The sequence below is a fragment of the Streptomyces sp. NPDC053542 genome (assembly GCF_044544685.1).
Classification (GTDB): Bacteria; Actinomycetota; Actinomycetes; order Streptomycetales; family Streptomycetaceae; genus Streptomyces.
Map to the genome: position 1 here is coordinate 111,991 of NZ_JBITXL010000015.1, position 45,779 is coordinate 157,769.

Annotated in this window: 32 protein-coding genes (1 of these 32 running past the window's edge); 16 read left to right on the forward strand and 16 right to left on the reverse strand. The window is 72.3% G+C overall.

Annotated features, from left to right (window positions below; all coding sequences use genetic code 11):
- On the forward strand, positions 1-156 hold the final stretch of the coding sequence (locus tag ACIGXO_RS33060) for a CDP-glycerol glycerophosphotransferase family protein (RefSeq protein WP_399794268.1). Its footprint begins 3,483 nt before the window's first position; 156 of the gene's 3,639 nt are visible here — the last part of the coding sequence; the start codon falls outside the window, past its left edge; its stop codon occupies positions 154-156.
- A gap of 16 nt (positions 157-172) precedes the next feature.
- Here ACIGXO_RS33060 and ACIGXO_RS33065 read toward each other — a convergent pair whose 3' ends face one another.
- From ACIGXO_RS33065 to ACIGXO_RS33075, 3 genes are all read right to left on the reverse strand, one after another.
- Positions 173-1,114: a class I SAM-dependent methyltransferase gene (locus ACIGXO_RS33065; RefSeq protein ID WP_399794270.1), complete on the reverse strand. Its 942-nt coding sequence runs from the start codon at positions 1,112-1,114 to the stop codon at positions 173-175.
- A 117-nt stretch (positions 1,115-1,231) separates the two neighbouring features.
- Positions 1,232-2,809 carry a glycosyltransferase family 39 protein gene (locus ACIGXO_RS33070; RefSeq protein ID WP_399794272.1) on the reverse strand — a complete coding sequence of 526 codons (1,578 nt, stop codon included), beginning with the start codon at positions 2,807-2,809 and terminating at the stop codon, positions 1,232-1,234.
- Entirely contained in the window at positions 2,806-4,629 is a 1,824-nt protein-coding gene (locus ACIGXO_RS33075; protein WP_399794337.1) for a stealth family protein, read from the reverse strand. The genes ACIGXO_RS33070 and ACIGXO_RS33075 overlap by 4 nt, the downstream gene beginning before the upstream one ends.
- A 248-nt stretch (positions 4,630-4,877) precedes the next feature.
- Here ACIGXO_RS33075 and ACIGXO_RS33080 point away from each other — a divergent pair, with 248 nt between their 5' ends.
- From ACIGXO_RS33080 to ACIGXO_RS33095, 4 genes are all read left to right on the forward strand, one after another.
- A complete protein-coding gene (locus tag ACIGXO_RS33080) occupies positions 4,878-5,909 on the forward strand; it encodes a hypothetical protein (protein ID WP_399794274.1) in 1,032 nt (343 codons plus the stop codon).
- Positions 5,906-8,725 carry a stealth conserved region 3 domain-containing protein gene (locus ACIGXO_RS33085; RefSeq protein ID WP_399794276.1) on the forward strand — a complete coding sequence of 940 codons (2,820 nt, stop codon included), beginning with the start codon at positions 5,906-5,908 and terminating at the stop codon, positions 8,723-8,725. Before ACIGXO_RS33080 ends, ACIGXO_RS33085 begins: the two co-directional genes overlap by 4 nt.
- A gap of 26 nt (positions 8,726-8,751) precedes the next feature.
- On the forward strand, positions 8,752-9,756 hold the full coding sequence (galE, locus tag ACIGXO_RS33090; RefSeq protein WP_399794279.1) for a UDP-glucose 4-epimerase GalE: 1,005 nt from the start codon (positions 8,752-8,754) through the stop codon (positions 9,754-9,756).
- Positions 9,757-9,913: 157 nt separating this feature from the next.
- Positions 9,914-12,229, forward strand: a complete 2,316-nt coding sequence (locus ACIGXO_RS33095) for a CDP-glycerol glycerophosphotransferase family protein (protein ID WP_399794281.1) — start codon at positions 9,914-9,916, stop codon at positions 12,227-12,229.
- 75 nt (positions 12,230-12,304) lie between these two features.
- On the opposite strand, the gene ACIGXO_RS33100 is transcribed toward ACIGXO_RS33095, so the two are convergent.
- The gene (locus ACIGXO_RS33100; protein ID WP_399794283.1) at positions 12,305-12,964 is read right to left on the reverse strand and encodes a TetR/AcrR family transcriptional regulator; all 660 of its coding nucleotides are present in this window, start codon (positions 12,962-12,964) and stop codon (positions 12,305-12,307) included.
- A gap of 157 nt (positions 12,965-13,121) precedes the next feature.
- On the opposite strand from ACIGXO_RS33100, the gene ACIGXO_RS33105 reads away from it, so the two are divergent.
- Complete coding sequence (locus ACIGXO_RS33105) at positions 13,122-14,033, forward strand: ABC transporter permease (RefSeq protein ID WP_399794285.1); 912 nt, start codon at positions 13,122-13,124, stop codon at positions 14,031-14,033.
- Between the two features lie 16 nt (positions 14,034-14,049).
- Positions 14,050-14,847 (forward strand): ABC transporter ATP-binding protein, encoded by a 798-nt coding sequence (locus ACIGXO_RS33110; RefSeq protein WP_399794339.1) that lies wholly within the window; start codon positions 14,050-14,052, stop codon positions 14,845-14,847.
- 64 nt (positions 14,848-14,911) lie between these two features.
- Here ACIGXO_RS33110 and ACIGXO_RS33115 read toward each other — a convergent pair whose 3' ends face one another.
- Positions 14,912-19,876: an NAD-glutamate dehydrogenase gene (locus ACIGXO_RS33115; RefSeq protein WP_399794287.1), complete on the reverse strand. Its 4,965-nt coding sequence runs from the start codon at positions 19,874-19,876 to the stop codon at positions 14,912-14,914.
- Positions 19,877-20,380: 504 nt separating this feature from the next.
- On the opposite strand from ACIGXO_RS33115, the gene ACIGXO_RS33120 reads away from it, so the two are divergent.
- Positions 20,381-20,947, forward strand: coding sequence for a DJ-1/PfpI family protein (locus tag ACIGXO_RS33120; RefSeq protein ID WP_399794289.1), 567 nt, complete (start codon positions 20,381-20,383; stop codon positions 20,945-20,947).
- A gap of 91 nt (positions 20,948-21,038) precedes the next feature.
- On the opposite strand, the gene ACIGXO_RS33125 is transcribed toward ACIGXO_RS33120, so the two are convergent.
- From ACIGXO_RS33125 to ACIGXO_RS33135, 3 genes are all read right to left on the reverse strand, one after another.
- Positions 21,039-23,396, reverse strand: coding sequence for a LuxR C-terminal-related transcriptional regulator (locus tag ACIGXO_RS33125; protein WP_399794290.1), 2,358 nt, complete (start codon positions 23,394-23,396; stop codon positions 21,039-21,041).
- A gap of 135 nt (positions 23,397-23,531) precedes the next feature.
- Positions 23,532-24,200, reverse strand: coding sequence for an HAD family hydrolase (locus ACIGXO_RS33130; RefSeq protein ID WP_399794292.1), 669 nt, complete (start codon positions 24,198-24,200; stop codon positions 23,532-23,534).
- Between the two features lie 98 nt (positions 24,201-24,298).
- On the reverse strand, positions 24,299-24,805 hold the full coding sequence (locus ACIGXO_RS33135) for a DUF6912 family protein (RefSeq protein ID WP_399794294.1): 507 nt from the start codon (positions 24,803-24,805) through the stop codon (positions 24,299-24,301).
- Between the two features lie 307 nt (positions 24,806-25,112).
- Here ACIGXO_RS33135 and ACIGXO_RS33140 point away from each other — a divergent pair, with 307 nt between their 5' ends.
- Positions 25,113-25,643: an Rv3235 family protein gene (locus tag ACIGXO_RS33140; RefSeq protein ID WP_399794296.1), complete on the forward strand. Its 531-nt coding sequence runs from the start codon at positions 25,113-25,115 to the stop codon at positions 25,641-25,643.
- Between the two features lie 82 nt (positions 25,644-25,725).
- On the opposite strand, the gene secA is transcribed toward ACIGXO_RS33140, so the two are convergent.
- Complete coding sequence (gene secA / locus ACIGXO_RS33145) at positions 25,726-28,563, reverse strand: preprotein translocase subunit SecA (protein ID WP_399794298.1); 2,838 nt, start codon at positions 28,561-28,563, stop codon at positions 25,726-25,728.
- A 352-nt stretch (positions 28,564-28,915) separates the two neighbouring features.
- On the opposite strand from secA, the gene ACIGXO_RS33150 reads away from it, so the two are divergent.
- Entirely contained in the window at positions 28,916-29,587 is a 672-nt protein-coding gene (locus tag ACIGXO_RS33150; protein ID WP_399794300.1) for a GNAT family N-acetyltransferase, read from the forward strand.
- Between the two features lie 46 nt (positions 29,588-29,633).
- Positions 29,634-30,866 carry a winged helix-turn-helix domain-containing protein gene (locus ACIGXO_RS33155; protein WP_399794302.1) on the forward strand — a complete coding sequence of 411 codons (1,233 nt, stop codon included), beginning with the start codon at positions 29,634-29,636 and terminating at the stop codon, positions 30,864-30,866.
- A 36-nt stretch (positions 30,867-30,902) separates the two neighbouring features.
- On the opposite strand, the gene ACIGXO_RS33160 is transcribed toward ACIGXO_RS33155, so the two are convergent.
- The 7 genes from ACIGXO_RS33160 to mtnA all read right to left on the reverse strand — a co-directional run bounded on the left by ACIGXO_RS33160 (position 30,903) and on the right by mtnA (position 39,705).
- A complete protein-coding gene (locus ACIGXO_RS33160; protein ID WP_399794304.1) occupies positions 30,903-31,658 on the reverse strand; it encodes a response regulator in 756 nt (251 codons plus the stop codon).
- A gap of 230 nt (positions 31,659-31,888) precedes the next feature.
- Positions 31,889-32,584, reverse strand: coding sequence for a ribosome hibernation-promoting factor, HPF/YfiA family (gene hpf, locus ACIGXO_RS33165; protein ID WP_399794306.1), 696 nt, complete (start codon positions 32,582-32,584; stop codon positions 31,889-31,891).
- 318 nt (positions 32,585-32,902) lie between these two features.
- Positions 32,903-33,622, reverse strand: coding sequence for a ComF family protein (locus ACIGXO_RS33170; protein WP_399794308.1), 720 nt, complete (start codon positions 33,620-33,622; stop codon positions 32,903-32,905).
- A gap of 223 nt (positions 33,623-33,845) precedes the next feature.
- A complete protein-coding gene (locus ACIGXO_RS33175) occupies positions 33,846-35,711 on the reverse strand; it encodes an LpqB family beta-propeller domain-containing protein (protein ID WP_399794341.1) in 1,866 nt (621 codons plus the stop codon).
- The gene (gene mtrB / locus ACIGXO_RS33180; RefSeq protein WP_399794310.1) at positions 35,701-37,857 is read right to left on the reverse strand and encodes an MtrAB system histidine kinase MtrB; all 2,157 of its coding nucleotides are present in this window, start codon (positions 37,855-37,857) and stop codon (positions 35,701-35,703) included. Before mtrB ends, ACIGXO_RS33175 begins: the two co-directional genes overlap by 11 nt.
- Before the next feature lies 1 nt (position 37,858).
- On the reverse strand, positions 37,859-38,536 hold the full coding sequence (gene mtrA / locus ACIGXO_RS33185; RefSeq protein ID WP_030250475.1) for a two-component system response regulator MtrA: 678 nt from the start codon (positions 38,534-38,536) through the stop codon (positions 37,859-37,861).
- Positions 38,533-39,705: an S-methyl-5-thioribose-1-phosphate isomerase gene (gene mtnA / locus ACIGXO_RS33190; RefSeq protein ID WP_399794313.1), complete on the reverse strand. Its 1,173-nt coding sequence runs from the start codon at positions 39,703-39,705 to the stop codon at positions 38,533-38,535. The genes mtrA and mtnA overlap by 4 nt, the downstream gene beginning before the upstream one ends.
- Before the next feature lie 251 nt (positions 39,706-39,956).
- Here mtnA and ACIGXO_RS33195 point away from each other — a divergent pair, with 251 nt between their 5' ends.
- From ACIGXO_RS33195 to ACIGXO_RS33215, 5 genes are read left to right on the forward strand one after another with little or no spacing between them, the layout of a single operon-like run.
- The gene (locus ACIGXO_RS33195; protein ID WP_399794315.1) at positions 39,957-41,435 is read left to right on the forward strand and encodes a hypothetical protein; all 1,479 of its coding nucleotides are present in this window, start codon (positions 39,957-39,959) and stop codon (positions 41,433-41,435) included.
- Between the two features lie 4 nt (positions 41,436-41,439).
- The gene (locus ACIGXO_RS33200; protein ID WP_399794317.1) at positions 41,440-42,132 is read left to right on the forward strand and encodes a DUF4129 domain-containing protein; all 693 of its coding nucleotides are present in this window, start codon (positions 41,440-41,442) and stop codon (positions 42,130-42,132) included.
- Complete coding sequence (locus ACIGXO_RS33205; RefSeq protein WP_399794319.1) at positions 42,129-43,379, forward strand: DUF4350 domain-containing protein; 1,251 nt, start codon at positions 42,129-42,131, stop codon at positions 43,377-43,379. The genes ACIGXO_RS33200 and ACIGXO_RS33205 overlap by 4 nt, the downstream gene beginning before the upstream one ends.
- Entirely contained in the window at positions 43,360-44,325 is a 966-nt protein-coding gene (locus tag ACIGXO_RS33210; protein ID WP_399794321.1) for an AAA family ATPase, read from the forward strand. Before ACIGXO_RS33205 ends, ACIGXO_RS33210 begins: the two co-directional genes overlap by 20 nt.
- Positions 44,326-44,333: 8 nt before the next feature.
- The gene (locus tag ACIGXO_RS33215) at positions 44,334-45,644 is read left to right on the forward strand and encodes a DUF58 domain-containing protein (RefSeq protein WP_399794323.1); all 1,311 of its coding nucleotides are present in this window, start codon (positions 44,334-44,336) and stop codon (positions 45,642-45,644) included.
- Positions 45,645-45,779 lie beyond the last annotated feature (135 nt).

Genomic DNA, 45,779 nt, shown 5'->3' on the forward strand with positions numbered 1-45,779 from the left:
CCGCTGCTGCGGGACACCGGGGAGCTGGTGGACGCGCTGCGCGACCTGGACGGGGTCGCGTGGCGCAGCGGGGACGCGTACGCGCGGTTCCGTGCGGCGTACTGCGCGCGGGACGACGGGCGGGCCACGGCCCGGGCCGCGGACCTGCTGGACTGAGGCCCCCGGCCCGGGATCAGCGGCGCCGCAGGCGCCGGAGGCCCTTGGGCCGGCGCAGTGCCGCCTCGGCCTCGCTCGCGGCGGCAGCGGCGCGCGCGTCACTCTCCTCGCGGCGCCGCCGGATCTCCTCGGCCGCGCGCTCCTCGGCCCGCAGCACTTCGTAGTGCCGGGACCGCGGCGGCTCGGGCAGGGCCGGGCCGCGGTCGCCGACCAGGCGCAGCACGCGGTGCCCGGCGATGGTCTGGAGGTCGGCGTGGCAGTCGGCGCGGCCGACGATCTCCAGGATCAGCGCCTCCTGCCACGGCGCCGGGTCGCCCCAGGTGCCGTAGAACTTGCAGCGGCTCAGGCAGATGGGCCGCAGCCCCTCGGTGAACAGCGCCTCCCAGACGGCGGCCGAGACGCCCGGCGTGTGCTCGGAGCGGAAGTCGTCCAGCACGACCACTCCTTCGGGTGACAGCACGCGGCGCGCCGTCGCGATGTCGCCGCGTACGTGGTCGTACAGGTGCGAGGCGTCGACGTGCACGAAGCGGCAGCTGCCCGGGGCGACCTTGTCGGGGACGAGCGAGGTGGGGCCCTGGATGACCGTGGGCAGCTCGTCGTGGAAGGAGAGGTAATTCGCCTCGAAAGCGCGGCGGCTGAGCGTCGCGTAGGAGCGCTGCATTTCTTCGTCGTTGGCCGCGTCCCCGGCCGGGGAATCGAAGAGGTCGCAGACCGTGAATTCCTCCCGGGGGTTGAGGTAACGGCCCAGGAAAGCGGCGCTCTTTCCCAGGTACACGCCCATTTCCAGCAGGTCGCCGCGCACGCCGGAGCGGGCCTGGTGGGTCAGCAGCCAGTCGAAGAGCACCTGGTCCTGGTCGAAGAACCAGCCCTTGACGTCCGCGAGCGTGCCGGGGCGCGGCAGCCCCGTGCCCGCCGCTCCGGCGGGTGCGGCGACGGTCTCGGTGTGCAGTGGGGTCATGTCCGGCCTCTCGACGGAAATCGCGGCGGCAGACATTAGCCGCGGGACGGCCGGAATTCCGGAATGCGGCCGGTGGTCGGCGCGTAAGAGGTACTCCGGAGAAGTACTGCGCCGCGCTCAGTCCCGCCGTACGAAGAGGGCGACATTGGCACCGGGCCCGTCCAGCCAGTACCGCTGCGCGCAGCACGCGTGCAGCAGCCGCCATTTGGCCATTTCCCGGGCGTTGTGGCGAAACCACCGGGTGCGGTCCACGCCGTCGGCGGCGACCAGCCAGACCCGGCCGGTGCGGCCCAGCCGCGCGCGGATCTCCCGCGGCGGCGCCTCCCGCCCGTAGAGCGTGCCCGACTCCGCGCCCGGGACGCCGAGCGTGAGGTCCGTCAGCCCGGCGAACTGCTCCGGGTAGGCGAGGCGTACCCGGCGGGCGTAGGTGGGCACGAAGAAGACGCCGTCCCCGGGCGCGGCGCGGCGCGCGACGGCCGCCGCCACGGCCGCGAGGTCGTCCGGGCGGCCGGTCCGCAGCCGTTCGCGCTGCTGGGCGGGGAGCTGGCACAGGAACGCCGCGGCGACCGCGGCCGCGCCCGCTGCCGCCACCACGCGCGGCGGCAGCCGCCGGGACCGCCGTACGGCCACCGCGGCCACCAGCCGCTCGGCCCCGGCCGCCGCGGCCAGCGCCACGCCCGGCAGCGAGAAGAGCAGATAGCGGTCGAGGAAGACCGGGTACCACTGGGAGGCCACGAAGAGCAGGGCGGGCGGCAGCAGGGCGAGCGGCAGCGCGACGGCGGACAGGCCGAGCGGGCCGCGGCGCGGCAGCGGATACCGCGCCGCCACCGCCAGCAGCAGGCACACCGCCACGAGGACCGGCAGGGACGGCCCGGCGAACGACCGCAGCAGCAGCCAGGCGGCGCGCAGCCCCGGCGGGTACAGCCAGTTCAGCTGGTGGCTCTGGCCACGGGACAGCGCCACGAGGGGCAGCAGCGCGAGGGCCACCGCGCAGGCCGCGGCCGCCCAGCGCGACCACACCGCGCGCGGCACCCGCGAGACCAGCAGCGTCAGCGCGTGCGCGGCGAGCAGCAGCACGGCGCACTCGTGGAGCAGCGCGGTGAGCGCCGTGACCGCCGCGTAGGCCGTCCAGTCCCGCGCCCGGCCGCGCCGTACGGCGCTCGTCAGCAGCAGCGTGGCGAGCGCGGCGCCGGCCGTGACCAGCGCGTAGGAGCGGGCCTCCTGCGCGTAGTGGCTCACCGTGGGGAAGGCGGCGAAGAGCAGCCCGGCCCACAGGCCGACGCGCGGCGCGGCCAGCCGGCTGCCCGTCAGCGCCACCAGCCCGGCCGCGGCCGTCGCGCCGAGCACGGACGGCAGCCGCAGCGCGCTCTCGCCGCCGCCCAGCAGCGCGCGGACGCCGTGCATCAGGGCGTAGTACAGGCCGTGCACCGCATCGGCGGTGCCGAGCAGGTGCCACAGCTGCGGCAGCGAGCGGCCCGCGAGCTGCGCGGTGGCCGCCTCGTCCCGCCACAGCGTGCCCCGGTCCAGCCCCCACAGGCCCAGCGCGAGCATGACGGCGCACGGGACGAGGACGGCGACGAGGGTGGCGCGGCGCCGCGCGGGCGTCCCGCCGCGCACGGTCAGCGGGGCACGGCCGCCCGGCGCCGCGGACGGTGGCCGCTCCTCCTCGGGGTCGGCGACGCCCGGTCCGCTCATGGCTCCGGCAGCTCGTACGGGCTGGGCAGCGGGAAGTACGCCTCCAGGAACGGCCGGAGCAGCGCCAGCTGGTCCGCCAGGTCGGTCTCCTCCGACAGGGTGTCGTTGAGGCAGAAGACGTCCCGGTCGCGGCGGGCGAGCAGCCGGTCCAGCCGGTTGGCGGCGCTCGGCCGGGAGAGGTCGAGGTAGGAGTAGGCGATGTCGGCGGGCAGCGCGCGGCCGGTGTGGAAGGCGTAGTAGTGGTGCAGCGAGGACGGGATGGAGATGTCGTCCATGCTGCGGAAGCGGTGCGCGGCGGTCGCCCGGTGCTCAGTACCGAACTCCCGCTCGATCTCCGCCAGCACGCTGCGCCGCAGGGCGTGCGGGACGTGCTTCATCTTCTGCACCGGTGTGGTGCCGAAGCGGGCCTCGATGAGCGCACGGTTGTTCTTGCCCGCGACGGACACCGGGACGTCGTCGTCACCGGGCGGGCCGAGCGGCACCAGCGCGGGCGAGGGGAAGTACTTCGTCAGCCCGTTGGCCAGGAAGAAGTCGTGCGGCGACGCCTCCCGGCCGAGGAAGACGTCGTCGTTGAAGTAGAGGAAGTGCTCCGAGAGGCCCTCGATGTGGTGCAGCTGGCTCTCGATGGCGTGCGAGTTGAACGTCGGCAGCACGCTCGTGTCGGTGAATATCTCGCGGTGGCTGACGACCTTCACGCGCGGGTGAGCGGTGTTCAGCCAGGGCGGTACCTGGTCGTCGGTGACGAGGTAGATGTCGCGCACCCAGGGCGCGTACATGTCCAGCGAGCGCAGCGAATAGCGCAGCTCGTCGCGGTTGGCGTAGCGCGCGGCGTTGGCCGCCTCGTCGTGGTACGCCTGCCCGGTGTACTTGGCGCGGCGCTCCAGCCAGGCCGGGTCGGCGCCGTCCACCCAGGTGTAGACGACGTCGACGGGGAAGGTGATGTCGCCGGGCAGCGGGACGGTGAAGTCGCGGTAGGTGGCCACCCGCGGGGTGCGGTCGTCGCCCGACCCGTTGGGGCAGGTGAAGAGCGCGGCGGGGACGGTGGTCCGGTGCCCGTCCGCCGGTACCCACTCGGTGACGGCGTTCCGCCGCGGGGCGATCAGCCGGTCCCCCTCGCGCGGCCAGAACTCCACGTCGCAGCCGTACGCCTCGTCCAGCACGAGCGAGCGGCCGGGGTCGGTACGGAACCAGGTGACGCGGAACAGCCCGGCGCGCCCGGCCCGGTGCCAGCCGCCGGAGTCGTAACCGGGCGACGTGTGCCGGACCTCGTTGCCCGGGGCCAGCAGGGAGACGTAGCCGGGCAGCGCGCGGCAGCGGGCGGCCAGCGCGGCGAGCGCGCGCGGGCCGTCCTCCTCGGCCACCGCGACCACGCCCCGCCCGCGCTCCTTGCCGCGTACGCAGAAGTGGCCGACGCCGGCCTGCTCCAGGGTCTCGGTGACGGTGACGAGGTTGTCGCGGCGGGCCCGGGCGGGTGAGAGGTCGTGCTGCACGAGAGCGATGCGCGGGTGCCCGTCGGCCATCGCGACGGCCCGGCCGGGCCCGGCGGCGAGCGCGCGGTGGGCGAGCGCCACGCCCCGGGTGCGCAGCCCTTCGAGGTGCCGGGCCGTCGCCAGCCAGCTGACCTGCTGCTTTATGCGGCGGCGCAGCTCCGGCGTGGAGCGGGTCGCGATGGCCCGCCGCAGGTGTTCCGGCACCGCCTTGCGGTAGACCGACACCAGCGTCGACGCCTCCGGGTTGATCCGCCGCACCGTCCCCGCGGCGCGGCGGGCACCCGGATGCCGTACCGGCCGGCGGCGTGGCTCGGCGGTCCGCTGTCCCATCTGTGCACTCACTCCGGTCTCCCCCTTCGCGTCTCCCCGCGTTCCGGTCATTTACCCCTATGGGCGTTTGATGCAACTATGACGCCGTACGTCCTGGTACACATCCCCTGTACACCCGGACCTCCATGGGTGCTCACGCCCCCACGGGGGAGGCTCACTCAAGGGATGACTCGCCAGGGGACAAAAAGGATGCACTGCCACGTGCCCAACGGGCGCCCCGCGTCCCACGGAAGGGAGCACCGGCCGCCATGGATCACGCCCTGCTGTCCCGAGCGGTGCGCGCCGGCCGCCGCGCCCGCCGCGCGGCGGCCGGCGTACGCCGCCGCATCGAGCGCGTCGACACCGTCCCGGTGCTCGCCGCACGGCTGCGCCCGCGGCCCGTCCTGCGCCCCGTCCACCTCTCCGTCCTGGGCGGCCGCACCCTGAACGTGGCGGTGCGTTACCCCCGCCGCGCCCACGGGATCGGTACCGCGCTGCTCCATCTGGACCACCGCGGCCACCGCCGGACCGCCCCGCTGGCCCCCGAGCTCCAGCCCGACGGCACCCTGCTGCTCACCGCCACGGTCCCGCTCCACTTCGCCCCGCACGACGAGCCCGCCGAGTACGCCGAGCCCGGCGCCCTCGCGCTGGGCCCCGGCATCTGGCGGCTGTCCCTGGCCGTGACGGACACGGCGGGCCGGGAGATCCTGGCCGGCCTCGGCGCGGCCCTGCCCCGCACCGCCGGCGGGCCGACCCTCCCGCACTCCCCCGACCCCGGCAGCGGCGCCCTCTTCCGCCCCGTGCGCTCGCCCGACAGACATGCGCTGCTCAAGGTGACGGCCCCGGCGCCGCAGGCCGAACTGGTCGCGCTCGGCCTGCGCTGGGACCGCGTCACCGTGCAGGTACGGCTGGTCGGCCCGCTGCCGCGGCACGCCGTCTGGACGGCCGAGGCCGTCCGCCAGGGCACCGGCGGAGTGGTGCTGCCGATGCCGCTGGAGCAGCGCGGGGGCCACCTCACGGCCGATCTGCCGCTGCCCGCGATGGCCGCCGACGGACACGTCCAGCACACCTGGGAGGTGCGGCTGCGGTCCGGGCGGACCCGGCTGAAGGTCGGCCGCCGGCTGACCGACGTCCGCAGCCCGAAGCGGGTCTTCCGCACGCCCTACCGGTCCATAGCGCTCGCGGACGGCCGGCTGCTGCGGGTGCACGCCCACTTCTCCGCCGCCGGGACCCTCGCCGTCAGCTGCGCCGCGTACGCGACACCCGCCCGCGCCCACGAGATCTCGGAGGACCGGCCATGAGGATCACGTTCCTGCTCACCCTCGGCGACGAGATGGGCGGCACGGAAATGGCCGCGTACACCCAGGCGGCCCACCTCGCCGCGCGCCACGACGTCGAGGTGCTGAGCGTCTTCCGCACCCACGCCGAGCCGTTCTTCCCCGCCGCCCGGGACATCCGGCGCCGCTATCTGATCGACCGGACCGGGCCGTACGAGCGGCCGGTGCGGGCCAGCGCCCTGGACGAGGCGGCCTGCCGCACGCTGGCCGCCCTCCCCAGCGAGCTGATCAAGCCGGCCTGGGAACACACCTTCAACCAGCTCTCGGACATCGAGCTGAGCGCCGCCATCGCCGCGCTGGACACCGACGTCCTGGTCACGACGACGCCCGCGCTCATGGCGGCGGCCGCGCAGCTCGTGCAGGGCCGGGTGATCACCGTGCACCAGGAGCACCGCGCCTCCCAGCTGCGCGGGGTCAGCGGCGAGCCGCTGCTGATGTACGCACCGCGGATCGACGCGCTGGTCTCGCTGACCGAGCGCACCGAGGAGTGGTTCCGCGAGTCCCTCGGCCCGGCCGCGCCCGAGCTCGTCACCATTCCCAACGCGCTGCCCGACGGCTACCGTCCCCGCTCCGACCTCACGGGCCGCCTCGTCGTGGCCGCCGCCCGGCTGACGCCCGAGAAGCAGCTCGACCACGCCGTACGGGCCTTCGCGCTGGCCGCGGAGGACCACCCGGACTGGCGGCTGCGGATCTTCGGCGACGGCCCGCAGGCGGTGCGGCTGCGCCAGCTGATCGACGGCCTCGCCCTGCACGACCGGGTGGAACTGCTCGGCCGGACACCGGACATGGCGGCCGAGTGGGCGAAGGCGAGCCTGTGCCTGCTGCCGTCGCGCAACGAGGCGTTCGGGCTGGTGCTGGTCGAGGCGTTCGCGGCCGGGGTGCCGGCGATCGCGTACGACATCGTCACCGGCCCCGCCGAGATCATCCGGCACGGCGTGGACGGGCTGCTCGTGCCGCCCGCCGACGTCGAAGCGCTGGCCGCGGCGCTCGGCGAACTGATGGGTGATCAGGAGCGTTTGAGGGCGTACGGGAACGCCGCGCGCGCGGGCGTGTACGAGCGCTTCTCCGGCGCGCGGGTCACCGCCGAGTGGGAGCGGCTCTTCGAGAAGCTGGTGGCCCGCCGCGACGGCCCGGACCGGCTCGCCGCCCGCGCCGACCGCACCGCGCTGCGCATCGCGGCCGGCGGCGGCCGGGCGTTCAGCGTGGCGGCCCCGCACGGCGGCCCGCTCGCCGCCTCCGCCGACGCGCAGAAGGCCCGCGAAGTCCTGCTCAAGGCCCAGGACCGGACGGGCCGGCTGGTGCGGTCCGCCGGGCGCCTCGCCGAGCTGCGCGACGACCTCACCGCGCCGCAGGTCGCCGACCGCAACCTGGAGCTGGCCACCGACGCGCTCACGGCACACGGCATCGGCTACGTCCTGCTGCGCGACGACGCGCTCGCGCACCGGATCGCGGTGGCCGTGGAGGACCGGGAGCGGACGCTGGCCGCGCTCGCCGAGGAGCTGGCCGGCGAGCCGGTGTACGGCGAGCTGGTCTCGCCGCGCGGCCACGCGCCGGGCGCGCTGCTGGCCGAGCGGCTGCGGGAGGCCGGCGAGGTCGCGGGGGTACGCGTCTTCAAGCCCGTGACCAGCGAGAGCCGCACACTGCGGTACGGCCCCGGCTTCGGCTGCACGGTGGAGTTCTGGGCCGAGGACGAGGACGGCTGGCGGGAGGCCCCGCGCGGCACGACCCTCCTCGGGCCGCGGCTGCCCAGCCTGGAGCCGACCGCCAAGTGGCGGGTCGCGGACCGGGACCACCCCACGCTCGCCGCCTTCACCGACACCCTGATGTGGGACATCGACTTCCCCGTCGACGTCGTCTACACCTGGGTCGACGACGCCGATCCGGCCTGGCGGGAGCGGCGGGACGCGGCGCTGCGGGCGGCCGGCTTCGCCACGGACGGCGTGGACAGCAGCGACGCGCGCTTCCGCAGCCGCGACGAACTGCGGCACTCGCTCCGCTCCCTGGCGATGTACGCGCCCTGGGTCCGCACCGTCCACCTCGTCACCGACGACCAGGTGCCCGACTGGCTGAACACCGCGCACCCGGGCCTGAAGGTGGTCGACCACCGGGAGCTGTTCGCCGACCCGTCCCTGCTGCCGACCTTCAACTCGCACGCCATCGAGAGCCAGCTGCACCGCATCGAGGGCCTGTCCGAGCAGTTCCTGTACATCAACGACGACGTGTTCTTCGGCCGCCCGGTGCCCCCGTCGGCGTTCTTCCACAGCAACGGCACCGCGCACTTCTTCCGCTCGCCCACCGCGGTACCGCCCGGCGAGGTCACCCCGGACGACGAGGGCTACTTCGCCGCCGCCAAGAACAACCGGGCGCTGCTGAAGCGGGAGTTCGGCCGGGTCGCCACGCACGGCTTCCTGCACGCCCCGCACCCGCTGCGGCGCAGCGTCCTCGCGGAGCTCGCCGATCGCTTCCCCGAGGAGGTGGCGGCGACGGCGGGCAGCCGCTTCCGGGCGCGTACCGATCTCTCCATCGCTTCGTCCCTGCACCACTACTACGGATATCTGACCGGGAAGTCGACGCCCGCGACCATTTCCTGCTCGTTCGCGAACGCCGGCCGCTACGACCACCACACTGTTCTCAGCCGCCTGCTCGCCACCCGCAGCCACAGCGTCTTCTGCATCGGGGACTCCGCCGACGCCGAGGTGCCGGCCGCCGAGCAGGACCGGGTGGTGCGTGCCTTCCTGGGCGCGTACTTCCCCGTACCGTCGCCGTACGAGCGCGGCTGACCGGAGCAGAAGGAGCGAGGAGCGAGATGACCTGGCTGATCACTGGTGGCGCGGGCTACATCGGCGCGCACGTGGTGCGCGCGATGACCGGCGCGGGCGAGCGCGCGGTCGTCCTGGACAACCTGTCCACGGGCGTGGCGGAGCGGGTGCCCGAGGACGTGCCGCTGATCGTCGGGTCGACGCTGGACCGCGGGCTGCTGGACCGCACGATCAGCGAGCACGAGGTCACCGGGGTGGTGCACCTGGCGGCGAAGAAGCAGGTCGCCGAGTCGGTGGAGCTGCCGCTGCTGTACTACCGGGAGAACGTGCAGGGGCTGCGGACGCTGCTGGAGGCGGTGGTGGCGGGCGGCGTCGGCCGCTTCGTCTTCTCCTCGTCCGCCGCGGTCTACGGGATGCCGGACGCGGACCTGGTCGCCGGGACCGGGCTGGTCACCGAGGACATGCCGTGCGCGCCGATGAGCCCGTACGGCGAGACGAAGCTGGCGGGCGAGTGGCTGACCCGCGCCGCGGGCCGGGCGCACGGCATCTCCACCGCCTGCCTGCGCTACTTCAACGTCGCGGGCGCCGCCTCCCCCGAGCTCGCCGACACCGGCGTCTTCAACATCGTCCCGATGGTCTTCGAGAAGCTCACCGAGGGCGCGGCGCCGCTGATCTTCGGCGCCGACTACGACACCCCCGACGGCACCTGTGTCCGGGACTACATCCATGTCGAGGACCTGGCCGACGCGCACCTCGCGGCCGCGCGCAAGCTCGGCGAGCGCGGCCCGGTCCGCGACCTGACGCTCAACATCGGGCGCGGCGAGGGCGTGTCCGTCCGCGAGATGATCGACCTGATCGCGGAGGTCACCGGCTACCGGGACCGCCCGGCGGAGATCACCGCGCGGCGGCCCGGCGACCCGGCGCGGGTGGTCGCGGCCGCCGACCGGATCACGGCCGAGCTGGGCTGGAAGGCCCGGCACGACGTACGCGACATGATCGCTTCGGCCTGGGCGGGCTGGCTGCTGCACCACCCGGAAGCCCGCCGCGCCTGAAGCCCCGCCAGAAGCGGCGGCTGAACAGAGTCCGTACTTTTCTCACAGGCCGGACAACCAACTCCTCATCACTCCCGTCTCACAGGTAGCGGACAGCCCTCTCATTCCGGGCATTCCACTGTCCGCGCCTGGTTCGATACGAGGAGTAGTTACCGCAATGCCCAGCTCCACCGCTGTGCCGCGCTTCAGCATCGTCGTCCCCGTCTTCAAGGTGCAGGGCTACCTCCGCGCCTGCCTGGACTCGGTCCTGACCCAGACGTACGGCGACTTCGAGGTCGTCGCGGTGGACGACCGCTCGCCGGACGGCTCCGGGGCGATCCTCGACGAGTACGCGGCCCGGGACCCGCGCGTGATCCCGCTGCACCTCGCCGAGAACAAGGGCATCGGCAACGCCCGCAACGAGGGCGTGGCGCACGCCCGCGGCGACTACCTCCTCTTCCTCGACAGCGACGACACGCTGCTGCCCGACGCGCTGGAGTCCATAGCCGGCCGGCTGGCGGCGACCGAGGACCCCGACGTCCTGGTCTACGACTACGCGCGCACCTTCTGGTGGGGCGAGGCGAAGCGCAACCGCGACGCCGAAGTACTGTCCGCGCCCGGCCCCGAGGTCGGCACCATCGACGACCGGCCCGAGCTGCTGCGCCTGTTCACCGTCGTGTGGAACAAGGCGTACCGCCGGGACTTCTACCTCGCCGGCGGTTTCAGCTTCCCCGACGGCTTCTACGAGGACGCGGTCGTCGTCTACGAGTCGCTCTTCAGTGCCGAGCGCATCGCGCTGCTGGACCAGGTCTGCGTGCACTACCGGCAGCGCCGCCAGGGCAACGCGCTGCGCACCCCCAGCCGGGAGCACTTCGCCGCCTTCGACCAGTACGAGCGGCTGTTCGCGTTCCTCGAGGAGCGGCCGGGGCTGCACCGCTGGCGCGCCTTCCTCTTCGAGCACATGATCGACCACTATCTCTTCATCCTGGCCCGCCCCGACCGGGTGCCGGCCGCGGCCCGCGCGGAGTTCTTCCGCCGTGCGGCGCAGCACTACCGCCGCTACCTGCCCGCGGACTTCGTCCGCCCCAAGGGCGTGATGGGCATCCAGTACGACGCGCTCGCGCGCGGCTCGTTCCCCGCCTACACCGCGCTGAAGCTGGCCGCGCGGGGCCGCAAGAAGGCGGCCGGGCGGCTGAGGAAGGTCAAGCACACCCTCGGCAAGCAGGCGTACGCGCGCCTCTACCAGCTCCAGCTGCACCGCCCCCTCGACCCGCACCTCGCCGTCTACGCCGCGTACTGGAACCGCACCCCCGCCTGCAATCCGCTCGCGATCTACGAGAAGGCCAAGGAGCTGGCGCCGCACGTCCACGGCGTGTGGGTGATCAAGAAGGGCATGGAGGACACCCTCCCCGAGGGCGCCGACCACGTGATCGTGAACTCGCCGCGCTACTGGGAGGTGATGGCGCGCGCCACGTACCTCGTCAACAACGTCAACTTCGCCGACGGCATCGTCAAGCGTCCCGGGCAGATCCATCTCCAGACCCACCACGGCACCCCGCTCAAGCGGATGGGCATCGACCAGCAGCGGTACCCGGCGGCCGCCAAGGGCATGAGCATGCGCAAGCTGCTGCAGCGCGCCGACCGCTGGGACTTCAGCGTCTCCTCCAACCAGCACACCACCGAGCAGTGGGAGCGGGTCTACCCCTGCGCCTTCCAGTCGCTGGACACCGGTTACCCGCGCAACGACGTGTATTACCGCGCCACCGCGGCCGACGTCCTGGACATCCGCGCCCGCCTGGGCATCGCCCCCGGCCGCACCGCCGTCCTGTACGCGCCCACCGTCCGCGACTACCAGACCGGCTACGTCCCCCGGATGGACCTGGAGCGCGTCACCCGCGAACTGGGCCCCGACGTGGTGTTGCTGGTCCGCACGCACTACTTCTACGGCGAGCACCCCCGGCTGGCCGAGCTCCAGGAACAGGGCGCGCTGATCGATGTCTCCCGCCACCCCTCCGTCGAGGAGCTGTGCCTGGCCGCCGACGCGCTGATCACGGACTATTCGTCGATCATGTTCGACTACGCCAACCTCGACCGGCCGATCATCACGTACGCGGACGACTGGGACGTGTACGTGAAGTCCCGCGGCGTCACCTTCGACCTGCTCTCCGGCGCGCCGGGCGACACCCCCGGCATCGTCGCCACCACCGAGGACGAACTGATCGCCGCCTTCCGCGACGGCAGCTGGGACGGCGAGGAGGCCGCGGCCCGCCGCGCCGCGTTCCGCGCCCGCTTCTGCCAGTGGGACGACGGCCACGCGGCGGAACGCGTGGTCCGCCGGGTCTTCCTGGGACAGGAGGCGACGCCGGAGGTCGTACCGCTCGCGGAACGCGCGGTGGCCCCGACCCCGCGCGAGGCGGCGAAGGTCACCGGTACCGCGGTGACCACCACCCTGCCGGTACAGGAGGACGCGTCGGACATGGACCTGGCAGGCTGAGGGGCGGCGATACCGGGGCCCGTCAGGGGCGCGGGGAACTGCGCGACCAGCCACGTCCGGCCGGCAGCCGACGAACTACCTCCCCGCGGACCGCGGACCCGCCCCGAGCGCCGTCGCCACGGCCGCCGCGAGCTCGTCCAGATACCCGGCCGGAAGATCCCCGCGGAGCACCACCACCCGCCAGTACAGCGGCCCAGTGATCAGGTCGAGCGCCAGCCGGACATCCACGTCCGGCGGCAGCTCGCCCCGCTCCACGGCCCGGGCCACCATCGCGCGGGTCATCGACTCCTGCGAGTCATGCAACGCCGTCCGCAACGCCTCCGCGATCTCCGGACTGCGCGCCGCCTCCGCCAGCAGATCCGGAATGATCTGCGCGGCCATCGGGTGACGCAGGGCCCGGGAGGCGACCTCCAGGAGCATCCGCACGTCCCCGCGGAGCGTGCCCGTGTCCGGTACAGGCATCCCCTCCGCGGCGAGCGCCGTGACCACATCGAGCACCAGATGCAGCTTGGACCGCCAACGGCGGTACACCGCGGTCTTGCCGACCCCCGCCCGGCGCGCGATGCCCTCGATCGACATCCGGCCGAACCCGACCGCCGCCAGCTCCGCGAAGACCGCGGCGCGAATCGCGGCGGTCTTCTCCTCGCGCAGCACGGCGGCGCCGGCCGGCGCCCGGCGCGGCGGCACCTGGGAGGCCGAGGGGGCCGTTTCCGACGGTGCTGGGTCCTTTGCCATGCAGGGAGCATAGCGTCGCGACGCAACGGTTGCGTTTCGACGTACCCGCGCCCTACTCTCAGGTTGCGACGATACGGAGCCGTCTCGTCGTGAGTTCCTCAGCCTCGCGGGCGCCGCCGGCCCCGCCGCGCCCGCGTCCACGCACGAAAGCGGACTGATGTCTCAGACCCTCACGCGTCCGGCCCCCGCCGCCCCGCCGGACCCCGGCCCGCGCGCCCTCGCCGAGAAGTACGGCCTCACGGTCAGCGGCCGCCGCCCCCCGCTCCCGGAATACGTCCGGCAGCTCTGGCACCGGCGCCACTTCATCTCCGCCTTCTCCAGCGCCAAGCTGACCGCCCAGTACAGCCAGGCCAAGCTGGGCCAGCTGTGGCAGGTGGCCACGCCGCTGCTGAACGCGCTGGTCTACTACTTGATCTTCGGCCTGCTGCTCGGTACTCACCGTGGCGTGCCGGACTACATCCCGTTCCTGGTCACCGGCGTCTTCATCTTCACCTTCTCGCAGAGCTCGGTGCTGGCGGGGACGAAGGCGATCTCGGGCAACCTCGGCCTGGTGCGGGCCCTGCACTTCCCGCGCGCCTGCCTGCCGATCTCGTTCTGCCTGATGCAGCTCAAGCAGCTGATGTTCTCCATGGGCGTGCTCGTGGTGATCCTGCTGGCCTTCGGCCAGCTGCCGGGCTGGTCGTGGCTGCTGGCGATCCCCGCGCTGTGCTTCCAGTTCGTCTTCAACACCGGCCTCGCGATGATCATGGCGCGGCTGGGCAGCAAGACTCCCGACCTGGCCCAGCTCATGCCGTTCATCCTGCGCACCTGGATGTACGCCTCCGGCGTCATGTACAGCATCAGTGTGGTGACCGCCGGCAAGGACATCCCCGGCTTCATCCGGTTCCTGCTGGACATCAACCCGGCCGCGGTCTACATCGACCTGGTGCGCTTCGCGCTGATCGACTCCTTCACCGCCGCGCAGCTGCCTCCGCACGTGTGGGCCTGCGCGCTGGGCTGGGCGATCGTGATGGGCGCGGTGGGCTTTGTGTACTTCTGGAAGGCGGAGGAGCGGTACGGCCGTGGCTGAGCAGCAGAACACCGAACTGGAGCAGCCCGCGGTGGAACAGGCCGCGGCTACCGAGGAACGCATCCCCACCGTCATCGCCGATGACCTGCACATCGTGTACCGGGTCTACGGCTCGGGCGCGGGCCGGGGCAGTGCCACCGCGGCGCTGAACCGCATCATCCGCCGCAAGCCCTCCACGGGCGTGCGGGAGGTGCACGCGGTCAAGGGCGTGTCCTTCACCGCCTACCGGGGTGAGTCGATCGGCCTGATCGGCACGAACGGGTCGGGCAAGTCCACGCTGCTCAAGGCGGTGGCGGGGCTGCTGCCGGCCGAGCGCGGCCATGTCTACACCCACGGCCAGCCCTCGCTGCTGGGCGTCAACGCCGCCCTGATGAACGACCTGACCGGCGAGCGCAACGTCATCCTGGGCGGGCTGGCCATGGGCATGACCCGCGAGCAGGTCCGCGAGCGCTACCAGAGCATCGTCGACTTCTCCGGCATCAACGAGAAGGGCGACTTCATCAGCCTGCCGATGCGCACCTACTCCTCCGGCATGGCGGCCCGGCTGCGGTTCTCCATCGCGGCGGCCAAGGACCACGACGTCCTGATGATCGACGAGGCCCTGGCCACCGGCGACCGCAAGTTCCAGAAGCGCTCCGAAGCCCGCATCCGGGAGCTGCGCAAGGAGGCCGGCACGGTCTTCCTGGTCAGCCACAACAACAAGTCCATCCGGGACACCTGCGACCGGGTGCTGTGGCTGGAGAAGGGCGAGCTCCTCATGGACGGCCCCACGGCGGACGTCCTCAAGGAGTACGAGGCGTTCACCAAGAAGTAGCCGAGCCGCCGGAAGGCATGGGGAAGGCCCCGGAGCTGTCGCTCCGGGGCCTTCTCCGTGCGGCTCAGCTGTGCTGGCGCAGCAGCGTCCGCATCGTGCGCATCGCGACCGACAGGTTGGCCAGGTCGAAGGAGTCCGAGCCCTGGATCTCCTCCAGCGTGGCGCGGGCGCGGCCCAGGATCGCGGCGTTCTTCTCCTCCCACGCCTTGAAGCGCTGCTCCGGCGTGGCCGTGCCGTTGCCCGCCGAGAGGACGTCCGCGGTCAGCGCGGCGTGCGCGGCGAACAGGTCCTCGCGGATCGAGGCGCGGGCCATGGACTGCCAGCGGTCGGCGCGCGGCAGCTCCAGGATGCGGTCCAGGAGCTGGTTGATCCGCAGCCGGTCGCCCAGGTCGTAGTAGACCTCGGCGACGTCCAGCGGCTCCTTGCCGGTGCGGTCGGCGATGGCCACGATGTCCAGCGCCGGGAAGGCCGAGGAGAAGCCGGCCACGCGGTGCGCCAGCGTCTCCGGCACGCCCGCCTCGGTCAGCTGCCCGTAGATCGACTCGTACCACTCCATGTCGCTGCCGCGCAGCAGCTTGGGCAGCTCGGCCCAGACCGTGCCGACCCGCTCACGGAAGAAGTCGATGGTGCCGGAGAGCTCCAGCGGCTGCGGGCGGTTGTTGAGCAGCCAGCGGGTGCCGCGCTCGACGAGCCGCCGGGAGTGCAGCCGGATGCGGGTCTGCACCTCGGCGGGCACCTTGTTGTCCAGCGCCTCGACGTCGTCCCAGACCTGGTTCAGGTCGAAGATCGCGCGGGCCGCGGTGTGCGCCCGGACGACCTCCTCCAGGGACGCGCCGGTCTCCTCCACCATGCGGTGCAGGAAGCTCGTACCACCGGTGTTGACGGTGTCGTTGACCAGCACCGTCGTGGTGATCTCGCGGTGCAGGGCGTGGTTGTCCACCTGCTCGGCGAACCGCTCGCGCAGCGCGGTCGGGAAGTACGCGTGCAGCAGGTGCTTGAAGTACGGGTCGTCCGGCAGGCTCGTCTGGATGAGCGCATCGGCCACCGTGATCTTGGTGTACGCGAGCAGGACGGCGGTCTCCGGCTGGGTCAGGCCCCGGCCGTTGGCCAGCCGCTCGCGGATCTGCCGCTCGGACGGCAGGAACTCCAGCGCCCGGTCCAGCTGGCCGTCACGCACCAGGCGGCGCATGAACCGCTGCTGGGCGTGGAGCATGTTGGAGGACTGGGCAAGGGCCAGCGAGAGCGCGGTGTTCTGCGCGTAGTTGTTGCGCAGCACCAGCGCGCCGACCTCGTCGGTCATCTCGGCGAGCAGCTTGTTGCGCTGCTTGACCGTCATGTCCCCGTCGGACACCACGGAGTTCAGCAGGATCTTGATGTTCACCTCGTGGTCGGAGGTGTCCACGCCGGCGCTGTTGTCGATCGCGTCGGTGTTGATCCGGCCGCCGTTCATGGCGAACTCGATCCGGCCCAGCTGGGTCAGGCCCAGGTTGCCGCCCTCGCCGACGACCTTGACCCGCAGGTCCTGGCCGTCGACCCGGATGGCGTCGTTGGACTTGTCGCCGACGTCCGCGTTCGACTCGGCCGAGGACTTCACGTACGTGCCGATGCCGCCGTTCCACAGCAGGTCCACCGGGGCCTGGAGGATCGCCTTCATCAGCTCGGCCGGGGTCATCTTCGTGACGCCCGCCTCGATGCCGAGCGCGGCGCGCACGTGCTGGTTGACCGGGATCGACTTCGCGGACCGCGAGTGGATGCCGCCGCCCTGGGAGAGCAGCGACTTGTCGTAGTCCTCCCAGGAGGAGCGGGGCAGCTCGAACAGGCGGCGGCGCTCGGCGTACGAGGTCGCCGCGTCCGGGTTCGGGTCGAGGAAGATGTGCCGGTGGTCGAAGGCGGCGACCAGGCGGATGTGCTCGGAGAGCAGCATGCCGTTGCCGAACACGTCACCGGACATGTCACCGACGCCGACGACCGTGAAGTCCTCGGACTGGGTGTCCACGCCCAGCTCGCGGAAGTGCCGCTTGACCGACTCCCAGGCACCGCGGGCCGTGATGCCCATGCCCTTGTGGTCGTAGCCCGCCGAGCCGCCGGAGGCGAAGGCGTCGCCCAGCCAGAAGCCGTAGGACTCGGCGACCTCGTTGGCGATGTCGGAGAACTTCGCGGTGCCCTTGTCGGCCGCGACGACCAGGTAGGTGTCGTCGCCGTCGTGCCGGACGACGTCCTCGGGGTGCACGACCTCGCCGCCGACGAGGTTGTCGGTGATGTCCAGCAGACCGGAGATGAAGGTCTTGTACGAGGCGATGCCCTCGGCCATCCAGGCGTCGCGGTCCACCGCCGGGTCCGGCAGCTGCTTGCCGACGAAGCCGCCCTTCGCGCCGACCGGCACGATGACGGTGTTCTTGACCATCTGCGCCTTGACCAGGCCGAGGATCTCCGTACGGAAGTCCTCCCGCCGGTCCGACCAGCGCAGACCACCGCGCGCGACCTTGCCGAAGCGCAGGTGCACGCCCTCCACGCGCGGCGAGTACACCCAGATCTCGTACGCCGGGCGGGGCGCCGGCAGGTCCGGGATCGCCTGCGGGTCCAGCTTCAGGGACAGGTAGGCGTGCGGCTCGCCGTTGCTGTCCTTCTGGAAGTGGTTGGTGCGCAGCGTCGCCTTGATGACCGTGAGGAACGAGCGCAGGATGCGGTCCTCGTCCAGCGAGGCGACCTGGTCCAGCGCGCCGTCCAGCTCCTCCAGCAGCCCGTCGATCAGCTCCGTGCCGGCCCGCTGCCGCCGCGGGGCCATCCGCGCCTCGAAGAGGCTGACCAGCAGCCGGGTGGTGTGGACGTTGTGGGAGAGGGTGTCCTCCATGTACGTCTGGCTGAAGGTGGAGCCGGCCTGCCGCAGGTACTTCGCGTACGCGCGCAGCACCATGGCCTGCCGCCAGTCCAGGCCCGCGCCCAGCACCAGCTTGTTGAAGTTGTCGCTCTCCGCGCGGCCCGTCCAGACCGCCGTGAAGGCGTCCTGGAAGCGCTCGCGGTAGTCGTCGCCGTTCGGCCGTTCCGGCATCCGCAGGCCGAAGTCGTAGATCCACGCGGCGGACCGGTCCGCGCAGCGCAGCTCGTGCGGCCGCTCGTCGACGACCTCCACGCCCAGGCGGTTGAGCAGCGGCAGCACCTTGGAGAGCGAGACCGGCTCACCGGTGCGGTAGATCTTGAAGCGGCGCTCGCCGGGGCCCGCGCCGACCGGCTCGTACAGGCTGACCTCGAAGTCGCGGCCCTCCTCCGCGGTCCACAGCTTCTCCAGGTGCTGGAGGTCGGCGACCGCGGCGCGCGGGGAGTTGTCGGCCTTGTAGCCCTCGGGGAACGCCTGGGCGTACCGGCGCAGCAGCTCGGCCGCGCGCTCCTCGCCGCACTCGGCGTTCAGCGCCTCGGCGAAGCCGTCGGCCCAGGAGCGCGCCGCCTCCACCAGCCGCGCCTCGATGCGGTCGACGTCAGCGTCGGTGAGGTCGGGCAGCGTGGCGCCCGGCTCGACCCGGATGACGAAGTGCAGCCGGGAGAGGATCGACTCGGTGTTCCAGGCGGTGAAGTCGACGCTGGTGCCGCCGAGCTCCTCCTTGAGGATGTCGATCAGACGCAGCCGGACGCCGGTGGTGTAACGGTCCCGCGGGAGGTAGACCAGCGCGGAGTAGTAGCGCCCGTACTCGTCCTGGCGCAGGTACAGCCGCAGCCGGCGGCGCTCCTGGAGGTAGAGCACGCTGGTGGCGATCGCGCGGAGCTGGTCGACCGGGGTCTGGAACAGCTCGTCGCGCGGGTAGGTCTCCAGGATCTGGAGCAGGTCGCGGCCGTCGTGGCTGTTGGGCGAGAAGCCGGCGCCCTCGAGCACCTCGGTGACCTTGCGGCGGATGACCGGCACCCGGCGCACGGACTCGGTGTACGCGGCGGAGGAGAACAGGCCCAGGAAGCGCCGCTCGCCGACGACGTTGCCCTGCGCGTCGAACTTCTTCACGCCGACGTAGTCGAGGTAGCTCGGCCGGTGCACGGTCGCGCGGCTGTTGGCCTTGGTGAGGATCAGCAGCTTGTGCTCGCGGGCCTTCTTGCGGGCGTCCTTCGGGAGCCGGTTGAAGGACGGGGAGACGGGGTGGCCCGGGTCGTCCTCGTGGTGCTGGGGGTCCGAGCGGAGGATGCCGAGACCGGTGCCGGGCACGGCGGTGAGCACGTCCTCCTCGCCGTCGGCCTCGCCGGGCGCCGAGGTCAGCTCGTACTCGCGGTAGCCGAGGAAGGTGAAGTGGTCGGCGGACAGCCAGCGCAGCAGCTCGCGGGCCTCCTCCACCTCACGGTCGCGCAGGTCGTCGGCGGTGGGCTCGGAGGGCAGCTCGTCGGCGATGCGCAGCGCGGCGTCGCGCATCTTCTCCCAGTCCTCGACGGCCTCGCGCACGTCGTTGAGGATCCGCAGCAGATCGGCGGTGATCTGCTTGAGGTCCTCGCGGTCGGTCTCCCGGTCGATCTCCACGTGGATCCAGGACTCGACCAGCGCGTCGTGCGGCAGCTCGGCGCCCTTGGCCTTGCCGGGGGTGCCGTGCGCGTCGTCCTCGGCGTCCAGGATCTCGATCAGCTTGCCGGTGACGTCACGCCGGACGACGACCTGCGGGTGGATCACGACATGGATGCCGCGGCCCTGGCGCGAGAGCTCATTGGTGACCGAGTCGACCAGGAACGGCATGTCATCGGTCACGACCTCGACGACCGAGTGGCTGCAGGTCCAGCCGTTCTCCTCGACGGTCGGCGTGTGGACTCTGACGTTCGCCGTGCCCTGCGGCCGGACGCCCGCCAGCCGGTAGTGCGAGAGTGCCGCGCCGAAGACGTCGACGGGGTCGCGCCCGGTGAGGTCCTCCGGAGCGGTGTGCAGGTAGTAACGCTGGAGGTATCCACTGAGGGTCTCCGGGTCGAGACCCGGTACCGGTGACTGCCCTCCCGCCGGTCCGCTCTCAGCGACCCTGGCGGCCTTCGTGAGCAGCTCGGTCTTGGCTTCGTCCAGCTTGGTCTGCATGTCCTCTGGCTCCTGTCGCGCGCCGTTGCGTGACGTTGTGGAAATAAGCGGATGCGGCACAACGCCGGACCGGCGCGTAAGGGACCCCCGGGACGGGCCCGGGAGCATGTCCGGTCGGAATCGACGCTATGCCGCGATGAGGGGCGACCGGGGCGGAATTGGCCAGATTTGGCATTCCTGGCACCTGGTCGTAACGAGAATGATCAACGGCCGCCCGGGCACCGTGGTGTCCCGGGCGCGTAGCAGGGGCCTCGACGCCCCCGCGGGTTATCGCGCTGATCACGATGCCAGGCTATCGCTCCTTGCAGGGGAGTCGTCATGGGCCTTGTGTGTACAAAACCACACTCGATTCTTTGCCGGTATGGACAGAGACGTGCACCGTCCGATCACACTCGGGCGTCCGCAGGAGGCCCACAGCGGGTCCGCAGGGGGTCTTGGCAACGGCTCCGAACCGGAGGACCTTGAGCGGGACGGAGTCGGACGCGAGCCCCGTGGAGGTACGCCATGGCAGCCAAGATCCTGATCGTGACCGGGGACGCTGCGGAGTCCTTAGAGGTCCTCTATCCGTACCAGCGGCTGCGCGAGGAGGGGTACGACGTCCACATCGCGGCCCCCGCCCGCAAGACGCTCCGCTTCGTCGTCCACGACTTCGAGCCCGGTTTCGACACGTACACCGAGAAGCCCGGCTACACCTGGCCGGCCGACCTGGCCTTCTCCGAAGTGGACCCCGGCGCTTACGCCGCTCTGGTGATCCCCGGCGGCCGGGCCCCCGAGTACCTGCGCAACGACGCCGAGCTGCGCAAGGTCATCAAGGCGTTCTTCGACTCCGACAAGCCGGTCGCGCAGATCTGCCACGGCCCCCTGCTGACCGCCGCGATCGGCCGCCTGAACGGCCGCCGGGTCACCTGCTATCCCGCCCTGGAGATGGACATGCAGGCGGCGGGCGCCGGCTTCCGCGACGCCGAGGTCGTCGTCGACGGCACCCTGGTCTCCTCCCGCGCCTGGCCGGACCACTCCGGATGGATGCGCGAATTCCTGAAGGTCCTGCGCGCCAAGGCGCCGGCGATGTGACGTCGGGGACCCCGGGGGCCCGGGCCCTGCGGGGGCCGCGTCCGGGCCCCCGCGGGGCGGCCGTCGTCAGGCGTCGGAGGGGCAGCCGTCGTCAGGCGTCGGCGCAGCGGTCCGCGATCTCCGTGCGGGAGCTGACGCCGAGCTTGGTGAAGATGTGCTCGACATGCGCGTCCGCCGTGCGCTTGGAGATCACCAGCCGCTCCGCGATCTCCCGGTTCGACAGCCCGTCGGCGACCAGCGCGGCCACCTCACGCTCCCGGCGGGTCAGCGCCTCGCCGCCCGGCACACGGCCGTCGGCCGTCCGCCGCGGCGCCACGGTGGGCGACTCCGCGTCGGCGAGGATCAGCTGCACGGCCCGGTCCAGCGGCAGCCGCAGCCCCTGCTCGAAGAGGCGGTCGTACCCGCAGTCGCCGAGGGCCCGGCGGGCCGCCGCCACCACCCGGTCGTGCACCTCCAGCCAGGCCCGCATGCCGAACATCGTGGCGCCCACGCTGCGCCACACGCCCTGCGCCACCCCCAGTACCCACGCGGCGCGCGCGTACCGCCCGTCCTCCGCGGCGTCCCAGGCCAGCACCTCGGCGCAGTACGCGACGCCGTACCGCTCGTGCAGCTCGCTCTTCAGCCGCAGCGCCGTCCTGGTCAGCCGCGCGCCCTCCGGCCGCTGCCCCTGCCGCCACAGCGCGAGCCCCTGCGTGCTCAGCACGACGGACCGCAGCACCCGCTCCTCCGGGGCGTCGAGGTACCGCAGCGCCACCTCGCACAGCGCCCGGGCGCCTTCGCAGTCGCCGGCCGTGATCCGCAGGAACGCCTCGTGGTAGCTCAGCATCACCGTGCCGAGCCGGTCGCCCGTCGCGACCATCTCGGCCCGCACCGGAGCCAGCAGCCCGGCCGAGCGCTCGATCTCCCCGAGCATCCCGCGCGCGAGCCCCAGGAAGCCGTCCGCCCAGCGCCGCACCGCCGCGTCCCCGAGCCGCTCCGCCAGCTCCCGGGCCCGCCCGCACTCCCGCAGGATGCCCTGCGGATCGCCCTGCCACAGACAGAGCATCCCGGCCGACAGCAGGCCGGCCGCCCGCTCCGGCCGCTCCTCGGGCACCAGCTCCAGCGCCTTGCCGATCCAGTGCCGGCCCTCCTTCTGCAGCCCCGCCGTCCGCCAGAACGGCCACAGCCGCGCGGCCAGCTCCAGCCCCGCCACCGGGTCGCCGTCCGCCCCCACCGCGTGCCCCAGCGCGGCCCGCAGATTGGCCTGCTCCCGCAGCAGCGCCTCGTACAGCGACAACTGCTCGTCCGTGAGGAAGCGGGCACGAAAGCGGTCGCCCAGCCGCCGGTAGTACGCGAAGTGCCGCCCCCGGAACTCCTTCGCCTCCCCCGCCTTCTCCAGCCACTCGGCGCCGTACTCACGGATGGTGTCCAGCAGCCGGTACCGGGAGCCGTCCCCGGCCCCCTCGCCGTCCCCCTCCTCGGCGCGCAGCACCACCGACTTGTCGACCAGCCCGATGAGGTGCTCCACCACCTCCCCGGCCGGCAGCTCGCCGCCCCCGCAGACGTCCTCGGCCGCGGCCAGGTCGAAGGAGCCGGCGAAGACCGACAGCCGGGCCCAGAGCAGCCTCTCCTCCGGTGTGCACAGCTCGTGGCTCCAGCCGATCGCGGTACGCAGCGTCTGGTGCCGGGGCAGCGCGACCGCCCGGCGGCTGCCCGTCAGCACCTCGAAACGGCCCTCCAGGCGGGCCACGAGCTGCGCCAGGGGGATCGCGCGCAGCCGTACGGCCGCCAGCTCCACCGCCAGCGGAATGCCGTCCAGACGGCGGCACAGGGCCACCACGTGCGGGCGGTTGGCGGCGGTGACCGTGAAGCCGGGCACCACGGCCGCGGCCCGCTGCGCGAAGAGCGCCACCGCCCCGCAGCCGTTCCGCGCCTCCGGCGTATCCTCCACCGGGAGCGGCGGGATCTGCACCGTGTGCTCCCCCGGCACGTCCAGCGGCTCCCGGCTGGTCGTCAGGATCCGCACCCGCGGCGCCTCGCGCAGCAGCAGATCGGCGAGCATCGCGCAGGCGTCGACCAGATGCTCGCAGGTGTCCAGCACGAGGAGGGCCTGCCGGTCCTGGAGGTGCTCGACGAGGGCGTCCACCGTGCGGCGCCCGGCCTGCTCCGGCAGCCCCAGCACCGCGGCCATGGTCTGCGGCAGCAGCTCGGCGGAGCGCAGCGCGGACAGCTCCGCGAGCCATATCCCGTCGGGGAACTCCTCCTTGAGGGCCGCGGCCGTGCGCAGCGCCACCCGGCTCTTGCCGACGCCGCCCGGCCCGAGGAGCGTGACCAGCCGCGCCTCCCCCAGCAGCCGCCGCACCCGGGTCAGCTCCGCCACCCGCCCGACGAACCCGGTCACCTCGACCGGCAGCGCGCCGCTCCGCCGCTGGCTGAAGTCGACCGTCATGCCGCCCCCGGTATCGCTCACTGAGCCGGCTCCCGAGGCACCGGCCCTCAAGAGCACAGCGTACGCGCGCCGACGCACCACGTGAGGGCGCTTCCGCAGCCGCTCCCGGCAGCTGCCTGCTCTCGGATCGCCGGCCTCCCGGGCACGTACCGGGTCTCAGATCACCAGCCGCTCCGCCGTCTCGACGGCCTCCGCCAGGCTGTCGACGACCGGCACCCCGGCCTCCAGGAGGCTGGCGCGGCTGTGTGAACCGCCCGTGTACAGCACCGCGTGCGCCCCGGCGTCCCGGGCCGCCACCGCGTCGTCCACGGCGTCACCGATGACGACCGTACGGCCGGGCTCGACGCGCGCCCCCTCCAGCGCCGTGAGGTGCCGCACCATGTGCGCGCTCTTGCTGCCGCCGGACGGCCCGGTCCGGCCGTCCACCCGTATGAAGTGCGACTCGATGCCGAAGTCGCGCACCAGCGGCAGCAGCTCGTCGTGTCCGTACATGCTGAGGATCGACTGGCTGCGCCCGGCCGTCCCCCAGCTCTCCAGCAGCATCTCCACGCCCTCGGCGAGCGCGCACGCCTCCCGCCGGAGCGTGTAGTGCCGATGGAACGCCTCGTCCATGACCACCCACTCGGCATCCGTCGGCAGCCGCCCCATCAGCCGCTCGTAGAAGCGCGGGATCGGCACGCAGTACAGCTCCCGGTACCGCTCCAGGGTGATCGGGGGCAGGCCGATCTCACCGAACGCGGCATTGGTCGCGCCGATCACGGCGTCGATGTCGTGAAAGAGCGTGCCGTTCCAGTCCCAGACGATGTGCGTCGCGTGCTTCCCCATGCGAAAAAGGTACCCAGGGCCACTGACAATCTTGCCGCACGGCAGCGAAATAGCAGGTCAGGGCCCTATTGAAGCCTCATCGGGAAGCCGCCCCGGCCTCAGCCGATCAGGTTCGGGATCTCCTGGACGCCGAACCACATCAGCTCGTGGTCCTCGGCCCCGTCCACCGTGAACTGCGCGTCGTCGTCGCCCTGGTCCGCCGCGCCCAGCGCCGCCGCCGCTGCCGTGACGTCCGCCTCCGCGTCGTCGGAGTCGACGTGCACCGCCGCCGCCTTCTTCATCGGCACCGGCCCGGCCACCCGCACGACGCCCAGCCCCGACTTGTCCAGCCCCCGGTCGGGGTCCACGGACGCGGCACCGTCGGCCACGTCGACGGCCACGACCACCCGCCGCCGGGCGGCCCGCGGGTCCGTGGCCAGCAGCCGCAGCGACGCCTGCGCGGCACGGTTCAGCGCGGCGTACTCCAGCTCCTCGATGTCGTCGGAGACGTACCACTCGCGCAGCGCGGGCGTCACGGCGAAGGCGTCCAGCGGGCCGGAACCCAGCTCGCCCGCCTTGTACGCCTCTGCGAGACCGGGGAGCGTCAGGGGGACGTAGACACGCATGGTGGCCGCCGCTTTCGTTCGGACTGCTGGGTACTGGCTCGGTTGGGGCGCAGGCAGCCAGCATACGGGCGGGGGTCCCCCATCGTGCTGCCGGTACGGGCTTCCCCGGTGCCCCGCCGGACACCCGCTGTGGCCTGATCCCGTCCTTCCCGCACCCCGCCCGTCACCCTGATAGGTGAATCTTCCGGAGCCCCCCGGGGCGCTTCCGACGGCCTTGCCGCCCCGCCACCGCCCTCGGTAGAAGAGCCCCACCACAGGAGCTACTGGCCGGTATCCAACGGGTCCGGCAGAACGGGGGATCTCCGCCATGACCACCTCCACGCGCACGTCCAGGCCCGCGTCCAAGCCCGTCTCCACCCGCCGCGACAGCCGCCGCCCCGGCGGCCCGCGCACCGCGCCGCGCCTTCCGCAGCCCACCGCCTCGCCGACTGCCCTCTCGCCGACCGCTCTCTCGCAAGCCGCCGCCCGCCGCCGCGCCGCCGCACGGCAGCCGCACCGCTGGTTCGCCGACCAGCTGGTGCTCACCCTGAGCGGCCGGCGCCCCGTGCACGCACTGCTGGGCCACGCCCTGCCCGCCGCCTACGACCGCCTCGTGGAACTCGCCCCGCAGGCCCCGCTGCGCCCCACCGGCAGGCACCACCGCGGCCCCGACCCCGAGGTCCGCGAGTGCGGCGTGTACCGCCCGCGCAGCGGCGTCATCGAGGCGTTCGCCCGGATCACCGCCGGCGAACGCGTACGGGCCCTCGCCTTCCGCCTCGAACGCGGCCGCGACGCCCGCTGGCGCTGCGCCGCCCTGGACATCGGCCCCTCCGTATCGGTCTGGAGCCGAACAGTGTGAACCCACGCGAAGGGCCGGGGGCGCAGCCATCGCTGCGCACCCCGGCCCTTCTCGCCTCACCTCACCGGCGAAGCCGGCAGGGTCACTTCTTGCGGCGCCGCCCGCCCTTCTGGGCCTTCCGGCGCTCCGCGCGCGTCAGGCCGTCCGACTCCGAGCGGGTCTGGCCGCTCGGCACGGCGTCATTGGTGAAGTCGCCCTCGACGACCCCGCCCTCGCCGTCCACCGTCGGCGCGGAGAAGTGCAGCCGGTCCGGGCGCTGCGGCGCGTCCAGGCCCTTGGCGTGGATCTCCGGCCGGCCGCCGGCCCCCGCACCCGCCTGTGCCGGCACCGCGTCCTGGACCGCCGGGGCCGCTTCCGCCGCCTCCTGGACCGGGACCTCCTCGACCTGCTGCTCGACCTGGACCTCCAGGTTGAACAGGTAGCCGACGGACTCCTCCTTGATGCCCTCCATCATGGCGGTGAACATGTCGAAGCCCTCGCGCTGGTACTCCACCAGCGGGTCCTTCTGGGCCATCGCCCGCAGGCCGATGCCCTCCTGGAGGTAGTCCATCTCGTAGAGGTGCTCGCGCCACTTGCGGTCCAGGACCGACAGCACCACGCGGCGCTCCAGCTCACGCATGATCTCCGAGCCGAGCTGCTCCTCGCGGGCCGCGTACTGCTCGTGGATGTCGTCCTTGATCGCCTCGGCGATGAACTCGGCGGTGATCCCGGCGCGGTCGCCGGCCTCCTCCTCGAGCTCCTCCACGGTCACCTTGACCGGGTACAGCTGCTTGAACGCGCCCCACAGCCGGTCCAGGTCCCACTCCTCGGCGAAGCCCTCGACCGTCTCCGCCTGGATGTAGGCGTCGATGGTGTCGTCCATGAAGTGCTTGATCTGGTCCTGGAGGTCCTCGCCCTCCAGGACGCGGCGGCGCTCGCCGTAGATGACCTCGCGCTGGCGGTTGAGCACCTCGTCGTACTTCAGGACGTTCTTCCGCGTCTCGAAGTTCTGCTGCTCGACCTGGGACTGCGCGGAGGCGATGGCGCGCGTCACCATCTTGTTCTCGATCGGTACGTCGTCGGGGACGTTCGCCATGGCCATGACGCGCTCGACCATCTGGGCCTTGAAGAGCCGCATCAGGTCGTCACCGAGCGAGAGGTAGAAGCGGGACTCGCCGGGGTCGCCCTGCCGGCCGGAACGGCCGCGCAGCTGGTTGTCGATACGGCGCGACTCGTGCCGCTCGGTACCGAGGACGTAGAGCCCGCCGAGCTCCTTGACCTCCTCGAACTCCGCCTTGACCGCGGCCTCGGCCTTCTCCAGGGCGGCGGGCAGCGCGGCCGCCCACTCCTCCACGTGCTCCACCGGGTCCAGGCCCATGTTGCGCAGCTCGGTCTCGGCAAGGTCGTCGGGGTTGCCGCCGAGCTTGATGTCCGTACCGCGTCCGGCCATGTTCGTCGCGACCGTGACGGAGCCCTTGCGGCCGGCCTGGGCGACGATCGACGCCTCCCGGTCGTGCTGCTTGGCGTTGAGCACCTCGTGCCGCACGCCGCGCTTGGTCAGCTGCTGCGAGAGGTACTCGGACTTCTCGACGGAGGTCGTGCCGACCAGGATCGGCTGGCCCTTCTCGTGCTTCTCGGCGATGTCGTCGACGACCGCGGCGAACTTGGCGACCTCGGTGCGGTAGATCAGGTCCGCCTGGTCCTTGCGGATCATCGGCCTGTTCGTCGGGATGGGGACGACGCCGAGCTTGTAGATCTGGTGGAACTCGGCCGCCTCGGTCATGGCCGTACCGGTCATGCCGGAGAGCTTGTCGTAGAGGCGGAAGAAGTTCTGGAGGGTGATCGTGGCGAGGGTCTGGTTCTCGTCCTTGATCTCCACCCCTTCCTTCGCCTCGATCGCCTGGTGCATGCCCTCGTTGTAACGGCGGCCGGCGAGGATACGGCCGGTGTGCTCGTCGACGATCATGACCTCGCCGTCGATGACGACGTAGTCCTTGTCCTTCTTGAACAGTTCCTTCGCCTTGATGGCGTTGTTCAGATAACCGACGAGCGGGGTGTTGACCGACTCGTAGAGGTTGTCGATGCCGAGCCAGTCCTCGACCTTGCTGACACCGGACTCGTGGATGCCGACCGTGCGCTTCTTCTCGTCGACGTCGTAGTCGCCGGTCTCCTCGATACCGCGCTGCGGATTGGCCGCCTCGCCCTTCTTCAGGCGCTTGACCAGCTTGGCGAAGTCGCCGTACCACTTCGTCGCGGAGTCGGCCGGACCGGAGATGATCAGCGGCGTACGGGCCTCGTCGACCAGGATGGAGTCGACCTCGTCGACGATCGCGAAGTTGTGGCCGCGCTGGACCAACTCGTCCTTCGACCACGCCATGTTGTCGCGGAGGTAGTCGAAGCCGAACTCGTTGTTCGTGCCGTAGGTGATGTCGCAGTTGTACTGCTCGCGGCGCTGCGCCGGCGTCATGTTCGCCAGGATGCAACCGACCGAGAGGCCCAGGAACTTGTGGACCCGGCCCATCATCTCGGAGTCGCGCTCGGCCAGGTAGTCGTTGACCGTGATGAGGTGGACGCCCTTGCCGGACAGCGCGTTCAGATACGCGGGCAGGGTGCCGACCAGGGTCTTGCCCTCACCGGTCTTCATCTCGGCGACGTACCCGAGGTGCAGCGCGGCGCCGCCCATGAGCTGGACGTCGTAGTGGCGCTGGCCGAGCACGCGCTTGGCGGCCTCACGGACGGTCGCGAATGCCTCGGGGAGCAGGTCGTCCAGGCTCTCGCCGTCGGCGTACCGCTCCTTGTACTCGTCGGTGAGGGCCCGCAGCTCGGCGTCGGAGAGTTTGACGAAGTCTTCTTCGATGGAGTTGACCTGGCCCGCGATGCGGTGCAGTTTGCGCAGGATCTTGCCTTCGCCTGCACGCATGATCTTCGTCAAGACGGACACTTGGGCTGGTCTCCTCGCCGGTCGGGCCTGTGCACGGTCGGTGCGCGGGCGCGGCATTTTTCCAAGGGGCAGGCCCCGCCGCAACGGCCATCGTAAGGGAGGACCCCGCTACGCAGGGAGGTCCGTCGCCCGAAGGCCCCTGTCCCTTCTCCACAACTTTCCACGGCTCGCTAGGACACTGCCGGTCACCTCTCCTCGTCCTCTCGCTACGACAACGCGCGAGGCCCGCGGAAGGTGCCGCCGCACGGCCGGAACATGTTCCGGTTCACGCACGACGAAAGCGGAACCGGGCGTGCCCGTGGCGCAGCGTAATTCCTTCGCCCCCGCCGCGGCCAATACGCACACTGCTGCCATGGAACCCGTCACCCTCACTACCGAACGGCTCGTCCTGCGGCCCTTCCGGCCCGGCGACGCCGCGGCCGTGCACGCCGCCTGCCAGGACCCCGACATTCCGCGCTGGACGACGGTCCCCGCTCCGTACACGTACGCGCACGCGGAGGACTTCGTCGGACCGCACACCGCCAGGGGCTGGCGCGAGGACACCACGTACACGTTCGCCGTGACGCTCAAGGAGGACGGCCGTCCGGCGGGCGACGGCACGCTCGTGGGCTCGGCGGGCCTGGTACGGATGACCAAGCTGGCCCCGCCCGAACGCCAGGCCGAGCTCGGGTACTGGTCGGTCAAGGAGCACCGCGGCCGCGGGTACACCGTCGAGGCGGCCCGCGCCATCGTGCGCTGGGCGTTCACCGCCCTCGGGGTGGAGCGCATGGAGTGGTACGCGGAGGCCGGCAACGAAGCGTCCCGGGCAGTCGCGCTCAAGACCGGTTTCCGCATGGAGGGCACGCTCCGCGCGAAGGACGTCCGCAGGGGTATCCGCCGGGACGTCTGGTCCGCCTCCCTCCTCCCCTCCGACCTGGGGCTCCCCTCCGAGACGCCGTATCTGCCGTACGCGGAACGCGCCGGGGCGGCGCCGGCCGAGCCGGCCGTCCGAGCCGCCGCCCAGAATCCCGCGGGGAACGGTTGATCGATTTTCCGGGCCGTTGTCAGTGGCCGGTCCTACGCTGATCCGCATGACAGCCGTGCCCGCAGCGCAGCCCGTGACCAGTCTGTCCGCCGATGAAGCGCGCCGCCTCGCGCTCCGCGCCCAAGGGTTTCTGGGCGCGCCCGATCGCCGCGCGGGCGTGCGCGGCGTGCTCCGCCGGCTCGGCGCCGTCCAGCTCGACACGATCTCCGTGCTGGCCCGCTCCCACGAACTCATTCCGTACGCCCGCCTCGGCGCGGTCGGCCGCCCGGCCGTGGAGTCGGCGTACTGGACCCCGCGCGCGGACGCGGACGGCACCGACCCGGCGTCCGGCTCCCCGTACGAGCCGCACAGCTTCGAGTACTGGTCGCACGCCGCCTGCATCCTGCCGATCGAGGAGTGGCCGCACTTCGCGTTCCGGCGCCGGGCCATGCGGGCGCGCGGCCACCGCTGGCACGTCATGCAGGACTCCGAGCGCTCCTGCGCCGCCGTCCTGGACCGCCTCAAGGCCGACGGCCCGCTCACCACGACCCAGCTGGGCGGCGGGCGGAACGGCGGCGAGTGGTGGGACTGGTCCGAGACGAAGATCGCCGTGGAGTGGCTGCTCGACACCGGCGAGGTGGTCTGTACGGAGCGCCGTGGCTGGAAGCGGGTGTACGACCTCGCCGAGCGCGCCGTTCCCGACGCCCTGCTGCACGACGACCTGGACGACACCGAATGCGTCCGTCGCCTGGTCGCGCAGGCCGGCGCCGCCCTGGGCGTGGCCACCCGCGCGGACCTGGCGGATTATCACCGCCTCAAGGGCGAGCAGGTCAGCGCGGTCATTGACGACACGGGGCTGGTGCCGGTCGAGGTCGAGGGGTGGGGCAAAGCGGCCTGGGCCGACCCGGCCGCGCTGGCCGGCCCGCCGCGCGGCCGGCACCGCACGACGCTGCTCTCGCCGTTCGACTCGCTGATCTGGGACCGCCCGCGCACGGAGCGGATCTTCGGCTTCACGCACCGGCTGGAGGCATACGTCCCCCGGCCCAAGCGGATACACGGTTACTTCGCCATGCCCCTGCTCGCCGGCGGCAGGCTGATGGGCCGGGTCGACCCGGCCCGCGAGGGCACGACGCTGGTCGCCCGGCAGGTCTCGATGCAGGGCCCCAAGGCCGTACGCCCCATGGCCCAGGCCCTGGTGGAGGCCGCCGCCTGGGTCGACTGCGATTCCGTACGCGTCGACCGCTGCGACGACCCGGCACTGCTCGCCGCCCTCACCACCGAGCTGTCCCGGCTGACGTGAGGCCCCGGGGGCGGTCGCCGTGGTCGCCCCCGCCGGCTAGCGGATCTCCAGGATCTTCTCGCGCATCGCGTACACGACCGCCTCCATCCGGGAGTGCAGCTGCAGCTTCTCCAGGATGTTGCGGACGTGGTTCTTCACGGTGTTCTCGGAGATGAACAGTTCCTTGGCGATGTCGCGGTTGTTCATCCCCGTGGCGACGAGCTTCAGCACTTCCAGCTCGCGGTCCGTGAGCCGCGGCGCCGGAACGAGCCGCCGCTCGTCCGTCCGCTGGATCATCGACTTGAACTCCGTGAGGAGTTTGGACGCCATGGAGGGGCTGATCTGCGACTGGCCGTCCGCGACCGCGCGAATTGCCGTGGCCACCTCGTCGGTGGAGATCTCCTTGAGGAGATACCCGGTGGCACCCGCCTTGATCGCGTCGTAGAGGTCGGCTTCCTCATCGCTGATCGTCAGCATGATGATCTTCGCGCTGGGGGCTACTTCCTTGATGGAGGTGCACGCCTCGATACCGCCCCGCCGGGGCATCCGGACGTCCATCAGCACGATGTCCGGCAGCAGGTCAGCGGCCTTGTCCACGGCCTCCGCGCCGTCCCCGGCCTCGCCGACCACCTGGATGTCCTCTTCCTGGGCCAGCACGATCTCCAGGCCCCGCCGGAAGAGGGCATGGTCGTCCACCACAAGGACTCTGATCGGCTCCTTGCGGGACGCTGCCGCGTCCGAGCCGACACCGTCGGTCGTACCGACGCCGTCATCGTCCGCTTCGTCGCGCACGGGCCCGAAGCTGTCCCCCATCGTTCCTCCCCGTCAACTACTCGGCCCGGAGGGCCTGAGCTTTCTCATAAGGCTGGTTGACAACAGCCCGCTACGGCCAGGCCGATCAGCGCCATACACACATCGTCTCCCCGGCATGTCGCCGCTTCGTGCCCAACACCCTGGCCGCAGACACTATACGGTCTCAACTCCTGCTCACAGCGGCCACAATGGCGCCCCCGGCGTGCGCCGGGGGCACCTCGGGAGTGGCGTCAGCCGCCGAGCGCCCCGCCGGCATCGGTGGGCGTTCCGTCCGCGAACGGATCGGAGTTCAGACGGATGACGCCGTAGTCGTATGCGTGCCTCCGGTAGACCACGCTGGGCTGCTTGGTGTCGGCGTCGACGAAGAGATAGAAGTCGTGTCCGACCAACTCCATCTCGTAGAGCGCCTGGTCGAGGGTCATGGGCGCCGCGGAGTGGGTCTTCTCGCGGACGACCAGGGGGCCTTCACCCTGGACCTCCAGCGACCCGATCCGGGTGGTCGGCACCTTCTCCTCGACGGCCGCTTCCTCGCCGGCCAGTTCGCCGTTGGTGTTGAGCCGCGCCGCGTCCGGGACGCTGACGGCCACGTCGCTCGCCGGGATGCGTCCGCTGCCGCGCCGCGAGTGCCGCTTGTCGTGCTGCTTACGGAGACGCGCCTCGAGCTTGGCCGTGGCCAGATCGAGCGCGGCGTACGGGTCTGCGGCAGCCGCCTCGGCCCGGACCACCGGGCCACGGGAGCGGAGAGTGATCTCCACCCGGTCGGAACGGTCGGCCTGTCGCGGGTTGGGCTCCTTGGACACCTCGACGTCCAGGCTGATCACCTTGCCGTCGAGCTTCTGGACCTTGTCCAGCTTCAGCTTCTCGGCCACGTGCTTGCGGAACCGCTCGGGCACCTCGGTCTTGCGGCCCTTGACGACGATGTCCACGCAGAACTCCGTTCCCGGATCGCTCCGCTCGGAGGGCGGAGCAATTCCTTCTTGCACCAGGCCCCGGTGATTGCCGAAGCCTCGGACTTGGCGACTTTCACCTCCTTCTCCCCCACGGACCAGGACTCCACTCCAGCCGTTTTCAGCATCTCTGCCGGCACCACGAACCGCACCTATCCGGCATACGAGGCAAAGCGTCTGCCAAGTCCTCACAACCGAACATAGCTCGCTTGGGGGGTTGTCGGCACCCCCTCACGGGGCCCAGCTCCGTTTGAGTGATTTTTTGCCCTCAGTACCTGCAACGATGAATTTTCTCGGTCAGTTCCAATTGATTTCGAAAGCACCGGGCGAGGCCGCCACGACGGCCGCTCCCGCCACCCTCCCTCCTGCCGCTCTGACCGCCCGCGACGCCTCGGCCAGCGACGCTCCGGTGGTCATCAGGTCGTCCACCAGCACCACCCGTCCGCCGCTGAGCAGCCGGCCGGCACCGGCGATCTCCAGCGCACCGGCGAGATTCAGCTGCCGCTGCCGCGCGCCGAGCCCGGCCTGATCGATCACCGCCCGCCGCTGCCGCAGCGCCGCCAGCACCCGCGCCCCGGTCCCGCCGCGCCGCAGCTCCCGCGCCGCCGCCAGCGCGATCCTGCGCACCGGGTCGTGTCCCCGCCCGGCAACGGCGCTCCGGGCGGACGGCACCGGTATCAGCAGAAGAGGCCCAGGACCGGCCCGCAGGCCCCGCACGGCGCCCGCCAGCGCCCCGCCCAGCGGCGTGGCCAGGGCCAGGGCACCGCGCTCCTTGTGCGCGAGGAGCACCGCCCGTACCTCGTCGGCGTACGCTGCCGCCGCGTACACCCTCGGCAGCCCCGGCGGCGCCGGGCTCGGCCGCACCCGCCGCGGCCCACGCCGCCTCCCGGCCGCCTGCCCGCCCCCGGCGCACAGCGACCGCCTGCATTCCTCGCACAGCTCCGTCCGCGGCCGGCCGCATCCCGCGCAGCCGACCGGCAGAACCAGCCCGGCGAATTCCCGCCACAACCCCCGCATGTCTCCACTGTCCCGCCCCCGCCGCCGGCCCACCACCCCTGTGGATAACTTCGGCGGACCGCCGGGCGGCAGCGTGGAAACAGCCCACTTGAACTGCGGAAATGCGGTGTGGCGGGTTACAGGAAGGCCGGGCGGCATCGCCCGGCCCGCCGGCTCGACCCCGCCGGCTCGCCCCCGCCGGCTCGCCCCCGCCGGCTCAACCCCGCGGTTCAACCCCGTCGGCTCAGCCCGGGTAGACCGGGGCCGTGCCGCGGGTCGCCACCGTCTTCCAGTTCGCGTCGACCGGCAGCCGGACGATGCCCTCGTCCGCGTCCGCGATCAGTGGCCGGGTCTCGTCCTCCGAGGCCGCCACCGCCTCGACGCCGTTCACGCCGGGCAGCGTCTGCGTGTTGGACGCCGAACCGTCCGTCTCCATGAACTGCATCTGCTGCACCCCGCCGGACTCCCGGCCGACCACGACCAGCCGGCTGTCGCCCGCCCAGGAAGCGGCCACGACGTCCTCCAGCTGCGGCGCGATCGGGCGCAGGGCCTGTACGGACAGCTTGGGGTTCATCGCCGTACCGCCGCGCTCCACCCGGCCCAGCTGCAGCGTCGTCCGGCCCTTGTCCTCGATGAGCATCGCGATCCGGATGCCGTCGGACGCCACCCTGATCGACTTGATGCGCCGCTTGCCGAGCCCGGGAACTGCGACCTCCTGCGGCTCGCCCTTGCCCGACCGCAGCCGCAGCAGCCGCGACCCGTCGTCGTCCCGGTCCGCGATCCAGAGATCGCCCAGACCGTCCCAGCTCGGCGCGGTCAGCCCGTCCGTCTCGTTCTTCGCCCTGCTGCGCAGCCGTACCTCGGCCCGCTTGGACATCTCGTCCAGCGCGGCGACGTACAGCGCGCGCCCGTTCAGCGAGACGCCGGCCGCGGTCTCCTCGCCGTGTGCCACGCCCACCGAGCGCAGCGCGATCTTCCCCGTACCGAGCGGTCCGGGCACGGGGGTCGCGTCGGTCGCGGTGTCCGTCATGCTGACCACCCGGTGGTCACCGTCGACGTAGTACTCCAGCGCGGTGTGCCGGACGCGGGCCTGCTGGCCGAAACGGTCCGCCGCCTCCTCCTGCTTCAGTTTGCACAGCGAGTCGCCGCTGTCCTTCTGGAGCTCCACCTCGCTGACCTTCGAAGCGCGCGCCATGCCCTGCACGGTGAAGAGCACCTGGGCGGCCATCCGGCGGCACTGGTCGCTGTCCGCACCGGCCGCATGCTTGCTGAGCCGTACCGTCAACGCGTTGGAGTCGTCCAGCGTCAGAGTCGGCCGCGTGACGTGCGTGTCCTTCGGGAACGCGGAAACCGCCACCTGGTGCAGCCAGTTGGTCGGCCCCTGCAGCAGCGCGTTCACGCTGGCCGTGACGGGATCTATCCGCTGCCGGAGGTACACGGGGTCGGCGACGAGCACGTCCTTGCCCGCCCTCGGCTCCCCGGCCTCGGACTTGTAGGACGCGAAGTAGTACTTGTTGACGGGCTGATAGATGCGCTGGAAGTCCGGCAGCCCGAGCACCAGCCCGTTCGGCAGCCGGTCGATGCGCCACTGCCCGTTCTCCCGGGCCAGGTGCATCGTCTCGTGGTACGCCTTCTCCTGGGGCGCGTAGGCGTGCTTGCGGTCCACCGTGGCGACCTGCGTGCCCTCGAGCGTGACGGTGAAGCCCTTGGCGTCCTCGCGGTTGGCCGGGATGCCCTCCGGAGTGGCCTTGGGGCGCTCCTGGAGGACCTTGGTGGTCGCGAACGGCTGCCAGGTCTTGCGGGCGGGCGCCGCCAGATACTGCTTGGCCGTACGGAGGTTGGCCTCGTCACTGGTCAGCGCGTCGAGGAAGCCGCGCACGATGTCGGTCGGCTGCGCCCCGTCCTGCGGCGGCACGCCGTAGACCCGCACCTGCGAGTCGGCGTCCGCGCGGGACGCCTGGTCGACCGGCATCGATTCCCCGTCGTCCGGCATCGACGCGCACCCGGCCAGCAGCATCGCCCCGGTGGCGAGCACCGCGACGGTACGGAGGCGGTGGCCCCGGCGCCGCCCTCCGGCGCGGCCGCGCCCGCGCCCGCGTTCAGCGCCGATCACGTAGCTCGTCCTCCCGTCCCTCGCCGTCCCGGGTTTCACCCGTACGGGCATGTGCGTCCGTACCCGTAGGGCGGTGCGCGTCCGTGGTCTCGCCGGCCGGCGCCTCCTCGGGCGCCGCCCCGTTCGATTCCGCCCCGTTGTGCACGGTGCCCTCGGGCCCCGTCCCGTTGTGCGCGGCACCGCCGTACACGGTGCCACTGTGCACGGTGCCGCTGTGCACCGTCCCGTGGTGCGCGGTGCCACCGTGCGACGCCTGCGCGGCGCCGTTCCCGGACTGGGCCGGGACCGTGATCGCGGGCTTGCGTGCCTCGATGGCGCGGTGCCCGGCCGCGCGGCTGCGGGCACGGTTGCGCCGCGAGTCCTCCGGCTCCAGGGGGATCGGCGACCCCCGCAGCGCCTCGCCCGCCGTACGCGGCAGGGTCAGCCGGAACTGGGAACCGCCGCCCGGCTCGCCCCACGCCTGCAGCCAGCCGCCGTGCAGCCGGGCGTCCTCGACCGCGATCGACAGGCCGAGGCCCGTGCCGCCGGTCGTACGGGCCCGGGCCGGGTCGGCGCGCCAGAACCGGTTGAAGACCCGCGTCGCCTCGCCGGGCCGCAGCCCGACGCCGTAGTCGCGTACCGCGATGGCCACCGCGCCGCCGCTCCGGCCGCCCGCGGAGGCCAGCCGTACGACGACGTCCCGGCCCTCGCCGTGCTCGACCGCGTTGACCACCAGGTTGCGCAGCACCCGCTCGACACGCCGGGCGTCCGCCTCGGCGACCACCGGATACTCGGCGCCGCGCACGACGATGCGACTGCCCTTGGCCTCCGCCAGCGGCTCCGCGCCCTCGATGACGCGGTTGACGACGTCCCGGAGGTCTATCGGCTCGGCTTCCAGCGCGGCCGCCCCGGCGTCGAACCGGCTGATCTCCAGCAGGTCCGCCAGCAACGACTCGAACCGGTCCAGCTGCCCGCGCAGCAGCTCCGCCGAGCGCGCGGTGGCCGGATCGAAGTCCTCGCGCGCGTCGTGGATGAGGTCGGCGGCCATCCGCACGGTCGTCAGGGGCGTCCGCAGCTCGTGCGACACGTCGGACACGAAGCGGCGCTGCATCCGGGAGAGCGCCTCCAGCTGCTGGATCTTGCTCTGGAGGTTCTGCGCCATCTTGTTGAACGATTCACCGAGCCGGGCGATGTCGTCCTCGCCGGTGACCTTCATCCGCTCCTGCAGCAGGCCGGCGGCCAGCCGCTCGGAGATCCCCGCCGCCATCCGTACCGGGGTGACAACCTGCCGCACCACCAGCCACGCGATCGCGCCGAGCAGCACCACGACGAAGACCCCGGCCGTGGCGAGGGTGCCCTTCACGAGGCTGAGCGACTTCTCCTCCTGGCTGAAGGAGAACAGGTAGTAGAGCTGGTACGGGTTGCTGTTGACGTCGTCCAGCCGCTTGCCGATGACCAGCGCGGGCTCGCCCTCGTCCGACCCGACCCGCTTGATCTGGGTGTACTCGCGGTACGTACCCGCCTTCTTGTCCAGCTTCCGGCGCATCTCCGCGGGCACGCTCCGCTCCGGGTCCACGTCGCCCGAAGCGCGCGGACCGCGGATGCCGGGGCTGTCGTCCACGAACGGCTGCTCGACCGCCGAGTCCGAGCTCAGCGCGACCACCGAGAACACGCCCTGGCCGCCGCTGGCGAGCTGCTCGACCAGGCTGGTGAGCCAGGTCGCGGAGTCCTGCGCGCCGCGGTTACCGGGGCGCTGGGTGTCGTCCCCGCGGCTGTCACCGGCACCGTCGGCCATCTGCTGGGCCACGGCGAAGCCGCCGGCGGCCTGGCTCTGCGCGGCCTGCCGCTTGGCGTCCAGCAGGCCGTTCCGCACCTGTCCGATGACCACGAGGCCGAGCAGCAGCACCACGCCCAGCGACATCAGCAGGGTCGTCGCGACGACCCGCAGCTGGATGTTGCGCCGCCACAGGCGCATGGCGGGCAGCAGCGGCCGGCGCACCCAGCGGCCGATGAGGCGCAGCATGGGGTGGACCGGCCCGGTGGCCGCCCCGTCGGGCAGCAGCTGCTGCCCGCCTCGCACGAAGCGCTCGAAGAAGGACATGTCCTCCGCCGCGTCAGCGGCCCGCCCCCGCGTCCCCTCCGGAGCCGAACCGTCCCGGAGCATGTCAGCTGGGCCCGGCCTTGTAGCCGACGCCACGCACCGTCACCACGATCTCCGGCCGCTCCGGGTCCTTCTCGACCTTCGAGCGCAGCCGCTGCACGTGGACGTTGACCAGCCGGGTGTCCGCGGCATGGCGGTACCCCCAGACCTGCTCCAGCAGCACCTCGCGGGTGAAGACCTGCCACGGCTTGCGCGCCAGCGCGACCAGCAGGTCGAACTCCAGCGGCGTCAGCGCTATCGACTGCCCGTCCCGCTTCACGGAGTGCCCCGCCACGTCGATGACCAGGTCACCGATGGCCAGCTGCTCCGGCGCGGGCTCCTCGGACCGGCGCAGCCGTGCCCGGATCCGTGCCACCAGCTCCTTGGGCTTGAACGGCTTGACGATGTAATCGTCCGCACCCGACTCCAGACCGACCACCACATCGACGGTGTCGCTCTTGGCCGTGAGCATCACGATCGGCACGCCGGACTCTGCCCGGATCAGCCGGCACACCTCGATGCCGTCCCGTCCGGGCAGCATCAGGTCGAGCAGTACAAGGTCGGGCTTGGCCTCGCGGAACGCGGCGAGCGCCTTGTCGCCGTCCGACACGAACGACGGTTCAAAGCCTTCGCCGCGCAGCACGATGCCGAGCATCTCTGCCAGTGCGGTGTCGTCGTCGACGACCAGGACGCGTCCCTTCATTCGGCCATCATCCCATTACCTGATCGTGACTTAGCGAATCGTGACGTGGAACACACTTCCGCAAGGCTGTCACGAGTGACCGGAGAGACCACTCCGGCCTCGGTCACGATCGCGGTCACCAGCTCCGCCGGGGTGACGTCGAAGGCCGGGTTGTACGCCTGCGCGCCCGGCGGCGCCACCGGAAGTCCGACGCCCGCCTCCGTCCCCGCGCCGAGCACATGTGGCAGGGAGATTTCGGTCACTTCGTGCCCGGCCCGCTGCTCCACCTCGATCAACGCGCCCTCCTCGGTCTCCGGATCCAGCGTCGTGGTCGGGGCGACCACCACGAACGGCACGTGGTGATAGCGCGCCAGCACGGCCAGCGGATAGCTGCCCACCTTGTTGGCGACCGCGCCGTCCGCCGCGATCCGGTCCGCACCGATCAGTACGGCATCCACCTCGCCCGCCGCGAAGAGCGACCCCGCCGCCCCGTCGGGCAGCACTGTGTAGGCCATGCCCGCCCGCGCCGCTTCGTACGCGGTCAGCCGCGCACCCTGCAGCAGCGGCCGGGTCTCGTCCACCCACAGGCGCCGCAGCTCTCCCGCCCGGTGCGCCGCCAGCGCCACCGCGAAGGCGGTGCCCTCGCCGCCGGAGACGAGCGCTCCCGTGTTGCAGTGCGTGAGGATGCGGTGACCGCCGCCCGGCAGCAGCTCACCGAGCAGCGCCAGCCCGTGCTCCGCCATCCGCGCGCTGGCCCGCGCATCCTCGGCGTGTACCGCCCTGGCCTCTGCCAGCGCGGCTCCCGCGGCCTCCTCGGGCGACTGCCCGGCGAACAGTGCCGCGTCGTACGCCGCCACCGCGCGCCGTACGCCGTACTCGAGGTTGACGGCGGTCGGCCGGGCGTACGCCAGGCTCGCCGCGGCATCGGCCACGTCGAACCCACGAGCGGCCGCCAGCGCGATGCCGTACGCCCCGGCGATCCCCAGCAGCGGAGCACCGCGCACCGCCAGCGTCCGGATCGCCTGGACCAGAGCCGGTACGTCCGTGCACACCAACTCGGTTTCTTCCGCCGGCAATCGTGTCTGGTCCAGCAGGACCACCACCGGCCCTTCGGGCGGCTCCTCCCAGCGCAACGCGGGGACTGCGGGCGCCGCGGCGCCCACCTGACGTACTCCGTACGGATCGGCCATCCGCCCAGTCTGCCGTCAGCGGCGGGGCAAACATAAGGTCCCCCCTCGGGACCCGGACAGTCTTCGCGACGCGGGCCGCCTTCGGGGCCGGGGCCGCCGCCGGAACAACCGGAACATCTCCGACCGGTACCGGAGCATCGCTTCCTGACAAGGGGGCCGGTACGAAACCGGACTTGCCATGGCACGATGACTGGCACCGCGGATCCCGGAACCCGACCGCCGCCGCGGACGGGCAGTGTGAAGGAGCGACGATGAACAACTCTCCGGGCTGGGCCTCGCCCGGATCCTCCCCCTCCGACGAGCCGGACCGCGGCCCCCAGGAGCAGCCCACCCCGCCCGAGCAGCCCACCGGCACGCAGCCCGCGGACGCCCCGGCGGCCGAGCAGGGGACGGCGGATCAGCAGCCGGCGCCCACGCCCCAGCAGTCCACTGACCAGCAGCCTTCGCCCGGTCAGCAGCCTTCTCCTGAAGCGCAGCAGACGGCGGGTCAGCCGCCCTCCGCGCAGTGGGCCAAGGAGCAGCCTCCGGCCGGCCAGTGGTCCGCGCCCAGCGGCGGAGCGCCGACCGGAGCACCGACCGAGGGCGCGCCAGGCGGCGGCCCCCAAGGCGGTCCTCCCGGCGGCGGCCCCGGATGGGGCGGTCAGCAGGGCCGGCACAGCGGGCAGCCCGGCCCCGGCGGCGCCAACTGGGGCGGCGGCGGGCCCGGATGGGGCGGCGCATGGTCCCCGCCGCCTCCGGCGGCCAAGCCCGGCGTCATCCCGCTGCGCCCGCTCGGCGTCAACGAGATCCTCGACGGCGCGGTGGCCACGATGCGGGCGCACTGGCGCACCATGATGGGCATCTCGCTCGTCGTCGCGGTGATCACGCAGACCGTCGCCACCGTCGTGACGGGCGTGTGGTTCCAGGGCGCCGACAGCATGACCCTCGGGACCGACCCGAACGCGGACGTCGACGAGGTCATGCGCGAGGCCGGCGGCCAGCTCGCCGCCAGCGGCATCACCTGGTTCATCGCCATGCTCGGCACGGTGATCGTCACCGCGCTGATCACCATCGTCGTCAGCCGTGCCGTCCTGGGCCGCTCGGTCTCCGCCGGTGAGGCATGGCGCGACTCGCGCCGCCAACTGCCCCGCCTCTTCGGCCTGCTCCTCCTGCTGCCGCTGCTCATCGCGGCCGTCATCACGGTCGGCCTGGTACCCGGCATCCTCATCGCCGTGGCCGGCTCGGCCCCGGCCGGTGTGGCGCTCGCGCTGCTCGGCGGGCTCGCCGGCCTGATCGCCGGCGTCTGGCTCTGGATCCGCTACTGCCTCGCCGCCCCGGCCCTGATGCTCGAGAAGCAGGGCGTCCTCACGTCCATGCGCCGCTCCGCCAAGCTCGTACGCGGCGCCTGGTGGCGCGTGCTGGGCATCCAGCTGCTCACCGTGCTGATCGTGATGATCGTGGAGTTCATCGTCCAGATCCCTGCCACCATCATCGCCCTCGTGCTCGGCGGAGAGGGCGCCACGGACTGGATGACCGGCAACGCCGACACGGGCTGGACCTTCCTGATCGTGGTCGGCATCGGCGCCGTGATCAGCTCGACCGTCACCTTCCCGATCAGCGCCGGCGTCACCGCGCTGCTGTACATGGACCAGCGGATCCGGCGCGAGGCCCTCGACCTGGAGCTGGCGCGCGCGGCCGGGCTCCCCGGCTACGGCGCCGACCCCGCGCCCGGCGCCACGCCCGGGAGCTGATGCGGTGCCGGCCGGGGGGAGCGTCGCCGTGCTCGCGCAGCACCTCGCGGGCACCGGCGACGACGTGCCCGTACAGATCCCGCGCGGCCCTGCCCGCGAGGCGGCGGAACGCGAACTGTCCAAGCCGCGATACCACGAGTACGACCCCAATCCGCTCCAGCGCGCCCTCAATTGGCTCTGGCAGCGCATCGACGACCTCTTCAGCGCGGCCGCCGGAGTGGCCCCCGGCGGCTGGGTCGGACTGCTCGTCGTCGTCCTGGTGGTCCTGCTGCTGATCGTCGCCCTCCGGCTGCGGCTCGGCGCACTGCGCCGCACGCCCACCACCACCGCCGCGCTCTTCCCCGACCGGCCCCGCACCGCCGCCGAGCACCGTACGGCCGCGGAAGCGCACGCCGCCCGCAGCGACTGGACGCCCGCCGCCCAGGAACGGATGCGCGCGATCGTCCTCGCCCTGGAGGAACGCGCGCTGCTCACGCCGGCACCGGGACGCACCGCCGACGAGGCGGCCACCGAGGCCGGCCGCGCCTTCCCGGCCCACGCCGACCGGCTGCGCGCCGCCGCCCGGACCTTCGACGGCATCACATACGGCCGCCGCCCCGGCACCGCCGAGGAGTACACCCTGCTCAGCGCCCTGGACACCGACCTGAGCCAGGCCAAGCCGGACCTCACCACCGCCCGGCCCGGAGCCGCCGGATGACCGCTCCGACCGCGCACTCCACCTCCGTGTCGCCCACCGCCGCCAGGATCTGGGCGCGCTCCCGCGGCCTGCTGATCGCGCTCCTCGTCCTCGCCCTGGGCGGCATCGCCATCGCCGCGCTGAAGTCCGGCGAACAGCACGGCCGTCTCGACCCACGCTCCGCCGACCGCACCGGCAGCCGCGCCCTCGCCACCCTGCTGTCCGAACGGGGCGTCAGCACCCGCGTCGTGACCAGCACCGCCGAAGCCACCGCCGCGGCAGGCCCCGATACGACCCTGCTGGTCACCAATCCGAACCTGCTGACCGACCGGCAGCTCAGCGCCCTGCGTACGTCCACGGAACGCGCCAGCGGCCGCACCGTCCTCCTCGCCCCCGACCAAGTGGCGCTCGACGCGCTGGCCCCCGGCACCCGGGCCGCGGACCCCGCCGACACCGCCGTGCGCGCGCCGGACTGCACCCTGCCCGCCGCCCGCCGCGCCGGCGACGCCGCCCTCGGCGGAGTCCGCTACCGCACCTCGGCATCCGACGCCGACCGCTGCTACCTCGTCGACGGCCTGCCCACCCTGCTCCGCCTGCCGGACAACGCGGCGGGCGGCACCGGCCCGGCCGCCGGCGACACCGTGCTGCTCGGCGCGCCCGACCCCCTCTACAACCACCGCCTCGCCGAACGGGGCAACGCCTCGCTCGCCCTGCAACTCCTCGGTTCGCACCGTCATCTGGTCTGGTACCTCCCCTCCGTCAGTGATCCCGCGACCGCCCAGGACAGCAGCGAGCGCTCCTTCTTCGACCTCATCCCCTCCGGCTGGCGCTGGGGACTGCTGCAGCTGGCCATCGCCGCCGTACTCACCGCCCTCTGGCGGGCCCGCCGGCTCGGCCCCCTCGTCCCCGAACGGCTGCCCGTCACCGTGCCCGCAGCCGAGACGACCGAGGGCCGCGCCCGCCTCTACCAGCAGGCCGACGCCCGCGACCAGGCCGCCGCCGTCCTGCGCTCCGCCACCCGCACCCGGCTGGCTCCCCTCGTCGGTGTGCCTCCCTCCGACATCCACACCGCGGACGTCCTCGTCCCGGCCGTCGCCGCCCGCCTCGCCGCGCACGGTGAATCCGGCCCTGCCCCGCACGCCCTGCTCTTCGGCCCCGCGCCCGACGACGACAAGGCCCTGGTCCAGCTGGCCGACCAACTCGACGACCTCGAACGCTCGATCCTTCTCCAAGAGAGGCACGCACCTCGTGAGCACCCCGACAGCTGACAGCGCCCGCGCATCCCTCGAGGCCCTGCGCACCGAGATCGCCAAGGCAGTCGTCGGCCAGGACCCCGCAGTCACCGGCCTGGTCGTCGCGCTGCTCTGCCGAGGCCACGTCCTGCTCGAAGGCGTACCCGGCGTCGCCAAGACCCTGCTCGTCCGCTCCCTCGCGGCAGCGCTCGACCTGGGGACGAAGCGCGTCCAGTTCACCCCTGACCTGATGCCGAGCGATGTCACCGGCTCGCTCGTCTACGACGCACGGACCGCCGAGTTCTCGTTCCAGCCCGGGCCCGTCTTCACCAACATCCTGCTCGCCGACGAGATCAACAGGACTCCGCCCAAGACACAGGCATCCCTCCTCGAAGCCATGGAGGAGCGACAGGTGACCGTGGACGGAACGCCCCGGCCCCTCCCCGAGCCGTTCCTGGTCGCCGCGACCCAGAACCCGGTGGAGTACGAAGGCACGTATCCGCTGCCCGAAGCGCAGCTCGACCGCTTCCTGCTCAAGCTGACGGTCCCGCTGCCCGCCCGCCAGGACGAGATCGGCATCCTCACCCGGCATGCCGAGGGCTTCAGCCCCCGCGACCTGGCCTCCGCGGGGCTACGCCCCGTCGCCGGCGCCGCCGACCTCGAAGCCGCCCGGAGCGCCGTGGCGAAGACCGCGGTCTCCCCCGACATCGCCGCCTACATCGTCGATATCTGCCGTGCCACGCGTGAATCCCCCTCGCTCTCCCTCGGTGTTTCCCCCCGAGGTGCCACCGCACTGCTGTCCACGGCCCGTGCCTGGGCCTGGCTGACCGGCCGCGATTACGTCACCCCCGACGACGTGAAGGCCCTGGCCCTGCCCACCCTGCGCCATCGCGTCCAGCTCCGTCCCGAGGCGGAGATGGAAGGAGTCACGGCCGACTCCGTCATCTCCGCGGTCCTCTCCCACCTCCCCGTCCCCCGCTGAGCCGCGCCATGGCCCTTACCGGACGCACCGCGCTCCTCGCGGCGATCAGCGCACTCCTCGTCGGGCTCCTGCTCCCCGGCTGGACCGGCATCCTCACCGTCCAACTCACCTTGCTTGCAGCAATTCTGTGCGACCTTTCACTCGCCGCGCCAGTGCGAAAGCTGCAGTTCACCCGTACCGGTGACACATCAGTTCGACTCGGTGACGCCATCCCCACGCACCTCACCATCACCAACCCCACCGGGCGTCCCTTGCGTGCGCACCTCCGCGACGCCTGGCCGCCCAGCGCCTTCCACTCCGGCACCGAGTTCGACGCATCCCGGCACCGTCTCCGCATCCCCGCGTCCGAGCGCCGCCGCGTCACCACGACCCTGCGCCCCACGCGCCGCGGCGAGCACCGCGCCGTCCGCATCACCGTCCGCTCGTACGGGCCGCTCGGCCTGGCCGCCCGCCAGGGCAGCCACCAGGTCCCCTGGGCCGTCCGTGCGCTGCCCCCCTTCACCAGCCGCAAGCACCTCCCCGCCAAGCTCGCCCGCCTGCGCGAGCTCGACGGCCGGACCAGCATCCTGACCCGCGGCGAGGGCACCGAGTTCGACAGTCTCCGCGACTACACCCCGGGAGACGACACTCGTTCCATCGACTGGCGCGCCACCGCCCGCCAGCAGACCGTCGCCGTACGCACCTGGCGCCCGGAACGCGACCGCCACATCCTCCTCGCCCTGGAAACCGGCCGTACGTCGGCCGGCCGCGTCGGCGACGTCCCCCGCCTCGACGCCTCCATGGACGCGGCCCTGCTCCTCGCAGCGCTGGCCTCCCGCGCCGGCGACCGCGTCGATCTGCTCGCCTACGACCGCCGCGTACGCGCCGCAGTACAGGGCCGTACCGCGCGCGACCTGCTCCCCGCACTCACCGACGCGCTGACTCCGCTCGAGCCGGAGCTTGTCGAGGCCGATGCCCGGGGCCTGGCCGCGGCGATCCGCCGCAGCGCGCCGCGCCGCTCTCTCATCGTGCTGTTCACCGGCCTGGACGCCGCGCCGGTCGAGGAGGGGCTGCTCCCCGTCCTCCCCGGGCTCACACAGAACAACGAGATCATCGTGGCCGCGGTGGCCGACCCGCGCATCGAGACCATGGCCGCCGGCCGCCACACACCGGCTGATGTCTATGCCGCAGCCGCCGCGGAGCGCACCCGCGCCGAACGGCAACGCACCGCCGATCGGCTCCGCGGCCACGGCGTCACCGTCGTCGACGCCACGCCGACCCTCCTGGCTCCGGAACTGGCCGATACCTACTTGGCTCTCAAGGCTTCGGGACGGCTCTGAGGGGGCGGCTGCCGGGGGCCGTCCTCTCCCCTGCCCTGGGCCCAAACGCAGAAAAGCCCCGCACCATACGGTGCGGGGCTTTCCCACAATGATTGTTCGGCGGCGTCCTACTCTCCCACAGGGTCCCCCCTGCAG

Coding starts and splice junctions, on each gene's coding strand:
- ACIGXO_RS33065 (WP_399794270.1), bottom strand. CDS start 1,114: ATGACCCCACTGCACACCGAGACCGTCGCCGCACCCGCCGGAGCGGCG.
- ACIGXO_RS33070 (WP_399794272.1), bottom strand. CDS start 2,809: ATGAGCGGACCGGGCGTCGCCGACCCCGAGGAGGAGCGGCCACCGTCC.
- ACIGXO_RS33075 (WP_399794337.1), bottom strand. CDS start 4,629: ATGGGACAGCGGACCGCCGAGCCACGCCGCCGGCCGGTACGGCATCCG.
- ACIGXO_RS33080 (WP_399794274.1), top strand. CDS start 4,878: ATGGATCACGCCCTGCTGTCCCGAGCGGTGCGCGCCGGCCGCCGCGCC.
- ACIGXO_RS33085 (WP_399794276.1), top strand. CDS start 5,906: ATGAGGATCACGTTCCTGCTCACCCTCGGCGACGAGATGGGCGGCACG.
- galE (WP_399794279.1), top strand. CDS start 8,752: ATGACCTGGCTGATCACTGGTGGCGCGGGCTACATCGGCGCGCACGTG.
- ACIGXO_RS33095 (WP_399794281.1), top strand. CDS start 9,914: ATGCCCAGCTCCACCGCTGTGCCGCGCTTCAGCATCGTCGTCCCCGTC.
- ACIGXO_RS33100 (WP_399794283.1), bottom strand. CDS start 12,964: ATGGCAAAGGACCCAGCACCGTCGGAAACGGCCCCCTCGGCCTCCCAG.
- ACIGXO_RS33105 (WP_399794285.1), top strand. CDS start 13,122: ATGTCTCAGACCCTCACGCGTCCGGCCCCCGCCGCCCCGCCGGACCCC.
- ACIGXO_RS33115 (WP_399794287.1), bottom strand. CDS start 19,876: ATGCAGACCAAGCTGGACGAAGCCAAGACCGAGCTGCTCACGAAGGCC.
- ACIGXO_RS33120 (WP_399794289.1), top strand. CDS start 20,381: ATGGCAGCCAAGATCCTGATCGTGACCGGGGACGCTGCGGAGTCCTTA.
- ACIGXO_RS33130 (WP_399794292.1), bottom strand. CDS start 24,200: ATGGGGAAGCACGCGACGCACATCGTCTGGGACTGGAACGGCACGCTC.
- ACIGXO_RS33135 (WP_399794294.1), bottom strand. CDS start 24,805: ATGCGTGTCTACGTCCCCCTGACGCTCCCCGGTCTCGCAGAGGCGTAC.
- ACIGXO_RS33140 (WP_399794296.1), top strand. CDS start 25,113: ATGACCACCTCCACGCGCACGTCCAGGCCCGCGTCCAAGCCCGTCTCC.
- ACIGXO_RS33150 (WP_399794300.1), top strand. CDS start 28,916: ATGGAACCCGTCACCCTCACTACCGAACGGCTCGTCCTGCGGCCCTTC.
- ACIGXO_RS33155 (WP_399794302.1), top strand. CDS start 29,634: ATGACAGCCGTGCCCGCAGCGCAGCCCGTGACCAGTCTGTCCGCCGAT.
- ACIGXO_RS33160 (WP_399794304.1), bottom strand. CDS start 31,658: ATGGGGGACAGCTTCGGGCCCGTGCGCGACGAAGCGGACGATGACGGC.
- ACIGXO_RS33170 (WP_399794308.1), bottom strand. CDS start 33,622: ATGCGGGGGTTGTGGCGGGAATTCGCCGGGCTGGTTCTGCCGGTCGGC.
- mtrB (WP_399794310.1), bottom strand. CDS start 37,857: ATGCTCCGGGACGGTTCGGCTCCGGAGGGGACGCGGGGGCGGGCCGCT.
- mtrA (WP_030250475.1), bottom strand. CDS start 38,536: ATGAAGGGACGCGTCCTGGTCGTCGACGACGACACCGCACTGGCAGAG.
- mtnA (WP_399794313.1), bottom strand. CDS start 39,705: ATGGCCGATCCGTACGGAGTACGTCAGGTGGGCGCCGCGGCGCCCGCA.
- ACIGXO_RS33195 (WP_399794315.1), top strand. CDS start 39,957: ATGAACAACTCTCCGGGCTGGGCCTCGCCCGGATCCTCCCCCTCCGAC.
- ACIGXO_RS33205 (WP_399794319.1), top strand. CDS start 42,129: ATGACCGCTCCGACCGCGCACTCCACCTCCGTGTCGCCCACCGCCGCC.
- ACIGXO_RS33215 (WP_399794323.1), top strand. CDS start 44,334: ATGGCCCTTACCGGACGCACCGCGCTCCTCGCGGCGATCAGCGCACTC.